48 protein-coding genes (2 of these 48 cut by a window edge) are annotated in these 57671 nt (G+C 49.7%); 23 read left to right on the top strand and 25 right to left on the bottom strand.

The window, feature by feature from the left end; all coding sequences use genetic code 11:
* A protein-coding gene (locus IPL32_08455; GenBank protein ID MBK8465848.1) for an enoyl-CoA hydratase/isomerase family protein crosses the window boundary here: on the bottom strand, positions 1 to 153 show its 5' portion. It extends 630 nt beyond the left edge of the window; only the first 153 of its 783 coding nucleotides appear in the window; it begins with the start codon at positions 151 to 153; the stop codon falls past the left edge of the window.
* A gap of 136 nt (positions 154 to 289) precedes the next feature.
* On the bottom strand, positions 290 to 664 hold the full coding sequence (locus tag IPL32_08450; protein MBK8465847.1) for a PilZ domain-containing protein: 375 nt from the start codon (positions 662 to 664) through the stop codon (positions 290 to 292).
* 228 nt (positions 665 to 892) lie between these two features.
* Between IPL32_08450 and trxB the strand changes: the two genes are divergently transcribed.
* A complete protein-coding gene (trxB, locus tag IPL32_08445) occupies positions 893 to 1891 on the top strand; it encodes a thioredoxin-disulfide reductase (GenBank protein MBK8465846.1) in 999 nt (332 codons plus the stop codon).
* A 3-nt stretch (positions 1892 to 1894) separates the two neighbouring features.
* Here trxB and IPL32_08440 read toward each other — a convergent pair whose 3' ends face one another.
* The gene (locus IPL32_08440) at positions 1895 to 2491 is read right to left on the bottom strand and encodes a lipocalin family protein (GenBank protein ID MBK8465845.1); all 597 of its coding nucleotides are present in this window, start codon (positions 2489 to 2491) and stop codon (positions 1895 to 1897) included.
* Positions 2492 to 2596: 105 nt separating this feature from the next.
* Between IPL32_08440 and IPL32_08435 the strand changes: the two genes are divergently transcribed.
* Both IPL32_08435 and IPL32_08430 read left to right on the top strand, forming a co-directional pair.
* Positions 2597 to 2902 (top strand): zinc ribbon domain-containing protein, encoded by a 306-nt coding sequence (locus IPL32_08435; GenBank protein MBK8465844.1) that lies wholly within the window; start codon positions 2597 to 2599, stop codon positions 2900 to 2902.
* Positions 2903 to 2963: 61 nt separating this feature from the next.
* Positions 2964 to 3803, top strand: a complete 840-nt coding sequence (locus tag IPL32_08430; protein MBK8465843.1) for a VWA domain-containing protein — start codon at positions 2964 to 2966, stop codon at positions 3801 to 3803.
* 31 nt (positions 3804 to 3834) lie between these two features.
* On the opposite strand, the gene IPL32_08425 is transcribed toward IPL32_08430, so the two are convergent.
* Genes IPL32_08425 through IPL32_08415 form a run of 3 tightly spaced genes read right to left on the bottom strand, consistent with a single transcriptional unit; the run spans position 3835 to position 5929 of the window.
* The gene (locus IPL32_08425; protein ID MBK8465842.1) at positions 3835 to 4827 is read right to left on the bottom strand and encodes a hypothetical protein; all 993 of its coding nucleotides are present in this window, start codon (positions 4825 to 4827) and stop codon (positions 3835 to 3837) included.
* On the bottom strand, positions 4787 to 5653 hold the full coding sequence (locus IPL32_08420) for a thymidylate synthase (GenBank protein ID MBK8465841.1): 867 nt from the start codon (positions 5651 to 5653) through the stop codon (positions 4787 to 4789). The genes IPL32_08425 and IPL32_08420 overlap by 41 nt, the downstream gene beginning before the upstream one ends.
* Positions 5654 to 5656: 3 nt before the next feature.
* Entirely contained in the window at positions 5657 to 5929 is a 273-nt protein-coding gene (locus tag IPL32_08415) for a hypothetical protein (protein MBK8465840.1), read from the bottom strand.
* Between the two features lie 43 nt (positions 5930 to 5972).
* On the opposite strand from IPL32_08415, the gene IPL32_08410 reads away from it, so the two are divergent.
* The 10 genes from IPL32_08410 to tatA all read left to right on the top strand — a co-directional run bounded on the left by IPL32_08410 (position 5973) and on the right by tatA (position 13831).
* Positions 5973 to 6452 carry a hypothetical protein gene (locus tag IPL32_08410; protein ID MBK8465839.1) on the top strand — a complete coding sequence of 160 codons (480 nt, stop codon included), beginning with the start codon at positions 5973 to 5975 and terminating at the stop codon, positions 6450 to 6452.
* A 59-nt stretch (positions 6453 to 6511) separates the two neighbouring features.
* Positions 6512 to 7507, top strand: a complete 996-nt coding sequence (locus IPL32_08405) for a methyltransferase domain-containing protein (GenBank protein MBK8465838.1) — start codon at positions 6512 to 6514, stop codon at positions 7505 to 7507.
* A complete protein-coding gene (locus tag IPL32_08400; GenBank protein ID MBK8465837.1) occupies positions 7504 to 8148 on the top strand; it encodes a hypothetical protein in 645 nt (214 codons plus the stop codon). The genes IPL32_08405 and IPL32_08400 overlap by 4 nt, the downstream gene beginning before the upstream one ends.
* Before the next feature lie 88 nt (positions 8149 to 8236).
* Complete coding sequence (locus IPL32_08395; GenBank protein MBK8465836.1) at positions 8237 to 8998, top strand: class I SAM-dependent methyltransferase; 762 nt, start codon at positions 8237 to 8239, stop codon at positions 8996 to 8998.
* Positions 8999 to 9054: 56 nt separating this feature from the next.
* Entirely contained in the window at positions 9055 to 10029 is a 975-nt protein-coding gene (locus IPL32_08390; GenBank protein MBK8465835.1) for a glycosyltransferase family 2 protein, read from the top strand.
* Positions 10030 to 10038: 9 nt separating this feature from the next.
* Positions 10039 to 10242 (top strand): DUF4926 domain-containing protein, encoded by a 204-nt coding sequence (locus IPL32_08385; protein MBK8465834.1) that lies wholly within the window; start codon positions 10039 to 10041, stop codon positions 10240 to 10242.
* Complete coding sequence (asnB, locus tag IPL32_08380) at positions 10243 to 12153, top strand: asparagine synthase (glutamine-hydrolyzing) (GenBank protein MBK8465833.1); 1911 nt, start codon at positions 10243 to 10245, stop codon at positions 12151 to 12153.
* Positions 12143 to 12517 carry a hypothetical protein gene (locus IPL32_08375; GenBank protein MBK8465832.1) on the top strand — a complete coding sequence of 125 codons (375 nt, stop codon included), beginning with the start codon at positions 12143 to 12145 and terminating at the stop codon, positions 12515 to 12517. The genes asnB and IPL32_08375 overlap by 11 nt, the downstream gene beginning before the upstream one ends.
* 25 nt (positions 12518 to 12542) lie before the next feature.
* Positions 12543 to 13505, top strand: coding sequence for a prolyl aminopeptidase (gene pip, locus IPL32_08370; protein ID MBK8465831.1), 963 nt, complete (start codon positions 12543 to 12545; stop codon positions 13503 to 13505).
* Between the two features lie 62 nt (positions 13506 to 13567).
* The gene (tatA, locus tag IPL32_08365; GenBank protein MBK8465830.1) at positions 13568 to 13831 is read left to right on the top strand and encodes a twin-arginine translocase TatA/TatE family subunit; all 264 of its coding nucleotides are present in this window, start codon (positions 13568 to 13570) and stop codon (positions 13829 to 13831) included.
* A 13-nt stretch (positions 13832 to 13844) separates the two neighbouring features.
* Here tatA and IPL32_08360 read toward each other — a convergent pair whose 3' ends face one another.
* From IPL32_08360 to IPL32_08325, 8 genes are all read right to left on the bottom strand, one after another.
* The gene (locus tag IPL32_08360; GenBank protein ID MBK8465829.1) at positions 13845 to 14639 is read right to left on the bottom strand and encodes a class I SAM-dependent methyltransferase; all 795 of its coding nucleotides are present in this window, start codon (positions 14637 to 14639) and stop codon (positions 13845 to 13847) included.
* Between the two features lie 456 nt (positions 14640 to 15095).
* Positions 15096 to 15743, bottom strand: coding sequence for a carbohydrate-binding family 9-like protein (locus tag IPL32_08355; GenBank protein MBK8465828.1), 648 nt, complete (start codon positions 15741 to 15743; stop codon positions 15096 to 15098).
* An 87-nt stretch (positions 15744 to 15830) separates the two neighbouring features.
* On the bottom strand, positions 15831 to 16043 hold the full coding sequence (locus IPL32_08350) for an AbrB/MazE/SpoVT family DNA-binding domain-containing protein (protein ID MBK8465827.1): 213 nt from the start codon (positions 16041 to 16043) through the stop codon (positions 15831 to 15833).
* 27 nt (positions 16044 to 16070) lie between these two features.
* Positions 16071 to 16709 (bottom strand): hypothetical protein, encoded by a 639-nt coding sequence (locus IPL32_08345; protein ID MBK8465826.1) that lies wholly within the window; start codon positions 16707 to 16709, stop codon positions 16071 to 16073.
* Between the two features lie 124 nt (positions 16710 to 16833).
* Entirely contained in the window at positions 16834 to 18558 is a 1725-nt protein-coding gene (locus tag IPL32_08340) for an AarF/ABC1/UbiB kinase family protein (protein ID MBK8465825.1), read from the bottom strand.
* 17 nt (positions 18559 to 18575) lie between these two features.
* Positions 18576 to 19529, bottom strand: a complete 954-nt coding sequence (locus tag IPL32_08335; GenBank protein MBK8465824.1) for a bifunctional riboflavin kinase/FAD synthetase — start codon at positions 19527 to 19529, stop codon at positions 18576 to 18578.
* Positions 19530 to 19687: 158 nt separating this feature from the next.
* The gene (locus IPL32_08330) at positions 19688 to 21412 is read right to left on the bottom strand and encodes a hypothetical protein (protein MBK8465823.1); all 1725 of its coding nucleotides are present in this window, start codon (positions 21410 to 21412) and stop codon (positions 19688 to 19690) included.
* A gap of 254 nt (positions 21413 to 21666) precedes the next feature.
* Complete coding sequence (locus IPL32_08325; GenBank protein ID MBK8465822.1) at positions 21667 to 22644, bottom strand: deoxyhypusine synthase family protein; 978 nt, start codon at positions 22642 to 22644, stop codon at positions 21667 to 21669.
* 349 nt (positions 22645 to 22993) lie between these two features.
* Here IPL32_08325 and IPL32_08320 point away from each other — a divergent pair, with 349 nt between their 5' ends.
* Entirely contained in the window at positions 22994 to 24664 is a 1671-nt protein-coding gene (locus tag IPL32_08320; protein ID MBK8465821.1) for a sulfatase-like hydrolase/transferase, read from the top strand.
* Between the two features lie 456 nt (positions 24665 to 25120).
* On the top strand, positions 25121 to 27139 hold the full coding sequence (locus IPL32_08315) for a hypothetical protein (GenBank protein ID MBK8465820.1): 2019 nt from the start codon (positions 25121 to 25123) through the stop codon (positions 27137 to 27139).
* A 35-nt stretch (positions 27140 to 27174) separates the two neighbouring features.
* Here the strand turns inward: IPL32_08315 and IPL32_08310 are convergent, their stop codons facing one another.
* The 5 genes from IPL32_08310 to IPL32_08290 form a co-directional block, all read right to left on the bottom strand.
* A complete protein-coding gene (locus tag IPL32_08310) occupies positions 27175 to 28173 on the bottom strand; it encodes a ribonucleotide-diphosphate reductase subunit beta (protein MBK8465819.1) in 999 nt (332 codons plus the stop codon).
* Between the two features lie 118 nt (positions 28174 to 28291).
* Positions 28292 to 28732, bottom strand: coding sequence for a hypothetical protein (locus IPL32_08305; GenBank protein ID MBK8465818.1), 441 nt, complete (start codon positions 28730 to 28732; stop codon positions 28292 to 28294).
* A gap of 103 nt (positions 28733 to 28835) precedes the next feature.
* Complete coding sequence (locus IPL32_08300) at positions 28836 to 31181, bottom strand: ribonucleoside-diphosphate reductase subunit alpha (protein ID MBK8465817.1); 2346 nt, start codon at positions 31179 to 31181, stop codon at positions 28836 to 28838.
* 429 nt (positions 31182 to 31610) lie between these two features.
* Positions 31611 to 32378: an MBL fold metallo-hydrolase gene (locus tag IPL32_08295; protein ID MBK8465816.1), complete on the bottom strand. Its 768-nt coding sequence runs from the start codon at positions 32376 to 32378 to the stop codon at positions 31611 to 31613.
* A gap of 100 nt (positions 32379 to 32478) precedes the next feature.
* On the bottom strand, positions 32479 to 33039 hold the full coding sequence (locus IPL32_08290; GenBank protein MBK8465815.1) for a DUF1844 domain-containing protein: 561 nt from the start codon (positions 33037 to 33039) through the stop codon (positions 32479 to 32481).
* Between the two features lie 137 nt (positions 33040 to 33176).
* Here IPL32_08290 and mazG point away from each other — a divergent pair, with 137 nt between their 5' ends.
* Both mazG and IPL32_08280 read left to right on the top strand, forming a co-directional pair.
* A complete protein-coding gene (mazG, locus tag IPL32_08285; GenBank protein MBK8465814.1) occupies positions 33177 to 33983 on the top strand; it encodes a nucleoside triphosphate pyrophosphohydrolase in 807 nt (268 codons plus the stop codon).
* The gene (locus IPL32_08280; GenBank protein ID MBK8465813.1) at positions 33980 to 34498 is read left to right on the top strand and encodes a GNAT family N-acetyltransferase; all 519 of its coding nucleotides are present in this window, start codon (positions 33980 to 33982) and stop codon (positions 34496 to 34498) included. Before mazG ends, IPL32_08280 begins: the two co-directional genes overlap by 4 nt.
* A 17-nt stretch (positions 34499 to 34515) precedes the next feature.
* Here IPL32_08280 and IPL32_08275 read toward each other — a convergent pair whose 3' ends face one another.
* The 4 genes from IPL32_08275 to serS all read right to left on the bottom strand — a co-directional run bounded on the left by IPL32_08275 (position 34516) and on the right by serS (position 37382).
* Positions 34516 to 35175 (bottom strand): hypothetical protein, encoded by a 660-nt coding sequence (locus IPL32_08275; GenBank protein MBK8465812.1) that lies wholly within the window; start codon positions 35173 to 35175, stop codon positions 34516 to 34518.
* Between the two features lie 2 nt (positions 35176 to 35177).
* Positions 35178 to 35495, bottom strand: coding sequence for a type II toxin-antitoxin system PemK/MazF family toxin (locus IPL32_08270; GenBank protein ID MBK8465811.1), 318 nt, complete (start codon positions 35493 to 35495; stop codon positions 35178 to 35180).
* Positions 35489 to 35737 (bottom strand): AbrB/MazE/SpoVT family DNA-binding domain-containing protein, encoded by a 249-nt coding sequence (locus IPL32_08265; protein MBK8465810.1) that lies wholly within the window; start codon positions 35735 to 35737, stop codon positions 35489 to 35491. The genes IPL32_08270 and IPL32_08265 overlap by 7 nt, the downstream gene beginning before the upstream one ends.
* A 361-nt stretch (positions 35738 to 36098) precedes the next feature.
* On the bottom strand, positions 36099 to 37382 hold the full coding sequence (serS, locus tag IPL32_08260) for a serine--tRNA ligase (protein ID MBK8465809.1): 1284 nt from the start codon (positions 37380 to 37382) through the stop codon (positions 36099 to 36101).
* Positions 37383 to 37536: 154 nt separating this feature from the next.
* Between serS and galU the strand changes: the two genes are divergently transcribed.
* Positions 37537 to 38412 carry a UTP--glucose-1-phosphate uridylyltransferase GalU gene (gene galU, locus IPL32_08255; protein MBK8465808.1) on the top strand — a complete coding sequence of 292 codons (876 nt, stop codon included), beginning with the start codon at positions 37537 to 37539 and terminating at the stop codon, positions 38410 to 38412.
* A 258-nt stretch (positions 38413 to 38670) separates the two neighbouring features.
* On the opposite strand, the gene IPL32_08250 is transcribed toward galU, so the two are convergent.
* The gene (locus IPL32_08250) at positions 38671 to 38826 is read right to left on the bottom strand and encodes a hypothetical protein (protein MBK8465807.1); all 156 of its coding nucleotides are present in this window, start codon (positions 38824 to 38826) and stop codon (positions 38671 to 38673) included.
* A gap of 283 nt (positions 38827 to 39109) precedes the next feature.
* Positions 39110 to 40291: an MFS transporter gene (locus tag IPL32_08245; GenBank protein ID MBK8465806.1), complete on the bottom strand. Its 1182-nt coding sequence runs from the start codon at positions 40289 to 40291 to the stop codon at positions 39110 to 39112.
* Positions 40292 to 40439: 148 nt separating this feature from the next.
* Here IPL32_08245 and ribB point away from each other — a divergent pair, with 148 nt between their 5' ends.
* The 5 genes from ribB to IPL32_08220 form a co-directional block, all read left to right on the top strand.
* The gene (gene ribB / locus IPL32_08240) at positions 40440 to 41567 is read left to right on the top strand and encodes a 3,4-dihydroxy-2-butanone-4-phosphate synthase (GenBank protein MBK8465805.1); all 1128 of its coding nucleotides are present in this window, start codon (positions 40440 to 40442) and stop codon (positions 41565 to 41567) included.
* A 114-nt stretch (positions 41568 to 41681) separates the two neighbouring features.
* Positions 41682 to 46790 (top strand): translocation/assembly module TamB domain-containing protein, encoded by a 5109-nt coding sequence (locus IPL32_08235; GenBank protein ID MBK8465804.1) that lies wholly within the window; start codon positions 41682 to 41684, stop codon positions 46788 to 46790.
* 13 nt (positions 46791 to 46803) lie between these two features.
* Entirely contained in the window at positions 46804 to 50115 is a 3312-nt protein-coding gene (locus IPL32_08230; protein MBK8465803.1) for a BamA/TamA family outer membrane protein, read from the top strand.
* Between the two features lie 579 nt (positions 50116 to 50694).
* Complete coding sequence (locus tag IPL32_08225) at positions 50695 to 53673, top strand: dockerin type I repeat-containing protein (protein ID MBK8465802.1); 2979 nt, start codon at positions 50695 to 50697, stop codon at positions 53671 to 53673.
* A gap of 356 nt (positions 53674 to 54029) precedes the next feature.
* Positions 54030 to 57671, top strand: the 5' portion of a protein-coding gene (locus IPL32_08220; protein MBK8465801.1) for a hypothetical protein. The gene runs 2013 nt beyond the window's last position; the window shows 3642 of its 5655 coding nt (coding positions 1-3642); it begins with the start codon at positions 54030 to 54032; the stop codon falls past the right edge of the window.

Raw genomic sequence — 57671 nt, 5'->3', positions numbered from 1 at the left:
ACGAACGCTATCGTCCTTCTTTAATTCACTAAGAGCCGCGACGCCATCGGCGTGAACCTGATTATTGAGAGCGTTTAGTTTGTCGGGGCGATTTATCGTCAGCACAGCGACCTTGCCGCGCTTTTCGACAGTGATAGTTTCGTAATTAGACATGATTTAAGAAGGGTTGTAACGCAAAGACGGCTAAGTTAACAGAGATAAAACGATGATATTTCAATTGTAGATTTTTACAGTTCCCGTTCTTCTTTGCGTCTTGGCAACTTTGCGACTTTGCGTTGAAAATCTTGTGCTATTCGTTTGCGCCTTCTACGACATTGTCGTCGGCGATCCAGGCGACGAAAAGCCGCAGCCAGCTTTCTTTTGATTCTTCGATAGAAACGCCGACGCGCGAAGTCCCGAAGTTTGCCGGAACGACGCGTACGACATTCGCTTTGACCTCGACCGGCGAGCCGTTTGGACGATGCGCGCGAATCTTAACGCTGTCGCCGGCGGCGATAGATTGGTTCAATTGAAAAAGCGCGCCCAGCGTCGAAATATCGTCCGTCTCGGTCGGCTCGCTCCATGCAGAGCCGTCTTCCGTTCGGCCGGAAACGACGACCGGCAGTCTGAGGGCCATCCTCAGGGCAAACCGCTTTTCATCGAATTGGGTCTGTATGGATGTCATCCGCAAATTCAGTCAGAATATTGGCACAAAAACAGCTTTAGTTTAACACGAAACACCTGTTTCGGTAACTATTTACAGGCAAATTGCCGGTGCTATGTTGTAAATTAGGGCAGTTCGTGCGGCACAGACCGAAAAGCTGATCTATTAGACGAACCCGTTACCGCATAGTTATACTATATGCATAGGCAAATACAAAGTGCGAATTTCGCGCATTGTTTGAAAGGCTATATGGCACAAAAGGAATTGCATCACAAAGTCGTTATCTTAGGCTCAGGGCCGGCAGGCTTGACGGCGGCGATCTACGCAGGCCGCGCGCAGCTTGCGCCGTTGGTGATCGATGGTCCGCAACCGGGCGGACAACTCACGATCACGACCGAGGTCGAAAATTATCCCGGCTTTAAGATGGGAATAATGGGCCCGATCCTTATGGACGAGTTTCGCGAACAGGCTATGCGGTTCGGTACCGAGATAATAAATGTGTGGATCGACCGCGTAGATCTGTCTCAGCGTCCATTTAAGCTTTTCGGCAAGGACAGCGAAGACAGCGACGAAATAACCACCGTCATAAAAGCTGACACGCTCATAATATCCACCGGAGCGTCTGCCAAGTGGCTCGGCATACCTGGGGAAGCTCCTGTGCCAGAAGGCCTCGGCGGAAATGGCGTTTCGGCATGTGCTACATGCGACGGCTTCTTTTTCCGCGATAAGCCGATAGTCGTGGTCGGCGGCGGCGATACTGCGATGGAAGAAGCTCTTTTCCTGACAAAATTTGCTTCTAAGGTGACATTGATCCATCGGCGTCATGAGTTTCGCGCCTCACAGATAATGCAGGACCGAGTTCTCGCACATCCAAAGATCGAGATTTTTTGGAACACCGAGGTTACAGACATCCTTGGCAGTAAGGAAACGGGCGTCGAGAGCATAAATATTTTCAACAACGAAACGAGCGAGAAAAGTAATTTCCCGACGCAGGGCGTTTTCATCGCTATCGGCCATGAGCCGAATACCGAACTTTTCAAAGGTGTCCTCGATATGGACGATGTCGGCTATCTCATCACCGAAGGCAAGACGATGAAAACAAACATCGAAGGTGTTTTTGCCTGCGGCGACGCACAGGATTCTTATTACCGGCAGGCGATCACCGCTGCCGGAACCGGCTGCATGGCCGCGATCGACGCCGAACGCTTTCTGGCCGAACACGAAAGCACAACAGCGACGGCTGCGTAAAACTCAGTTTTTTATCAGTACAGAACCCTTCAGGATCTCGGCATTCTGAGGGGTTTTTTCGACGCGGCTGGGGTCAAATCCCATTGTTTCGGCTCGTCTAAGTATCGTTTGATAGGTCGCGGTATCCATTTCCGGCGATCGGCTTAAGATCCAAAAATAATCTCTGTCGGGTTCGCCAATTACGCTGTAGCTATAATCCGGTGCAATATCTATCACCCAATAATTCGCCCAGACGAAAGGCAGAAACGATGTAAACCCCGGAGCAAATCGCACTTTGAGTTTGGCATTATTTGTTTTGTCGCCGATCTTTGCCTCGCCTACCGCTTTCACAGTGATGCCGTCCTTTTTTACACATTCATTGAGCACCTCGATGCGTCCATTCTTCTTGACTGTGTAGTTTGCGGTCGTATTCGCAACGCACTTTTTCTGAAAGCGGTTAGGATATTTTCCAATCTCATACCAACGGCCGGAGTAACGGTTGAGGTCGATCCCGTTGACCGGCGACAGTGCCGGTTTTGCTGTTGATTGCGCCAACACCGAGCTCGCAAAAATAAATAAGGCCAGAAACGTAAATATAGTTGTAAAATGATTTTCTTTCATAAGGTCTCCTGATCATCGTCGCTATAGTAATTCGCCATATTACCCGGACTGGATTTATGGATTATAATGTTAGATGAGATCTCTTTGGTCTGGGTTGAAGTTTTTATGCCTATATACGAATACAAATGTCAGCAATGCGGAATGCATTTTGAAAAGCGTCAGAGCGTTTCTGACGCGCCTTTGACTACCTGCGAAAAATGTCACGGCAAGCTCGAAAAACAATGGTCGCTGTCGGGTTTTCAGTTCAAGGGAGCAGGTTGGTATGTGACCGACTACGCCGGAAAGAAAGCTGACTCGAGCGAAAAAAAAGCTTCTACTGAATCAACCGCATCCACAGAAACCGCATCAAAGAGCAAAGACGAAGCCAAGCCGGCCGCTAAGGAAACCGTTTCGAAACCGGCCACAGAATAAGACAATGCGACGCAAATTATTTTTTTCAACACTATGCTTGCTGTTATTTGCGTCTCTAACTTTGTCACAATCGCGTCGCAACTCGAAGGGTAACGTCGTCGAAGGTACTGTTTTGAATGTTACGGCCTCCCGCACCGACAAAAAGACCGATCCGATCAAGCTCGAAGATCTTTTCCTCTACGAAAACGGCATCGAACAAAAGATCAAAAATTTTGTCATCGACCCGAGCCCGTCAAAGATCGTAATTCTTGTAGATAATTCGCAAACGCTGCCGACATCAGTCGAAGCATTGAAGGCTGCTGTAATGGAGTTTGCCTACGAGATCTTCGACGGCGACCAGCTTTTCGTTCTCGCCTACGACGAAAAAGCCGAGATCATCCAGGAATGGACCGACGACGCCAAGAAAATGGAAAAGTCACTTGCGACATTTCGAAAGAAAGGAAATCCATATCTTTTTGACGCATTGCACTCTTCGATGAAAGAAGTCTTGATCCCGTTAATTCCCGGAACGCGAAAAACCGCAGTTGTTGTGATCGGCGATGGCCTCGACCGCGGCAGCAAATTGCCATTTGAAAAGGTATTGGGTGAATTAGAAAGCGAGAATATAACGCTTTACTCGCTACAAATACCCGACCGCACGGGCGGAGCCTATCGCCGCGACCAGCCAAAAGCATCGAACGTCATAACACAGCTTGCCGAAGATACCGGCGGCAAAGTTTTCCCATTCGAAGAAGCCCAAAACGCCGCCAAATTCATCTGCGACGAACTCAGAAAGAACCGCTATCTCTTGTCATACGCCCCAACCAACACATCCACCTACGACGCTCGCAAACTCCTCCTCCTCGCCTCAGAAGGAATCACCCTCCGAACCAAGGCCGCTCATCCGCCGAATGTGAAATAAAGAGTTACCATTCTCCAAAAAACGGGAAGCCTTATTTCAACCTTTCATAATTTTCAGCGATTTTAGAAAAACTATTACGTTGCTCATCACTAAGTTCTTGGGTTACATCGCCCCAAGTGAAAGTAACATGAGCAGCTTTTACGATCTTTTTATACGGCACTTCCGTATTCCATTCTATCCGATTACTCCAATCGTTTCGCTCTTCGTCCGGTCGCCCATATTTGTCCACAACAAGGCCGATGCTCCCGTTTGGAAAAATTTGAAATTCTTCATCTACTCCGTCGATATTCCAAAGTATCTTTGGCGATAAATATGATGATAAATGAATGTCTGGACTTCGTCTTTGTACAATTAGCCTATTGCACTCACAGGTTCCGTTTTCAACACGACGGAAAAGCCAATAAAGATTGTAGTTTGTGTAGCTACAATAGGCTTGGGCCGACAAGGCGATTTTTGGCGTGTCAAGGAATTCGACGGAGACAGTACTCTCCCGGATGCTGCTATTAACTGAAAACACAGAATAAAGGCCGAGTGAAACAAAAAAGAGAAACGCTGCCGCTAATACCAACAGATCTGCACCCCGGCCGTTCGCTGCTAACTGAGCAGCCAGCAACGAAAGGACTGGAACTGAAAGATACAAAAGAAAAGAAATTGGCGAATAATCGGCATTCCAGAATACATTCTCATACTGAATATTCTCCGACACGATGCCCACAAATCCATATGAAGTAAAAAGAATATACGGCAATGAGGCACATAGGGCGATTGCTAACCAACTATCCCGATTTCCGCGGCTTATCAACCAGCAAAAGAACGGCAAAACCAAACAGAGAATAAATACATAAACCGCCTGAGGATATTTAGTAAAGAATAAGAAGAGAATGCTAAGTATCCAAACAAAAAGAACTATTAAGAATCCACCGACAATTGCCAAGACTAGCGTCGAATACTTTCCCATAACACCGTTGTCTACAATAATACGATCAAATCGCAACCGGAGCCGCGATCTTTCCCCAAGATTCATAGTTCTCTAATTTCAGATTCTCAAATTTGAAATTGAGCAGTCCGTCGAGGCCTTTCAGATTCTCAGAATTTACGAATTCCAACTTAGGCAACGGCATTGGTTCGCGTGAGAGTAATTCGGTGACCTGTTCGAGGTGGTTGCTGTAGATGTGCAGGTCGCCGAATGTGTGGATGAATTCGCCGACTTCTAAGCCGCAGACATGAGCGACCAGATGGGTCAGCAGTGCGTAGCTTGAGATATTGAACGGCACGCCGAGGAATGCGTCGGCGCTGCGTTGGTATAGCTGGCAGTGGAGAGTTGCACGCTCGTTTACACTCGCGTTTCCGCCTGTGATCTTGAACTGAAACAGTGTGTGGCACGGCGGCAGGGCAACATCGTCACAGGTTTCGGGATTCCAGCCGGTGACGATCAGGCGGCGCGAGTTTGGGTTAGTTTCAATTTCCTTTATCAATCTAGCGATCTGATCGATGCCGTTTATCTGCGGGTAATCGCCGCCGAACGAACGCCACAGATAGCCGTAAACCGGCCCAAGATCGCCTTCACTGCGCCCAAAACGAGCAGTCTGTTCTTCAGTCGCCCATTCCTGCCAAATATCGACGCCGCGTGAACGCAGATCACGCTCGTCCGTCGAGCCACTCAAAAACCAGAACAACTCTTCCGCAACCCAGCGAAACGGCACACGCTTTGTCGTCACGATCGGAAAGCCTTCACGCAAATTAAATCGCGTCTGATAGCCGAACGTCGAGATCGTTCCAACACCGGTGCGGTCTTCGTGCAGCACACCGTTCTCCAAAATGTGTTTTAGCAGATCGTGATATTGCTTCATCGGCTATTTGTCTTCATCGTAAATCGTCGATGATGTGTCGAAATAGATTTTGTGTTTTGCACCGTCGGCCAATTCTATTACCCAAACACTTTGTCGGTTCGTCGAGGTGTAGTGCAACTCCTTTCGCCAGTCCACGTTCTCCTTACCAAATTGGTCGTTGACAAATTGCCGCTCTCTCGCGACACGCGTCAACAACCGGCAAGGTTTGAAATTAATGGCCGTTTTCGGCGTTTTGCCGTCTCCGGAAATGATCAATTCTTCGTCAGTTGTACTCATCGTTGTTGTGCAAACTTTTCCTAAAAGTTACCATAATTCCCTGATGTCGGGAAAATTGGAAGTCAGTTTCAATAGTCCGCAATGCGGATGGATGTCCATCGGTTTTGACGATGGCGCCAATGAATTTCACACGACGACTGCCCATGCTCCGCATGGCAAAGCTCTGTCCGAATTGATGACGATATTGGCAAAGATCGCCGACCCTGAGTCAAAGGACAATGAATACTTGCTCAAATGGAACCGCGACCCTGAGGAATTCGATTTTAGGTTTGTTCGCGATGGCGACAGTTTGACCATCGAGATCTACCAGTATCCGACCGATGAACGCGATTCAAGTGAAAAGGAGCTTGTCTTTTCACACGCCGGCGAATTGCATAATATCTGCGCGGCGTTTGCGGAGACCTTTGAGCAGCTCTACGCAGACCGCGACACGGACGAATTTGAGTTCAACTGGCGCCAGCCTTTTCCGTTTGTTGAGTTTGGTGAATTTAAGACTAAGATTAGCCACGAATTACACAAATAACACTAATAGGAACGAACTGTGATTCGTGATATTCGTGTTATTCGTGGCTAAAAACTCCAATGAAAGAAAGACTTTTAGAATTACTTGCGTGCCCGACCTGCGGCGGTGATATTCTGCTCGCTTACGCCAGCAAGTACAAAGAAAAAGAAATTATTGAGGGCGTGCTTACCTGCAAAAAATGCACCCGCGAATACAAGGTCATTCGCGGTGTGCCGCGTTTTGCGGATCTAGGCAAGATCGAAGAGGACAAAGCTGAGACAGCAGAAAACTTCGGCTGGCAGTGGACGCATTTCACTCAGGAAGATCCCAAATACAACGACCAATTCCTCGGCTGGCTGCAGCCAGTAAAACCAGATTTTTTCAACGGAAAAGTCGTACTCGAAGGCGGCTGCGGCAAGGGTCGTCACACAAAGCTCGCCGCAGAATGGGGAGCGACGGATGTCGTCGGCATCGATCTCGGCGACGGCGTGGAATCGGCGTTTGCATTGACGCGAAATCTGGCAAACGCACATATTATTCAATGCGACATTTTTAAGCTTCCGCTAAAAAAAGTGTTTGATTACGCGTTCAGCGTTGGGGTTTTGCATCACACGCCCGACCCTAAAAAGGCCTTTATCTCTCTAGCGTCAAAAGTGAAAAGCGGCGGCAATATTTCCGCGTGGGTTTACGGTGCGGAAAATAACGAATGGATCACGAATTATGTCGATCCCGTTCGAACTGGATTTACATCGCAGATCTCGCAGCCGATGCTGTATCAATTATCCAAGCTGCCGACGCTCGGTGTATTCTTATCGACAAAGCTCGTCTATCGCCCGCTAAACTCGATCGCAAAACCCATCGCTAACAAACTTTTTTATAACGAATACCTAAATCACCTCGGCACCTTCGGCTGGCGCGAACAGCACAACATCGTCTTTGATCACCTTGTCGCGCCGACCGCGTTTTATATCTCAAAAGAAGATTTTGCAGGTTGGTGGAATGAGATCAGCGCAGAAGACGTAAAGATCACATGGCATAATGAAAATAGTTGGTGTGGGTTTGGAAAAGTGCGATGAAATTTGATCGAGGCATAGAAAAAAAACATCGCGTTTCGATCGAGAAAGCATTCGAGACGATCGTTGAAAAAGGTGACGATTTTCACCGACATATGATGAATGAGTTCGAGGAATCGAAATTGCTCATTAAGGTCGAGCCGGTTTCAAAAATCAACGGAGCATCGGGAGTTACAAGCGTCATCAATTCGATAATGATGAATGTTCGTATGGCGAGCGAACGTCTTAGCCTGCGCGAAGCCCTGAGCGAAATTTATATTTGTATCGCCGCTGAAACTATTGGCGATGGCTTTCAGCGCGGCGTCGAAGGAACATTCGTCCATGAAGGCCGTCACGCATATGATTTTGCACAAACCCTCGAAAGCCTTTCGAACGCGGATGTAAATCCATTAGGAGTTTTCAACCCCTCTCTCTATGAAATGGAATGGGAGGCACACATAAACGCCGGCCGCTGGATGCTCTGTGTAGATAAACCGGATTATCTGGACGAAGGAGTGCAGTTGATGATCCTCGGCCAAGCGGCAGATGGTTCATATTTTGTTCACGAAGACGGTATAAAACAGCGCCTCCGCGACAGCTACGGTCTCGCTGCCGACGGCAATGTAGGAAGTCTAGCAAGTGAAATGATGGGATTAAGAGTTTAAGAGTTTTTAGCCACGAATTACACGAATAGTACGAATTAAGAGAGCCATCTATTCGTGCCATTTGTGTAATTCGTGGCAAAATAGGTTTATGAACGCGACTTTGCCGCAGGAAATGCAGCAGCACACATACGCCATCATGGACGAGGTCGAAGGCTCGCACTGGTGGTTCGTCGGCCGCCGCGCGATCCTCGAGAGTTTTCTAAAAACGATCTGCTCAAGACTCCAGACTCGAGACTCAAGACTCAAGATCTTGGACGTAGGCTGCGGCACTGGAGCTAATATTCAAATGCTCTCTCAGTATGGCGACGCAGAAGGAGTTGACGTTTCTGACGACGCTCTTGAATTCTGCCGTCGAAAAGGCCTGAAAGCGCAGAAAGGTTTGGCGGAGACGTTGCCGTATGCGGACGAGACATTTGAACTGACGACCGCTCTCGACGTAGTCGAGCATCTTGACGACGATATTGCAGGGTTAAAGGAAATGTATCGTGTAACAAAAAGCGGCGGTTATTCGCTGATCTTTGTGCCGGCGTTTATGTGGCTTTGGGGCGTGCAAGATGATATTTCAAATCATCGCATCCGCTACACCAAAGATCAGATCGTCGAGCGGCTGAAAGTGGCCGGTTACACAATCGAACGCGCGACTTATGCCAACTGGACTTTTTTCGCTCCGATCCTCGCAGGACGGACAATAATGAAACTGACCGGTATTAAGCCAGAATCCGAGAATAACATCACCATCTCAGGCCTGAACGGCATTTTCGGCAAACTATTTAGCTCCGAACGCTTTTGGCTGCGGAATTTCAATTTCCCGTTTGGCGTGTCGATAGTCGTTGTCGCGAAAAAGATATAAACTGCAAAAACGGTTTAGCGGCCTTGGTATTTTTCGCGGTTAAATAATGGTTAAGAATGGATCAAGTAAATAAAGAAGAAAACCCAGAATTGTCGTTATTTCTTCCGGTTCTGGATGAAGAAGAAAATCTTCGGCCGATGCACGCGAAGATTGCGGCGGCTCTCGACGCGCTCGGCAAGACCGCGGAGGTTATTTACGTTGACGACGGCTCGACGGATAAAAGTCTTGCAGTATTAAAAGAGATCGCGGCCGGCGATGATCGCGTGCGTGTAATTTCACTGAGAAGAAATTACGGTCAGACAGCTGCAATGTCTGCCGGTATCGATGCCGCAAAAGGCGAGATTCTCATCCCGATGGACGCAGATCTCCAAAATGATCCGGCCGATATTTCGCGTCTGCTCGATAAACTAGACGAAGGCTACGATGTCGTTTCCGGTTGGCGAAAAGATCGCCAGGACAAAATGATCTCGCGTAAGATACCTTCCAAAATAGCTAATCGCATCATTTCATGGATCGGCGGCGTACCGCTGCACGATTATGGCTGCTCGCTAAAGGCATATCGCCGGGAAGTCATCCAGGACGTTAAGCTTTATGGCGAAATGCATCGTTTCATCCCGATCTACGCAAGCTGGGCAGGTGCCCGCGTCGCCGAGATACCGGTCGATCATCACGCCCGCACGATGGGCAAATCAAAATACGGCATCTCGCGCACGATAAAGGTCATTTTTGATCTTATCACGATCAAATTCATGGCTGAATATCATACAAAGCCGCTGTATGTATTTGGTGCCTTTGGCATGATCGCGTTTTTTATCTCAATGATCGCCGGAGTTTGGGCTTTGGTTCTCAAGATCGCCAAAGACGTTTCATTCATCCTGACGCCGCTGCCGATTATTGCTGTAGTAATGCTCGCGATATCAGTGCAGTTTTTCCTGATGGGCCTGCTCGCCGAACTGCTGGTCCGCACCTATCACGAATCACAGGACAAGGCGATCTATGCCGTGCGCGAAAAGATTGGATTCAACGAATGAGGAGCTTAGATGTTTGATGAATATGAAATTGTGCGTCTTACTGTTGATGTCCCGGAAGAGAATTTAAGAAAAGGAGTCACAGGCACGATTTTGATTATCCTCGATCCAGTGACTCCTATTCAGCACTACATCCTGGAATTTACAGATGAGAATGGCAATTGTTTAGGAACTCCTGTCGTACCTGAAACAAGTTTAGAACGAGTAGTCGATTAGATGTGCGGTATCGCCGGTTGGGTAAAAATAGACAAAAACGATTCTTCGCCTAACAGCGAATCCGTCCTGCACTCAATGTGCGAGACGATAGTTCATCGCGGGCCGGACAGCGAAGGTATTTGGATGGACGATACAGTCGCGCTTGGAATGCGACGGCTGTCGATCATCGATCTGCACACGGGTGACCAGCCGGTTTACAGCGAAGATAAATCGATCGTCGTCATGATGAACGGCGAACTCTACAATTACCGCGAGGTCAAAGCCGATCTCGAAAAACGCGGCCATAAGTTTGTCACACAGACCGATACCGAGATCGTGCCGCATCTCTATCAGGAATACGGCGACGATTTTGTTGACCACATCAATGGAATGTTCGCGATCACGCTGTGGGACACACGCAAGAAACGGCTTGTGATCGCACGCGACCGCTACGGCGAAAAACCGCTTTATTACGGCGTTTTTGATGACAAACTGATCTACGCTTCGGAATCAAAAGCGTTGCTCGCACATCCGTCCGTTTCACCAGAATTGGACACGGAAGCAATGCGGCAGTATCTCTCGTTCGACTACGTTCCAGCCCCGCGATCTATCTACAAAGGCATCAACAAACTCCCAGCCGCGCACATAATGACCGTCGAAAATGGCGAGGTTAAAACACGCCGTTATTGGAATCTCTCGTTTGCAAAGAATGGACACAAACCATCAATTGAACAGGCTGCGTCGGATCTACGAGAGCTGTTGTCAGACTCAGTGCGTATGCGTTTGGTTGCCGATGTGCCGCTGGGTATTTTGCTTTCGGGTGGTGTCGATTCATCGACTGTTGCGGCTTTTGCAACACAGCATGCGACCGAAACTGTTAAAACGTTTTCGATCGGATTTACAGAAGATTCCTTTGACGAGACGCGATACGCACGCGAGGTCGCGGCTCATTTAGGAACCGATCATTACGAAGAAATTTTGAGCGCGCAAAAGGCGGGCGATCTGATCAGCGAGATCGGCACTTGGCTCGACGAACCGCTCTCCGACGGCTCATTGATACCGACGTATTTGCTCGCGCGTTTTGTAAGAAAGCACGTCACGGTAGCTCTCGGCGGCGATGGCGGCGATGAGATTTTTGCCGGCTATCCGATGTATTACGGACACAAGGTGGCGAGTGCTTACGGAGCAATACCTCAATTCTTGCGTTCGGGTTTGATCGAGCCGGTTGTCAGGCGTCTGCCTGTTTCGACAAAAAACCTCTCGTTCGATTACAAAGCAAAACGCTTCGTCAAATCGGCAAATTACGAAACGATCCAAAGACATCATTCGTGGTTCGGTTCGTTTACTGCGGATGAGCAAAAGCAGCTTTTGACCGAAAATGTGCTCTCGCAAACATCCGGCGACATTTACGCCGGCCCGCGAAGCCTGCTCGATATTTGCGATGCCAAAGACGAGATCGAGCGTATGCAGTATCTCGACATGAATTTCTACATGGCCGAAGATATTTTGACAAAAGTTGACCGTGCATCAATGGCAGTTAGTTTAGAAACACGTGCGCCGTTCCTCGATCCGCGCATCGGACAATTTGCCGCGTCTCTGCCGCTCGATTACAAACTTCGTGGCAGCAAGGGCAAGTATATTCTGAAAAAGTCGGTCGAAGGTCTTTTGCCAAGTTCAATACTGCACAGATCGAAAAAAGGCTTCGGAATTCCGATCGCCGAATGGCTAAAGGGCCGTCTAAATCCGCTGATGCACGAACTGCTTGCTCCCGCAAGATTAAAAGATCAGGGATTATTCGAATCCGATCACGTTCAAACACTCATTTCCGACCACGAAAAAGGCATTGCCAGTAATCATAAACAGCTCTGGACATTGCTTGTTTTCCAACTTTGGTATGATCGTTTTTTGAATCAAAAACGAGATGTCGACTGAAGAACTAGAAAAACTCAGAAGAAAACTAGCCCAATTAGAAGAACTCCAAAGCATCTTCAGATATTGGTTTAGACTACGCGAAAAGACATGGCCTTCTGAGTGTAGCGGTAAGGCTGCGGGCGGTTATGATCTGGATTTACTCGATTCCGATATAACCGGTTCCGTCTCGGCATTTGTCTGCGACGGAATTTTAAGTCAGTTGCAGCTGGATTCTCTCCGCTATTGTGATGAAGCTCTTACATCTGTCGTCCGCGAATTAGAGGGCTTTCCCTATTGGTGGTTTAGCCAGCTGAAAAAGCTCACTTCTTCTATACTTGCTTACGACGAGCGCTGGGGGATTCCCGTTCGCACAATTTCAACTTAGATTTACTTTCGCGTATCATCAACTTATGGCAAACCTTTACCCCGAAATTGAGCCGTTCGACAGCGGAGTGTTGGCAGTGTCGGACATTCACACGATATATTACGAACGCGTTGGTAACCCCGAAGGCATTCCTGTTGTTTTCCTGCACGGCGGGCCGGGCGGCGGACTCATATCGACGTATCGGCAGTTTTTTGATCCGGCGGCGTATCATGTAATTCTCTTTGACCAACGCGGATCGGGCAGATCGACGCCACATGCGGAACTCACCGAAAACACTACATGGGACCTCATCAACGATATGGAGTCGCTGCGGGAAAAGTTCAACATCGAAAAATGGCATGTGTTTGGTGGTTCTTGGGGTAGTACGCTGAGCCTCGCCTATGGCGTGACGCATCCTGATCGCTGCCTTGGGTTGATACTTCGCGGGATTTTCCTGACCCGAAAGAAAGAGTTGGATTGGTTTTATCAATACGGTGCGTCCGAGATCTTTCCTGATTTCTGGGAACGCTATCGCGACGAAATTCCCGAGGCCGAACGCGGCGATTTTATCTCCGCATATCACAAACGACTCACCAGCGACGATGAGAGCGTTCGCCTTGCCGCGGCCCGCGCATGGAGCGTATGGGAAGGCTCGACCTCGAAACTTTATCCCGACAAAGACCTGATGGATCACTGGGAAGGCGAGCACGAAGCCCTCAGCCTCGCCCGCATCGAATGTCACTATTTTATGAACAATTCGTTCTTCCCGACAGAGAATTATCTGATCGAAAACGTCGATAAGATCCGTCACATCCCGACCGTTATCGTTCAGGGCCGATACGACGTAGTTTGCCCTATCACGTCCGCCTGGGAATTGCACAGAGCCTTTCCCGAGGCCGAATTTATCGTCGTGCCTGACGCGGGACATTCGGTTTCCGAAAAGGGAATAAGCTCAGCGCTTATCGAAGCTATGGACCGCTTTAAGGCAAAGCACTCAAAATCTGCGTGAAATTTGCCGCTATAAGCGGTATTATGAGTTGAGATAGTCCAAAGACTTCAAGGATCAATTATATGGGTAGTTTCGGAACAACAGAAATCTTATTGATAGTAGCGGTTTTGTTCTTGCTTTTCGGAGCAACGCGTTTGCCGCAATTGGCAAAATCGCTCGGACAATCGCGAAAAGCTTTCAAGGATGGCATGCGCGAGGCCGAAGAAGAAGAAAAAGCCGATCAGCAAAAAATGGCATCGGCACCCGCAGCTCCACAGATCAATCAAATGAGCGACGATGCACTAGCGGAAGAAATGCGACGTCGGACAGAGGCTAATCAATCGTAGAATAATTTAGCTCCTAATTCTTTTCGCCCGTTAAAAGCGTAGCTTTCACCGAAAATCTAAAAGACAGATCGACGTCTTCGGCGTCTATCAACTGAGCGAGTTGCTTTACAGCTCGCTCTCTTTCCCCTTCATCAAGCACTTCGAGCCAGATCGGCATCAGGAAATCATCGACGAGCGGCGACGCGATAAATTCCTCACCATTTTCGTATTCAAAAACCTCTACCGCCGTCTGTGTGTTGACATTCACAAGGCCTACACGCTTGGCGATCTCCTCGATATATGAAACTGTCGGAAGCTCGGCAACAAGTTTCTCAACCGCCGCGCCGTGCTCGGCCAGATCTTCATTAAAAAGGACTTCCCACATCAATGAAAAGATCTCTCCATAGCTGCCTGCCGTTGGCAAAAATATCGCTATGTCCCCGCCTGTTCGCGATACACGGATCGTGTTCTCGATAAAAGATTCAAGGTCTGCCGGACGGACAAAAGTTGCATCCGCCAAAACTGCATCAAACGCATCGTCCTCAAACCGTATCGTCGAAAAATCAACACCTGAACTCACTGCGGCCGCTTTATCGCGAGCGATCGTCAGCAGATCCTCGTTTTCAACGGACGCAAAAATGTCTGTCTTCTCACCAAACCGCTCATGGACAGCCATCGCGTGTCCGCCGGTTCCCGCGTTGATATAAAGCATATTTTCCGAATCGCGCAGATCCATGTGCTTATCGACGAGATCGGTAAACCGCTGCGTCCATTCACTTTGAATATAAAGGTCTCGTAAAAATGCGAGCTCCTTTTGTGTCTTTGCCATACACAAATAATTTAACCGCATTGCTGTGCATTTCGCCAATAATCTACTATCTTTTGGAGCTGTTCCAACCATTTTTGAAAAGAATATTGTGTTTCATGTAAAAAACGCTTGACAAACTGTGAAATTCATGATAGAATAATTTCTATTGTGCATTTTTGGATAAAAATTAGATCTTTGACAACTAAATTGAGAACCGCCCGTTAACAAATTGCGCGCCGGATACAATTTATTTTTGTATTATCGTTGTCTGCCTCGATCCCAGATGCAGATAATACACAAAAGAATTTTGAGCTAATTGTCTAAGAGTTGTGCCTTAGACTTGAAGGCCAGAACCGGGAGCGATAGCGACTGGGTTTCTGACGAGTTAAGTTCTAGGCCGCACGAATGAACACGCAGCTAATTTCGCTTTTCTTTGTGTTCTCTGTGCCTTTGTGGTGGAAAGTCCTCTGGGACGCGCTATTTAACAAACCGAAACTCGCCAAATTTCTCAGGGACGTGAAAATTAGGTTTCTCTGTTTCGGTTGGCTGCCAGGCGAGATAGCCGCGAGTCGGATCTTTCCCGACGCAGCGAAAAAGGTTGCCGAGCCAAACATCGCCAACTTTAGGTGTTTTTCCCAGGGACGCAAACGGAATTTTGATCGCCATCACGACTTTGTCGTGTCCGACCTTTGCTGCAGATGTCATTCCTGATTTGTAATCCCAATCGGTTTTCCGTTCCAGGGACGCAAGTATTTCGATACCGAGATCGATCCACTCACCATTCGGCGCGATCTCGAATTCGAAATACTTATTTCTCTGGGACGCATCCGGCGCAATGAATATCTCGCAAACATCACGATCCCAAAGCCCGCGTATCTTTTGAGTAATATCAGCCTTTTCGCTCACAACAAGCGGCTCGTTCTGGGACGCGCTGAATCGAACATAAAGCGCTGTATTAGACCACAATAGCTTCGCCTCGAACTGCCGTCCTTTAGGAGCCTTTTCGCCCGACCAATAAGTAGCAATTTTCGTCAGGGACGCGCTTTTCCAAGCCGAATCATCGAGCCGCTCGATCGCGAAATCTTTAACGATGTGCTTTATTGTCAGGCTGTCAGATTTCGCCATTTTGTTCTGGGACGCAACTGTACCGATCCCCAAAATGAAGAAAGCGACAGTCACTATAGTTACATGCTTCATCACACAGCCATTTCTTTACAACCTATCGTCCTCACGTTCGATATTTGTATTCGTTAGCTTGCCGCTAAGAATGCCGCGGAATTCCTCGATTGGACGTTCAGGAACGAGTTCTATGTGATTTCCGTAGCAGATGACCCGCAGCTTATCGCCCGGCGAGATTTTAAGTGATTCACGAACTGTCGACAGGATTGTTATTTGAAATTTCGAAGAGACAGTAACAGTTTCCATATCGATAAGTCCTACATAAAGAAACTGTTAGCCGAAATAAATGGCTGTTTTATGTTCGATGCTCAATCGAGCATTTTCATAAAGTTCAAACCAGACAAGCCGCTCAATCCAAAACGGCGTTGAATCTTCTTCCTCGTTAGATAGGAATTCAGCGGTTTCATCACTCAAATAACCGTCGGTCAATCGTATGTTAAGATGGGGCGCGATTTTCACCAACTCCTCCATCAATCTTACGCTCGAACCAAGCATTTCTCCCGAAACGCGGTCGTCCACAATTACTTCGTCAAAATCTATCGGCAGATAATAACCTTCCGCGTCCGAGTGGCAAAGTAAATGAGAGTCACAATCGGTTTCCAAAACTTGTTTGTAATAAGGGTCATCATCAATAGGGTCTTGACCTTCAATCAAAGGGGTCGGTAGCTGTGACGAATCAGCTGTGACGTGGGCGTAAAACCTACGCAAGTAATGAAGAAACGAATATGGAAAACCGCCCATTGTGCCTCTAGTGGTCAGCGAGGGGAAACTTTCCGGCTCAACGTGAGCAGGTAATTTGCGTTCGGATAAAACAAGATTGATTTGCTCTATCTCCTCACGAACCCAATCAGCACCTTCAGGGTCGTTCTCCATTTCATCAGCCAATATTCCAACGCTAATCGCTAAACCCATAGATTTATTTTGCTCTGACCTTTTGCCTCTCCGTTATTTCCGAGAAGAATCACCCGTCATCACAATAATACACCTAAATTTGTAAGCAATCACGAACAAATTCATTCTCGAAATAGGATCCGTTTTAGGTACCTGTATTCAAAACTGACCGAAATGCCATCTTTGCGAGTTTCCAGGTGCGGTCCCAGTCGATCTTGCCGCCTTCGTCGCGGCCCATGATCTTGTTGACAAACATCTTGCGAAAATCGTTACCCTCGCGGCGGAGCATAAATTCCTTGGCGTAGGGTTTGGCGGTTTCAAAGAAATTGAATTCCGGATCGGTAATGATGCCGATGCCTTCGAGCGTCATCAGGGCGCGCATTATGTAGGTAAAATTCGACGGCAGGCGAAACGGATAATCGTACATCACGTCGGCCAGATCGTAGGTCAGCTCTTTGAAATTTACATCCTTGAGCTTCAGGTTGAAATGAAACTCGAACATCTTTTCGACCACCGGTTTTACAACGCTCGGGGGCGTGCCGGGCTTTAGAAAGTCGAGTTCGATCAGGTCCTCGGCAATGCCGCCCGGATCTTTATCAACCACGTGAAAGAAAGCGTCGATCATCTTCGCCTGTAATTGCGGCGTGATGCGGCCGACCATTCCGAAATCAAAAAACGCCACGCGACCGTCCGGCATTACGAGCAGATTGCCCGGATGCGGATCCGCGTGGAAAAAGCCGTCCTCTAAAAGCTGTTTGAGGTAAGTCTTGATCAACAAACGATTTACCTTTGCCGGCGAAATGTTGCGGCGGGCTTGCTCGTCGAGATCGGTGACCTTTGTGCCGTGGATAAATTCCATCGTCAGCACTTTTGAAGTGGTCGCGTTCCAATAGATCGTCGGGACATGGACATTCGACCAGTTCTTGAAATTGTCACGAAACCGCTCGGCATTTTTGCCTTCGGCAGAGTAGTCCATTTCCTCATGGATCGTAGAGTCAAATTCGCGGAGCATACCCGACCAGTCGGCATTTTCATTGAGCTGCGGAAAGCGTTCGGCAAAGTTTGCGACCTTTTTGAGGATGACAATATCGCCCTTGATCGTCGCTTCGAGATTGGGCCGCTGAACTTTTACAGCAACTTCTTCGCCTGTATGCAGACGAGCACGATAGACCTGTCCGAGCGAAGCCGCGGCGACTGGCTCAAGCTCAAATTCAGCGTAAACTTCGTTGATCTTATGGCCGAGTTCGTGTTCGATGATCGAAAAGGCGACATCATTAGGGAACGGTGGAACCTGATCGACGAGCGTACCTAGTTCTTTGACAAACGGCAGCGGCAAAAGGTCGGCACGCGTGCCCATCGACTGGCCCATTTTGATAAACGTCGGGCCGAGTTGAATAAGTTTTTCCTTTAACCAGACGGCCTGCTTTTCCTGATTCGCTTCTTTGTTATCTGAGTTTCCGATGAAAAATCGCCGAAGCAAAAGCATGAAACTCTGAAAGAACCAAAGCCGAACAGCGTAGAGTTTTTCACCATAAACCGCCGCTCTCGTCAGCCGCTTAGCTTTTTCTAAACGTTCTTTTTTTTGTTTATTTTGCTGGCCTTGATGAAGGTCAAATTGATCGAGATAAAGATAAAGCGCCAACATTGAGATAACTCGCGAAACCTCAAAAAGCCGCCAATAACCCCGTATTGCGTGATAGTTGCCCTCAACTTCGGTCTCCACCTTTTGCAACTCGCGCTCTTCCTCGATCAACTGCTCATTCGTGACCTGTTTTGCGATAGCAAGCTCATTTGTAGGAACTAGCAAATGGCCATTGCTGTCAGCATTGACCGCTGTTATATCTCTTTCAATTGTCGTCGTTTCGGCCATTTTTTTACGCGGCGCTCTTAAAGAAGCGCCAGCATGTTCTTTACGCCCTGATGGTGGAAATAGTTCCTCGCTCGCTCCGAGTCCTTTTCGATCTGTGCCTTTAATTCGTTGATGCCGTTGAATTTACGCTCGTCGCGTATCCGGTGCAAAAATCGTACACGAAGCACATTGCCGTATAGGTCACCGTCAAAGTCGAATATATATGTTTCGATGGATGGGTCCGCATCGGATTCAAATGTCGGTCGAACGCCAATGTTCGTAATGCTCTTTCGCCAAATGCCGTCGATCAGCGTGGCCGTTGCATATACGCCGAAACGCGGAATAACGCGGTTATGAGGTTTCAGATTTGCCGTCGGAAACCCGATGGTATGGCCGCGTCTGTCGCCGCGAATGATAACGCCCTCGACTCCGTAAGGACGACCGAGCATTCGACGTGCAAGATTGATGCGGCCTTCTGATAACAGTTTGCGTATCGCAGACGAACTGATACGTATCCCTCGTATCTGCACTTCATCAACCTCGTCTGCAACAAAGCCAAGCTTACCGCTCATCTCTCTGAGCAGTTCGATATTGCCGCCGCGATTCTTTCCAAACGCAAAGCCTTTGCCGAGGTAAACTTCCTTTGCATGAAGACGGTCGCGGATTATATTTGTCAAAAAATCCTCTGCCGGCTGGCTTGCAAAGTCGCGGTCAAACTTTACGACGATCGCCTGCTCAATACCGAGTAGTTCAAAATTAGCAAGACGTTGGTCAAGCGTCTGCAGCAACGGCGGAGCAGTTTCGGGATGAAGCACCGAACGCGGATGCGGGTCAAACGTTATTGCTGTCGCATTAGCCTTGACAGACCTCGCACGCTCGACAACCGTCTGCATTATCCGCTGATGCCCAAGATGCAGGCCGTCAAAAACGCCTAAGGTCAGCACCGTCGGCTTTAGAATATTGGCGTTCTCAATACCGTGAAAGATCTTCATCGTTACCTGAAATGGTATTTTAGCTGCCGAGAATAGGCAACTCTCATAACGACCATCATCTTTGTGTTCTCAGTGTCTTCCCTCAGTGTCCTCTGTGTTAAAAAAAGGAAATTAAACACAAAGACCACAAAGGGAAGACACAAGGTCACAGATAAATTCTATTTAGGATTCGGAAGCAATTTTTGCATTTCACCTTTGGTCAGGATGCGATATGCAGGGTGATTGGCTTTTTCGTAAGTTTCGCTGTGGTGGATGGCGGGAAAATCTTGTGACCCCTTTTCGTTGGCGAGTTCGCTCCACGCCGCGTAGTCTAGGGTTCCAATAGATCTTTTCTTTAGTCGCTTACCCAATGCCGACCACGCATCGACGAAACTCGTCTGCTTGGTCTTAAGTGCGCGGCTGCTCGCCAGAAATGCTTCTAGCAAATCGTCTACCTTGCCCCCACCTGCTTTGAACGGCCGCAGATTCAATCGCCCGATCTCGCCACCCCGACACAGAGGTTCCCAGATCGGCTCGTTCGTAGCCGGTTTATCCAAAGTCTGCCATTCATCAGCGAGCCATTTCCGTGCCGATTCTTTGTCCGGCACTGCGTGTTCTCCACCGCGTGTTGCCTGATAGAGCCATTTGTACGCATCCTCGATACGAACATTCTTGTTCGCTGACCATTTGGGAATAGAAAAACTGAGTAAAGCGGAAGGCAAACGATCCAACGCAACGGTAGTGAAAGGTAAATTATTTTTCTCCCATTCTCGCCAAGCATCCTTATTTCCGCGTACCCAATTCCCATAATGGTCAAGGATAATTCCTGACATATATTCAGGATGTGAAACCCCTCGATCGGTAAAATACTTTTGCAGACGTGAGGTGCCCCATAATCCCCAATTATTCCTCATCCACATTCCTAAACCGTGATGATACCCGCTCATGTTCGGCGATTGAAGTATTTCATTCTTATCCACCTCATCCAACAGTTTGTCCAATTCAGGGAAACACTCGCCGAGATTCGCAGGAATGTATCGGCCGTCAATTGTTTTCGCTACGAGGTTTTTCTTGGTGATTTCTCGTTGCTCACGCAATTGTTGCTGTCGCTCTCTTCTGGCTAGAGAATTACTTGCCTTACGAAAAAAGAAATATTCTTCGTTGAAATGCCACTTACCAAATACTGCTGGAATATCGCTAGTAACAAAGCGGTTCGAGGAAAAGAAACTGATTATCTTTTCTTTCGGCAAATCGCTAAAAACATCTATTTTCTCTATTTCTATAGATCCGTTTTGAAGTATGTACCCGCTAAGAGTAAACCCGTAATTCTTGTACTGGTCATCCTGTCGCGAACCCACATCATAAACTTTCATACCCAACACACTAGCAAGAGATTGATAAGTGTCTTTGCCTGACCGAAGGCGAGGAAAGTCTAAAAAAACAGGCGCGTCAAATCGGTGCATTTGAACTTTATTAAACCTACCTCTATTTTTTATATTTTCGTAGATTTGAGCAAAAGGTTGAGAATCGATATATCGTGTTTGCGTCAGACTAAATCTATGTATATTTTTCTTTGAATCAGTTATGTAAACGAAATCGTCAAAACTAAAGATCGCAAATTGATTCAGGAATTTTTCCTGGTCATTTACGCCCTGTTTATAGACCTTCTTATAGGATGCTGTTCCCCAATTACTCGCTTCACGGTCAACCACTTCCTCGTCGTTTGAATGTTCGATTTCACAACGTTCTTTTTTCAAATCGCAGCTAGTTATTTCAGAAGCAGTATAGCTTTGTACTAGGAGACCGTTCTTGTAGATCGAAATGCTTTTCAAACCATCACGTTTTTCATCAGCCCCCCAAGTGATGACATAAAAAATCACTTCGCCGTCATTGCTAAGTACCAAGTTATTCGAGTCAATATCAACAGAATCGAACCCGCGATTTACCGTATATATTGGTGTTTCGGATCCTCGCCGATAGACATTTGTTATACCAGGAAGGCTCGGAAATCTGTTGTCATATGGTATTGACTTCAAATAGAAATCTTCGTTTTGAGAAAAAAGTGTGATTGTGTGGACTGCGGAAGACGATGCTTGCCCAAATATGCCAGTGAACAACAAAAATATTGGAAATATACCCCAAAGGAGTCGCATTTAATTTACCATCCCAAAATATAAGCAAACATCAGCGGAGCGACTATCGAAGCATCGCTTTCGACAATGAATTTCGGTGTTGTGGCTTCGAGTTTGCCCCAGGTGATTTTTTCGTTTGGCACGGCTCCGGAATATGAGCCGTAGCTTGTGGTGGAATCTGATATCTGACAGAAATAGCCCCAGACTGGCACATTTTCACGCTGCAAGTCTTGATGGAGCATCGGCACAACACAGATCGGGAAGTCGCCAGCGATGCCGCCGCCTATTTGGAAAAATCCGATGGTTGAATCGTCCTTTGCGTTTTCCGTGTACCATTCGGCGAGCATCATCATGTATTCGATGCCTGTGCGCACGGTGTGGACGTTTTTGACGTCGCCCGTGATGACGTGGCCCGCGAACATATTGCCCATCGTTGAATCTTCCCAACCGGGCACGACCATCGGCAGATTCTTCTCCATCGCGGCGTACATCCAACTGTCTTTGAGATCGATCTGGTAATACTCCTCAAGCGAGCCGTTCTTGAGCACTTGATACATGAATTCGTGCGGGAAATACTGCTTCCCTTCGGCATCGGCCTTGGTCCAGACATCGACCATCGCCTTCTCAAGCCGCCGCATCGCTTCCATTTCGGGGATGCAGGTGTCAGTAACGCGGTTCATATGCCGGTCGAGCAGATCCTGTTCATCAGCCGGCGTCAGATCGCGGTAATGCGGTACACGTTCGTAAAAATCGTGAGCGACGAGGTTAAAAAGGTCCTCTTCGAGATTAGCTCCGGTGCACGAAATGATCTGCACCTTGTCCTGCCGTATCATCTCCGCAAGGCTCAAACCAAGCTCAGCTGTACTCATTGCACCAGCGAGCGTGACCATCATCTTTCCGCCGTTGGTTAGATGTGTTTTGTAGCCCTCAGCCGCATCGATCAACGCTGCCGAGTTGAAATGCCTGTAATGGTGCTTGATAAATTCCGTTATCTGTCCGTTCATACCATCTATATTACCCGACCGGGATGTGCTGGGCTAGCGTTCACGATAGAAGGAGACGCGATGCTTAAGCTGAGGGTGATACTCAACGGTCAGCAGCGTTAGCACAACTCACCGTCTGGTCCTCGAGGGTGCGGACTCAGCCCGTCTTCACACCGCTGTTCCCGAAGAGATTACGCTCCGTTCGGTTGAGCGGGATCCGGAAGAACCTGTTAAAAATTACAGTTGCGGCGAGGCCGGCAAGGTAGTATTCTTCCCTCGAGTTAACGTTGCACTTCTGGGCTGGTTCGGCCATCGGCCGTTAGCCGGTAGGGTCAAAAAGCAACAGAAGCATCAGGGAGCAATAACAGTTATAGAAACAGTCGATCGATCCGCCGCTGGCGGGCCCTATAACATCGTATTCATTCTGACGGATCAGGAGCGCCATTTCCGCCCGAATGAGATCCCTAAGGACTACCGCCTGCCGGCCCATGAGCGACTCGTGGAGAAAGGCGTTGTGTTCGAAAACCACCGCATCAACTCCTGCGTGTGCACGTCCTCGCGCTCGGTGATCTATACAGGTCGTCACATCCAACAGACCAAGATGTTCGACAACACGAACTTCCCCTGGATGCAGAGCATGTCGACCGATATCAAGACGCTCGGCCACCAGCTCCGCGAGGCCGGCTACTACACCGCCTACAAGGGCAAATGGCACCTCACTCGCGAGTTCGAGACCGACAACACGCTTGACGCTCCGACGAAGATATTCACCAAGGAGATGGAGGCCTACGGTTTTTCCGATTACCTCGGGGTCGGCGATATCATCGCTCACACACAGGGCGGCTACCTCCACGACGGCATGATCGCCGCCGCCGCCGCTAGCTGGCTCCGCGGCAAGGCCTCGCAGTTGGCGGAAGAGAAAAAGCCGTGGTTCCTGGCAGTAAATCTGGTCAACCCGCACGACGTGATGTTCTACAACAGCGACGAGCCGGGAGAGGTTGTGCAGGGTAAAAACAATCTGACCCATATAGCCGGTGATCCGGAGCATGAGATGTACGCTAAGAAGTGGGATTTCGAACTGCCGGCCAGTTTCTCGCAGGCGATCGACGGGCCCAGACGCCCCGCCGCACACACCGACCACACCATGGGGAACGACGCGATGACCGGCCCGATACCGGTGAACGATACATGGCGCTGGCGCAAGAGGCACAACTTCTATCTCAACGCGTTGCGCGACGTCGACCGCCACATCATGACGGTGCTCGATGAACTGGAGGATCGCGGCCTCGCTTCCAACACCATCGTTATTCTGACCTCAGACCACGGTGAACTCGGCGGCGCGCATCAGATGACCGGCAAAGGCGCCACCTCCTACCGCGAGCAGAACAACGTGCCGCTGATCGTCGCGCATCCGGCCTACGAGGGAGGCAAGCGCTGCCAGGCCGTGACCACGCACCTCGACCTCGCGCCGACCCTGATCTCGCTCACCAACGCGAGCCCCGAGACAAAAGCGGCGATCACCAAGGATCTTCCGGGCAAGGATTTCTCGCCTGTACTCGCCGCCCCGGAGCAAGCCGACATCGACACTGTGCGCGACGGCCAGCTGTACTGTTTCAATATGTTCGCCTCGCTAGACGGCGACTTCCTAATGAAGGCGCGCGATCTGCTGAAGGAGGGCGGACCGGCGAAGCTCAAGGAAGCCGGCCTGCACCCGGACATGATGAAACGCGGTGCCATCCGGAGCGTGTTCGACGGCCGCTATCAGTTCACACGCTATTTTTCGCCCAAACAGCACAACCGGCCGACCACGCTCGATGAGCTGTTCGAACTGAACGATGTCGAGCTGTTCGACCACCAGAACGACCCGAACGAAATCGAAAACCTCGCGATGGATCGAGAGAAGAACGCCGACCTAATTATGGCCATGAATGCCAAGCTGAACAGGCTGATCGATGACGAGGTGGGCGAGGATGTCGGACAGATGCTGCCCGGCGGCGTGGATGGTGGCTGGGTGGCCACACCCGCCGTGCACGATCTATGATCTGTGAGGATCCGGCCCGAATCTGTGGCCGGGTCGAGCAGGTTCCGCAGAAATTGAGAAAACCCGGAAGGGAGCATTTCCTGTCCGGGTTTTCTTATTGGCTAGGACGCAAAGGCCTTAGAATGCCTCGCTGAAACTGACCTCCCCAGCCACCGCGACCTAATACGCTGAGACGCTACGTTCAAAGAAGTTGGCGAGTTCCTGAACGTCCTAAAGTTCATGAACGCGAACGGATTCTTTGCTCCGTTACTCTTTCGTTATAGGCCTCACCATCCTTTTGATCAAAAATTCTTTCTCATGTGATATGTGTCACATGTCGTTCAGGGTTTGCGTGAGAGCATTTAGGTAGGCGAGTAACTTTAAACGCCGAGTTCAGGTGGCCATTTTACAAAATTGCCGCCTCAATGAGAACCGATGACGACCGGTCGATTACCACTCGCTCTAGGAGGTATCGATATGAGCAATAGTTTCAATGGTCGTGATTCGGTTCATTCATTTTCATCAAGCACTCTTTTTTCCTGCCTTTTCCTTTTATTAGCTACAGCGGTTTTAGTTATACCGGCTCAGACCGTTCCACCGGTTCTAGACCTGCGATTCATAGGCAATGGAACGGTGACAGCCGTGAACAATGCCGGCGCTATTGTTGGCTACAGAACGGTCGGCAGCACCTTTCAGCCGCTAGTGAGCGTTGACGGTCAGCCGTTTGCACCATTGCCGGCACCGGCGGGTTCGATGACGACTTTCCCGACCGACATCAATAACAATGGTGTCATTGTCGGTGTCTCATACAGTCCGCAATGGGTGGCAGTCGCCGTGAGATGGACGCCGGAAACAAGTGGTTATGTTTTGCAGGTCTTGCCTCGCATCAGCAACGACCCAACATCATTCGCGACGGCAATCAACGATGTCGGAAAGATCGTTGGCTCACGGAGCAATTTAGGTTATCAGCCGACCGGCCAGGGTTGGGTTTACAGCGATTCTGCGGGCTTCACGGCGCTGGCATCTTATGGATTTTGGATCGTGCCTCGCGATATCAATAATTCCGGGATCATCGTCGGCGGACAAGAGCGGCTCAACCTCGTGACCGGACAGGTAGACGTGACCGGGCAGGGGCCGGCAAATTACAATGACATAACCAGCACGGCAATTAATGCAAGCGGCATGATCGCAGGGTCGTCAACGCTTCGCTCGACGTCGTTGAATATCGTTTCGGTATTCCGACGCGGTCTCGACGGAATCTGGACATTCATCGCGGGCTCGAGCCGATATACGTCGGTACAGGGCATCAATTCACTGGGCGACATCGGTTACGGCGAACTCGGAGCGGGCGTTTATCTGGATGGCTTAGGCACATTTCCGGTTTGGAGTTTGTTGGATCCGGCGGTTACGAGTGCAGGATGGACAATTACCGGCAACGGTGCATTTATTAACGACAGTCGACAGATCGTTACGATCGGACGCAATACGGTTAGCGGTGAGAATGGCGTAGTTTTGCTTTCGCCGACAGGGACTTTGCCGCCTCCGACCGCTCCAACCGGATTAGATGGTGTTGCCCATCCTGGGACTCGGATGGAGCCTTATAATTCGATCGATCTCAACTGGGCGAACACAAGTCCGCTGACCAACGGTTACGAGTTGCAACGAAGTGTTGCCGGTAGAAATGAATGGGTAACTCTATCTCTCACACCGCCTGGAACGCCTACTCATCATTCCGACACGACTGTCGGCGTCAACATAACCTACGATTACCGCATCAGAGCCGTCGGTATCGGCGGTCCGAGCCCGTGGTCCAATATTGCGACTGTAACGTCTCCGGCAACTCCGCTTGATATTACGCCGCCGGAGGTCGTGCTCCTTGAACCCTCTGAGGGAGCCAATGTTTCCGGGATCGTTCCGGTAAGGGCCCTGGCGACTGACAATGTTGCGGTTGAATATCAGGAGATCAGTTTTTGGAACCAATACTCGGGTCAGCAAGTGGTAATCGGATCGACTGACGGCGGCGGCGAACTTTCCCTAAACTGGGATACGAGCCAACTCGTGCCTGCAACATATAAGATCAGAGCTTACGCATATGACACGCTAGGCAATTGGAATCAGTCTGAGGTGAACGTCGTAGTAGGAACTTCTGTGTCTACAGTTATGCGTGTTAGCGAGATCCTTCTCACTGCGGTAAACGTTAACGGGATCACTGTTTTTGGAAAGGTCAAGGTCAGGGATGCGGCAAGCAATCCTGTGCCAGACGCAGCCGTAGAGATAATATGGAGCACTCCGAATGGAGGCTTAGCGTATCACTCAAGTCAAACGAACCGACTTGGCGTTGCATCGTTTTCCGTGAACTCCATTCCCGGGAAGTATCGGTTGACCGTTACGAATGTGGTGAAGTCGGGGGTAGAATTTGACCGTCCAGGTAGCCAGTTAACCGCAGTACTAGGAGGTTTTGTTACGGCGGTCGATATGGACGCCGCGTCTTTTTGACCTGGCATTTTTCTATCTACTTTTTACATGGGGGTCTAGAATGCTTCGCTAAAGCTAACTTCGCCGGCGACGGCGACTTGATAGGCCGAAACTCGGCGTTCGAAGAAGTTGGCGAGTTCTTGCACGTCCTGTAGGTCCATGAACGAGAATGGATTTTTTGCTCCGTAAACTTTTTGCAGGCCTAGCATTACCAATCGCTGATCAGCAATGAATTCGAGATACTGACGCATATCGGCGACTGACAGGCCCGAGATGCCGCCGCTGAGGATGTCTTCGGCAAACTGCATTTCGCACTCGACTGCTTCGTCGATCATCGCGACGATCTGGCCGTGGAGCTGGTCGTCAAAGAGTTCCGGCTCTTCGTTGCGGACCTCTTTGATTACATCGAGGGCAAACGCCATGTGAGCCGATTCGTCGCGGAAAACCCAGTTAGTTCCGGCCGCAAGGCCGTGAAGCAAGCCCTTTGACCGCAGAAAATAGACGTATGCGAACGCCGCGAAGAAAAACAGCCCTTCGATACAGGTCGCAAAGCACATCAGATTCAGCAAAAACTGCCGCCGGTCATCCTTTGTCTGAAGAGCGTCGAGACTCTGGATCGAGTCGATCCATTTAAAGCAAAATTCAGCTTTTTTATGGATCGATGGAATATTCTGAACAGCCGCAAACGCCTGTTCGCGTTCTTTGTGGTCGGGAATGTAAGTATCGAGCAGCGTCAGGTAAAACTGAACATGAACGGCCTCTTCGTAAAGCTGCCGTGAGAGATACATCCGCGCTTCGGGTGAATTGATGTGCTTGTAGAGATTGAGGACAAGGTTGTTCGAAACGATCGAATCGCCGGTCGCAAAAAACGCCACCAGACGATTGATCATATGACGCTCCGACGGCGTCATCTTATTTCGAAGGTCGTTCACGTCAGTCGAAAAATCAACTTCCTCGACGGTCCACGTGTTCTTGATCGCATTTTTATACATTTCATAAAACTGCGGATACTTCATCGGTCGAAGCGTTAAATTGAAACCTTGATCTAACAGCATAATTTCCTTTCCCGAACATTCGGAATAACTGACAACTCCTGAATTAACCCGTGCCGAAAGGCGGCATCCGCTTGAATAACGCCACGCAATCTATTTTCGCCTCTTTCGCTTATACGCATCACTTCAGGATGACTTCTCGGATCAGCTCACTGCCAAGATTTTTCCTATAGGCACTGCGCTCTACCCTCGCCTTGTTCTGATCTTTTGGACTGCCGACCATCTTTACGGCGATTGCATCTTCTTCGGCTCTTCGATCAAAAGCGGCCATATTTGCATATGTGATCATGAAGATAACATTGGGCTCCTCGGGTGTCTTAGGGCGCGCGGCAAACACCTTGTAGTCGATAATCAACTTAGCCTTCTTTTTGGCTTCATTCAACGGCTTCCAAGTTGAGTTGAGCCAGTCAACGTATTCGTCAAAGTGGCCATACTCGATCTTTAAGTAGGTCACAGAGGTTACCGGCCCTTCGTTGTACGTAACGCCGACTTGGGCATGGGCAGCTATTGCTGATAGCGCGAACGCTGACAGAAGCGCCAGGGATCGGATTATTTGGATCATTATTTTCACCTTGCGGAAAGTTAGTGCGGCCTAAATGATAACTGATGACTTCTTCAGAACTTATCAATTTTCAGTTATCACCTATAACTTACTCCGAATCGAATTACTGGCAAGCTTCACAAGCTTCCGGATTTTCTAATGAACAAACCAACGCTTCTTCATCTGTATATATTTTCTTCGTAGGCTCTTCGATTAAGGATGCGATGTTGTCAGCAGCCGCAACCTGAGCGATGCGGGTCGCAGGCCGCGAACGCAGGTAATATGTCGTCTTCAAACCTTTTTGCCAGGCGTACATATACATCGACGAGAGCTTGCCGATGTTCGGGCTTTCCATAAAAAGGTTGAGCGACTGGCTCTGGTCGATGAAGGCCCCGCGGTCAGCTGCCATGTCGATCAGCGAACGCATCGGTATTTCCCAAGCCGTGCGGTAGATCGCTTTTAGCTCATCATTAAATTCGGCGATCTCCTGGACAGAGCCTTCGCTAAGTTTGATCTTGTTGCGGATCTCATCGGTCCACAGGTTGATCTTCTTTAGTTCTTTGACTAGATATTTATTGATCTGGACAAAGTCACCCGACAGCGTTTCGCGTTTGAACAGGTTCGAAACCTGCGGCTCGATGCACTCATAGCAGCCCGCAATCGAAGCGATAGTAGCGGTCGGTGCAATTGCGATCATCAGCGAATTGCGCAGGCCCGTAGCCATTATCTTTTCACGCAAAGCGTTCCAACGGCCCATGTCTTCGGGGGTGATGCCCCAAAAATCGAACTGCAGATCACCGTGTGCAGCGCGTGTTTCGAGAAACGCCGGATGCACGCCGCGTTCGATAGCAAGATCGCTGGAAGCATCGAGTGCCGCAAAATAGATCTCTTCCTGAATGCGTGCCGATATCTTTCGAGCCTCATCAGAGTCAAACGGCAGACGCATCTGAAAGAAAACATCCTGCAAACCCATAAGCCCAAGGCCGATGTTGCGCCAACGGTTGTTAGAATCTGCCGTCGAGGCGATCGCGTAGTAATTGAGGTCAATCACCTTATCCAACTGACGGACAGCGAGCCGCACGTTGCGATGCAGTTTTTCATAATCAAACTGGCCGTCCTTTACATATCTCGCCGCATTGATCGAGCCGAGATTGCACACAGCCGTTTCATTGTCGGACGTGACCTCGACGATCTCCGTGCAGAGATTTGAAAGGTGAACAACATTTTCGGGCCTTGCGGTCTGATTTGATTTACGGTTGCTGGAGTCCTTAAAGGTCATCCAGCCGTTGCCGGTCTGCGCCATCGTCCGCATCATCTTTGCGTAGAGGTCGCGGGCGTTGACCTGACGCATAAACAGGCCTTCTTCCTCGGCTTTCAAATATGCAGCTTCAAATTCTTCGCCATAAAGATCAGGAAAATGCGGCACAACTTTTGGGTCGAACAGCGACCAGACACCGTCGGCCTGCACGCGTTTCATGAACAGGTCCGATATCCAATTCGCCAGATTCAGGTTGTGCGTGCGTTGAGCTTCATCGCCGGTGTTGTCACGCAGTTCGAGAAAGTCCTCAATGTCGGCGTGCCAAGTTTCGAGATACACACAGCACGCACCTTTTCGTTTTCCGCCTTGATTTACGGCGGCTACAGATGAATCAAGCGTCTTCAACCACGGCACAATGCCATTCGAATGGCCGTTCGTACCGCGGATCAACGACCCACGCGAACGCACCCGATGATAGGCAATTCCGATGCCGCCAGAAAACTTAGAGAGCATGGCGACATCGGAATACTTGCGGTATATACTATCGAGGCTGTCCTGCGGGCTGTCGAGCAAAAAGCACGAAGAAAGTTGTTCGTGCTGTGTGCCCGAGTTGAAGAGCGTTGGCGTCGACGGAACATATTCCAGCGACGAGAAAAGACGATAAAGATCAATTGCTTCGTAAGGGTTTTCTGCCAGTCCGCAGGCGACGCGCATCCAGAAAAACTGGGGCGATTCGATAACGTCGCGTGTTTGCGGATTTTTCAAAAGATAGCGGTCATATAATGTGCGCAGGCCGAAAAACTCAAAAAGGTCGTTTCGCGTCTGGTCGATAGCGTCGTTCAGCTTGCGGCTGTTTTCGATCACAAAATTGGCAACGCGTTCGCCGATCAAACCTTCTTTAACCCCAAAAGCTATCGATTGTGAGAACGAATGTATCTCCTGATTGCGAACCTCTTTCTCGATGTACTGATTCAACAAACGTGCCGCGAGCAGTGAATATTCCGGCTCCTCAAAGATCAGGCTGGCCGCAGTTTGGATCGAAAGCTTATCGAGTTCCTGTGTCGTAGCACCATCATATAGGCCGCTGATCGTCTTTGTTGCAATGCGAAGGCTATCGACCGACGGCAGATTAACGCAGCATCGCGTGATCGCGCGGACGATCTTATTTATATCGACCGGTTCGAGTGATCCGTTCCGTTTGCGGACCTGCATTGAGGTTTGTGCGTTGTTGTCTGTTTGGCGGGTTGCTGCTGTGCCGGTTTGTGCTGAGAACGTATCCATTTTGGTAGCCTGTTTGCGTGAAAAAGAGAGAGAAAGTCCCACCTCCACGCTTGGTGTTTTTCAAGCGTGGCCGTTGTTCACACTAATATATTTGTGTATTTGCAGGCGGGTCTTTGGATAAAAAATCAAAGGCTATTTCCTGCAGTGGTATAGACTATATTGTAGTCAAAACGCTTTGTCAACACTAAATGTGGTGGTTTTAAAAGTTTCTGCTAAGTATAGATTTTGCAACATTTAACGCGCGCAGGATAAAGTTATGGGTTAAATTGACACGGGTTTTACAGCGCGAACTGTGTAAGTTTAATTTAATCAAGAATTAAACAAGTCGTAACAGCAACTTTGAGGAAAAAATTGTCAGGATCAGAGCTGATCAACAACCAATTCGTCGTGGGCAAACGACACGTTGTCGGGCAAAAGGCTGGAATCGCGTTCGTGGAGAATGTCGTGGTTGAGGTGCGTGAGAAAAGCACGTTTTGGACGGAGATCGGCGATTATTTCAAGAGCTTCTTCGAGGCAGAGATGCGTCGAGTGAGGTTTGATACGGACACAATCCAATACCAGAACATCGAGATCACGAAGGCCGTCCATCGACGCAGGCGGGATAATTTTCAAGTCGGTCGCGTATGCAAAATCGTTAAAGCGGTAGGCGATGACCGGCAGTTTACCGTGGATAACCTCAAGCGGCGTTATTTCAAGATCCTCGCCGATACAAAATGGCGAATTAGGCTGAACCGTATGCGGTATCAATTGCGGCAGGCCGCCGCCAAAATGTGTTGGATTGAAAATATATTGAAAAATCCGTCGAAGGTCGGTCCACGCGATCTCATTCGCATAAACGCCCATCGCTCCGTGGCGAAAGTTCAACGGCCGAATGTCATCAAGCCCAAAAACATGATCGACATGGCAATGCGTGATCAATACAACATCGAGATGGCTGATCTTTGCTCTCAAAGCCTGCTGCCGAAAATCAATTGAAGTATCGACCAGTATCTTTTTATCCCGGTGCTCAATAAGAATAGAAACACGCAACCGTTTGTCACGCAAATCGTCCGAAAGACAAGTCTCACAGTCACACCCGATAGACGGAACGCCAGTCGAAGTACCTGTACCGAGAAATGTGAGCTTCATCTAAGAAGATTTAACCACAGAGAACACAGAGAACACAGAGAGATATGGAAGAAAATAGTTGTGGATTTTCTCAGTGCTCTCTGTGTTCTCTGTGGTGAATCTATTTCTTGCCTAAAATATCAGAGCCGGAGAATTGCTGGGCCGCCTGGGCTTTTAGTCTTTCTTCGGTTGCTTTTACGAGTTGCACATACTGCAGTCGCAGATCGCCGAGAAGGCCTTCAAGCAAGCGGCTTTCCTGTGGATGAAGATTACCTTTGGTCTTTTCTTTCACCATTCCCAAAACGTCGAGCCAGTATTTGCCTGTTTCCAGATCAAGCGTTCGCTTTCCGGTCGCCGGATGCGGAACTGCGCCGAGAGCAGCGGCGGCGTTGGTGGCCAGTGTTGAGAGAAAATTTACAAAGCTCGCCGGATCTTGTGCTCCCGGCATCTCCTCACCGTCTTCTTCGCCCGGAAATTTCTCTTCCTCATCCATCGGGCCGATGTGAGTTTCCTGAACTTGCTGCTTTGGCGGCGACGCAGGAGTTTCTTCAGCCGGAGCTACCGGTTTTACCGGCGCTGCATCGAGCGTAACTCCGTCGCGCAGCGAGCCGTCAGCGTTGAATTTTCGCTTGTCAGCGACCTTGTAATGTACTTCTTCGTTCTCGTCGTCGTGACCGATCATATATTTTCACCTTGGTTTGATAGTAGCATTTTGGCCGTTAGTCTCGGAAGTCGTGGAAAGTCTGGGAAGTCGAGGAAGAATCTTCTACCTTCCCAGACTTCCTAGACTTTCCAGACTTCCTAGACTTAAATAGTCCTATGTCAAAATCTTTCGACGAACTCATCGCCGTAATGGACCGCCTGCGTGCTCCGGGCGGTTGCCCTTGGGATGCGGAGCAGACGTACCAATCGCTATCGCAATACCTTATCGAGGAAGCCTACGAAACCTTTGACGCGATACAGGAAGCGGACCAGACAGGCGACACGGCGAACTTGCGTGAAGAGCTTGGCGATCTGCTGCTGCAAGTCGTGTTTCACTCGACGATCGGTGCCGAACGCGGCGATTTTACGATGGATGAGGTCGCCGAAGGAGTGGCCAAAAAGCTGATCTTGCGGCATCCGCATGTCTTTGGCGACACAAAATTAGCAAAGGCTCAGGACGTTCTCGATAACTGGGACCAGCTTAAAGCAGACGAGCGAAAAGCATCAGGAAAAGTCGAGAAGACGCTTGAATCGATCCTCGACGAAGTGCCGATACATTTCCCTGCCTTGCTCGAAGGCTTAAAACTCACAAAAAAAGCGGCAAAGGTCGGGTTTGATTGGGAAAATGCGGATCAGATCTTTGAAAAGCTCGATGAAGAGGTCGCGGAATTAAAAGAAGCGATCAGCAAAGGCGACACCGGAAACGCAGCCGAAGAGATAGGCGATCTGCTATTTGTTGTGATGAATCTCGCTCGGCATTTGGACGTCGAACCGGAAACGGCACTCAAGAAAACAAACCGCAAATTCCGCCAGCGTTTCAAGTTTATCGAGGATGAGTTAAAACGCGACAGTAAGAGTCTGGAAGACGCAAGTCTAAAAGAGATGGACGATCTCTGGAACAAAGCAAAAGCTCAAAAAGCATGATAGAAACCGAAAGACTCAAACTTATTCCATGCACCCGCGAGCATCTGGAAATTCTATTATCGAGCGAGGCCGAATTTGCCGAACATCTCGGTGTAAGCCTTGTGGAAAACTGGCTCCTTTTTCCTGAATCCATTCCCTATTCGATAAAGATGATAGACGACGACCCGCAAGCTTTGGTTTGGGGCATGCATCTTATCGTCCACACGGCCGACAATAGATTGATCGGCTGCGGCGGTTACAAAGGCGCTCCTGATGCCGCCGGCATGGTTGAATTTGGTTACAGCGTGGCACCAAGTTACGAAAATCAAGGTTTAGCAACTGAAGCCGCACGCGGCTTGATCGACCATGCTTTTGCGGACGATGACGTTAATATGGTTGACGCTCACACATTGGCTGAATGGAACGCCTCAACAAAAGTACTGCAAAAATGCGGACTTACAAAGATCGCCGAAAAACACGATCCAGAGGACGGCGACATCTGGCACTGGCGGTTAATGCGCGACGGGTTTCAATAAAAGTTGTCGATTTCGTGCTACTTAGATGGAGCAGTAGTAGCCCATTTTTCAAATACGGGTCGTTTCTTTTTCATCCACGTAATAAACGGAGGTTCTGGGGAATCTTGGGGACTCGCGCCGGACAAGTTAATGTTAGCCAAACCATAGAACGACATTTCATAGCCGTCAGGGTGGAGGAAAATAGACATTTCTTTCGACGGGCGAGGGAGAGTCTCTTTTTCCATATTTACCGATTTCCGAATTATATTCAGAATTTCTTTACGGAGATCCCGGATTTCAGTGGCAGATAACGGTATGAGTTCTTTTTTTACCCGAATATTAGACGTAATCTCTTCAAACGTGGCCTTTGGGTGTCGTTCAAGATAGTTGTAAAATTGCTCACGAATACTCTCTTTCACGGGTACGAAAGTACGAACTTCAGAGCGCCCATCATCTGTTTCCATGATTGTCACCTGTAGCTCATTTCCCCGTTCGGGAGTATATCGAATGTGAATACCATAACCGCTTCCCCTACCGACAAAATATTCAGCGTAAAGAAAATCGAGAATCTGTTCATATGAAACGGGTTCTTCAGTCTTTAAAGAATTTGTCTGAGCTTTTATGATTAGTCCATGAAAGGTTATTGCAAAGACTAAAAGCGAGGCTAATACATATCGGAATGGTATCGTAATATTCATGTCTATGAGAAGATCTCTTGCAGACGTTCAAGCGTTTCTTTTTGAACGCCCTTTTCAATCTCGCCAATCTTTTTCACAAGCCTTACCTTATCAACTGTGCGGATCTGATCGAGGACGATCATGCGTTCGTTATTTAGAAAATTGACTGAGATCCTGGTTGGATATTTGGCCGTTGCTGCGGAAAGTGGAGCGATAATTACGTTTGAGATGTTTCGGTTCATCTCGTCCGGCGAGATGACGACGCATGGACGCGTGTTTTTTGCATCCTTCGACGGCTCGGCGTCGAGATTGACAAGACAAACGTCAAATCTATTTACCATTGCCACTCCTTTTTCTCGAATTCGGTCGGTGAATTGCCGCCTTCTAGTTCGTCGTCCTCGTTTTCCGCCATTGACTTAAACGCCTCGTCCCAGCCCGCACGTGCCTGCTGTGTGTTACGGATGAGTATGCCGTCAGGATGGAGTTCGAGATCGACCTCGCCGGTAATCCGGCTGTCCTCGAGCAAAACCTTTGGTATTCGGATTCCCTGCGAGTTACCGATCTGAATTATTTGAGCCTTCATAATTACATAGTAATTACGTTTCAAAGAAAGTCAAGTTTGTCGAACGGGAGTCCTTCAACCAGGATATTGAGTCTGCCTTTTCGAAACAATGACGAGATCAGCGTTGATTGATGAAATGATGGATCCAATGTTCGTGAGGTTATATGACGAAAGTCTTTTGGAGATTTGGCCCTCAAATGCACTTTTTTCCGATGGCTTTTTGGGGTCTAGCGATGGCTTTTTGAGGTCTAGCGATGGCTTTTTGGGGGGTCTCCGATGGCTTTTTAAACGTCAATATATTTCTAGGACATTTTGGCTTGTCCGCGGGATCTTTTCCCCGCAACGACGTAAAAATTAAACAAAAACATCAAAAAAGATAGTATCAGGAAATTCTTTTTAACCCGTTCATATAGGGTTGCAAAGCTTCGGGGATAAGAATTGAACCGTCAGCTTGCTGATAGTTTTCGAGTATAGCTATCCATGTTCGGCCTACAGCCAGGCCGCTGCCGTTCAGAGTATGAACAAATTCAGGCTTTGCACCGCCGGCACGGCGAAAACGCGTGTTCATACGCCTCGCCTGGAAGTCACCGCAATTACTACATGACGATATTTCGCGATACGTTTTCTGGCTTGGCAGCCAAACCTCAATGTCGTAGGTCTTTCTGGCGCCAAAGCCCATATCGCCTGTGGAAAGGACCATCGTGCGATATGGCAAACCAAGAAGCTGCAAGATGCGTTCGGCGTTTGCGGTCAGCTTTTCGTGTTCGTCTTCGGAATTTTCGGGCACACACAGCTTTACAAGCTCCACTTTTTCAAACTGATGCTGGCGTATTAGTCCGCGTGTATCACGGCCGTAACTGCCAGCTTCGCTGCGAAAACATGGTGTATAAGCCGTAAAGTACTTGGGAAGCTCAGATGCGTCAAGGATCTCTTCGGAATGATAATTTGTGACCGGAACTTCGGCCGTTGGTATCAAAGCAAAGCCTCGATCGTCCTTGATATGAAACAGATCGTCTTCAAATTTCGGCAGTTGGTTTGTGCCGAAAAGTGCCGTTCTATTTACCAAAAAAGGCGGCAGCGTCTCAGTATATCCATGCTCGGTCGTGTGGACCTCAAGCATGAAATTGATCAATGCTCGGCTAAGTCGAGCACCTGCTCCGTTAAGGATCGCAAACCGTGAACCTGCGATCTTTGTCGCCCTTTCAAAGTCGATAATGCCTAACTTTTCGCCGAGATCGACGTGGTCCTTTGGCTCAAAATCAAATTCTTTCGGCTCACCCCAACGCCTAACCTCTTTGTTTGCAGACTCATCCGCACCTATCGGGACGTCATCAGCGGGAATATTCGGCAAGCCGGCCAGCAGTTCGTGCATTGATGCAACAGACTCATCGCGAAGCCGCTCAAACTCAGTCTGTTTGTTTTTTAGCCCTGCAATTTCAGCCTTTTTGGCATCGGCTTCGTCCTTATTTCCGGCCTGCATTAGAGCACCGATCTCTTTACTTGATGAGTTTCTAAGCTGGTTGATCTTGTCGGCTTCGCCTATGACGCGGCGGCGCTCGGCGTCGAGCTCGACAAACTTATCGAGCGAATCGGTAGGAAAATTGCGGTTTTTCAGCGCTGAGCGAACCGCATCCAAATTATCTCTTACAAAATTGAGGTCGAGCATCGGTAATACTTACGAATAGTTGTTTCTGTGCGATTTTTAGCCTAAAATCTCACAAAAGGCAGAAACGCGACTGTGAAGGAGCGTGCCGACCGCACGAAAGCACGCTCGTTAACACTCGCGTTTCTGCCCGTTGGTTGAATTTAGCAAAATTGGTATGACAAACAAAATTCGCAAGGCTGTTTTCCCCGCTGCGGGGCTAGGTACAAGGTTTCTACCGGCGACGAAATCATCGCCTAAAGAAATGCTGCCGCTGGTCGATAAACCCCTTATCCAGTATGTGATAGAGGAAGCCGTCGCAAGCGGCATCGAGTCCATTTTGATCATCACAGGCCGTGACAAAAGCACGATCGAGAATCATTTCGATATATCGTTCGAGCTCGAACAACTGCTAAAAGAACGCGGTAAACAAGGGCTTTTTGAGGCGGTGCGGGCGATCTCGGACATGGTTCATATCAGCTACACGCGGCAAAAACAGGCTTTGGGCCTTGGCCATGCGATCTATCAGGCAAAGGATTTTGTCGGCAATGAGCCGTTTGCGGCATTGCTGGCGGACGACATTGTGGACGCCGAAAAACCTGCCTTAAAACAGATGGTCGAGGTTTTTGAGAAGTATAATGCTCCTGTTATAGCCACGATGCAGGTCGCCGGAGAAGACATCTCGCGGTTCGGAGTGATCGATGCCGACGAGGTCGAACCTAATGTTTACAAGATCAAGGACATGGTCGAAAAGCCGAAATTTGCTGACGCTCCGTCCGATCTGGCCATTATTGGAAGGTATATTTTTACGCCTGATATTTTCAAGGCGATCGAGCAAACCAAGCCTGGTGCCGGCGGCGAGATACAGATCACCGACGCGATGCGTATTTTGTTGAAAGAAAGGCCTTTCTACGCGGTCAAACTCGAAGGAAAACGCCACGATGCGGGCGATAAACTGGGCTTTTTGATGGCAACTGTCGAACTTGCTCTAAAACGCGAAGACCTAGGTGAAGAATTTCGAAATTATTTAAAAACTCTCGATCTCAGTGCATAAAAAATGCGTCGCGGCGGGTTTGCGCCATCGGAAAGGGTCAAAAAGCCATCGCTCGACCCCCAAAAAGCCATCGGAGACCCTCAAAAAGCCATCGGAAAATTTCATATTTAAGACAATTTCAGCTCTAAAAACGTCGTTTTTTGCGATTTCCACTAGTCGACCACCGGTTGGCTCTGCCGATTTCGCCGCCTCGCCCGCAAAACAGCCGTCTCGACGGCCACCGCCGACCACGCCAGCCACCGAACGTCGTCAGCTAATCTAAGTAAATTTCTTGCTTTCAGAAAGCTGTTTTAGAAGCTGCGTTTTATACGAAAGCACGACATCAGCCTCGACTACACCGTACGATTCCCATCCGCAATCATCGAAGACGGCGTCCTGATCCTCGAACTCAACTACCGCGTCCGCGCCGGCCACGGAATCCCGCGAGCCAAAAGAGCGAGATAATGGCTTATGCCTCGCCCACATCAACCTAGCGCCGCCGCGATCTAGATCACATGGCTACCACATTTTGTTCCTCATTGCCTTGCCGACTCAACTGCGTCAAAATGTGACCACAATGTAATTATTTTGCGGCCATCACTGTTAACTATTAACTATTCACTGAATTGATACTCATTGTATGTTGATCGCTGCATACAATACGTATAGTTTTGATCTCACATGACGGATCAACTCCTCATCCAGGCTATACAGGCTGTCAATACTTTTTCTCGATTCTCAATGTTTTAACGCTCAATCCTATTTGGACGACGATAAGGACAACGACGCTCACGACCAGCACATACATTCCGGAGCGGAGGTTGCCGGTTTGGTTGGAGATGAAGCCGATGAGCCATGTTACTGACGCGGCGCCGAGGGTGCCGAACATGAATAGCGGGGTTGCGCGTCGGTTGGCGGCAGGGCCAAAGGTTTTTGAGAATCGCGAGACGTTGGTCGGGAATATCCACGAGGTGCCAAATCCGGCGATGGATGAGCCGAGGCTTAACGCAAGAATTGTGTGAGCAGACAGCGTAAGTGCCATTCCCACGAGGACTATTGCGAGGCCGAGGAAGAGCATTTTATTCTCGTTCAGAAAGCGAAACAGGAGCGGAGCGGCTCCGCGGCCGATGACGAAGAACAGGAAATAGAGCAGCGTTGGCGACAGCCAGGTGGTGATCGGCTGGCCTTCGAGCCGGTCGGTGTAGGTGGTCAGCCAACCGCCCATGCCGCTTTCGAAACCGACGTGGACGAAGTTGAAAAAGGCGATGGCCCACGCGATCGGCATTCGCCAGATCGGTTCGTAGTCGGCGTCGGTGTCTTTGACTGTTTGTGCAGCGGCTTGCTTTGACGGGCCGGCCGCGAGACGCAGCAACAGCGAAAATACCAGAAGCGGTACGGCGAGAATTATAGTCGTCAGCCCGATGCTGTCCGGCGTGCTGAAAAGATCGACGAACGGTTTGCAGAGGATCGCTCCGACGCCCCAGCAGAAGTTTAGAAAGCTGAGAGCGGCTGCGGGGCGTTCGGGTTCGACCTCGACTATCATCATATTGATCGACGGCAGCGTCAGCCCGATGCCGAGTCCGTTGACAAAAAATCCAACCAGACAACCCGCGAACGAATCAGCGTTCATCAGCAACATACCGATCGCCATCATGACGCCGCCGATGATCGCCGCGGTCATATATTTATTGTGTTTCGCTAAACGGCTCGTGATAAATGAGCCCGTCAGCGAACCCGCAAATTGAGCCGGGAAAAAGAAGCTGACCTCCAGGTCATTTAGCGCAAAATGCTTTGCGAGCACCGGCAGGATCGGACCGACGAGGACAGCGGTAACACCTGAGAGCAGAAAGATTATATGTAGGAGGACCTTTAGCAATCGGACCCTTTGCGGCTGCAGCATAAGTGGATATTGTGACAAGTTGCGCCAAAAAGACAAAAGCGACGGCGATCACCCCGTTTTTATTCGCCTAAATGCCCGCCATTCGTTAGAATTTAGTTAACACACGCATAGCGGCGCCTTTTTTTTCGCGCCCACGTTGAGATCAAAAATGCCTTTAGCCTCGATAGAAGATGCCGCGCGCGACATCCGCGACGGAAAAATGATAATCGTCGTGGATGACGAGGACCGTGAAAATGAGGGCGATCTCGTCTGCGCGGCGGAGATGGTGACGCCGGAGATCATTAATTTTATGGCGGTGCATGGCCGCGGTTTGATCTGTATGCCGTTGACCGAGGAGCGCTGTAATGAGCTACAACTGTTCCCGCAGACAACGGAAAACACCTCGAGCATGGGCACGGCGTTTACGACTTCGATCGAGGCTCGCGAAGGTGTGACGACGGGCATTTCGGCGGCTGATCGGGCGAAGACGATATTAACTGCGGTCGATCCGAAGTCGAAAGCTTCGGATCTGGCGCGGCCGGGGCATGTTTTTCCTTTGCGGGCAAAGAATGGCGGCGTGCTTGTGCGCGTTGGGCAAACTGAGGCGAGCGTTGATATTGCGCGGATCGCGGGATTGCAGCCGGCGGCTGTTATCTGCGAGATCATGAACGACGACGGCACGATGGCGCGGATGCCGGAGCTTGAAGTTTTTGCGGAGAAACATGGGCTGAAGATCATCTCAGTCGCCGACCTTGTTCGTTATCGAATCCATAAAGAAACATTGGTGAAGCGCGTTGTTGAAACGGACCTGCCGACGCAGTTTGGGACGTTTCGGGCGGTGCTTTATGAGAACGAGGTGAACGGCGAAACGCATCTTGCGCTGGCGATGGGCGACGTTTCGAGTGCAACCGAGCCTGTGATAGTTCGCGTCCAAACCGAGAACGTCACGTTTGCGATGTTTGGCGTCGGCTTAGGCGAAGCGTCAAACGCTGTGCAAACCTCTCTCCAAAAGATCTCAGAAGCAGGTTATGGCGTCATACTGTATTTGCGCCAGCGAGAGAATAACCTTGATCTTGTGAATCAGCTCAGGACCTATGCGCTGATGCAGGAGCAGGGAATGGACTTTCAGACGGCAAAACGTGAGACGGGTTATGGAAAAGTTCACGATTACGGCATCGGCGCGCAGATATTAAAAGATCTCGGCGTCAAGAAAATTCGGCTGCTGTCTAATCATCCGCCGAAGGTAAATGCTCTGGATGCGTTTGACCTTGAGATAGTCGAGACGGTGAGCTTGTAGATTTCTCTGTGCTCTTTGTGGAGATTCTTTGTGTCCTTTGTGTTTAATCAAATTTTTAACACGGAGGGCGCGGAGAGAAGACACAAAGGACACAAAGTTTAATTGCTGATCGATATGCCCGAAGACGAGAACGAAAACAGTGAACCGCAGGAACCGTCACCGCAGATCATGCGCAGACGGTTTTTTACGCGGCGCAATGGCGTGATCGCGGCTGTGGTGCTTGCGGCGGCGGCGTTTTTGCTTGTGCTTTTTTCGTTCATCATTTACCGTAGCGGCGTTTTTAACAACTATGTAAAGACGCAGTTTGTTACAAAGATGGCTGACATCGGCGTTGATTTTAGTGCCGATGTTTTTCGCGTCACGGTCAATCCGCTCGAACTCGAACTCAAAAACGCGACATTTAACGATCGCGTAAGTGGCGAGAAACTTTTCTTTATCCGCGATGCTCATCTTTTGTTGACGGTCCAGAACCTTTACGCATGGCAATTGAGCCGCGACATCAGTATAGATAAGACCGAGATCAAGGGAGCCGAGGCTTGGGTAAAGTTTGACGAGAACGGGCGTTCGAATTTTGCAAACCTTAAACTCGTCGAGGATGAGCGCGGATCGTCCGTAAATTTCAAATACAACTCGGTCGATTTTTCGCTTGCTGACAGCGTCGTGCATTTTGGCGATCTGTCACGAAAGGTCTCAGGTAATGCGAAGAACGTTCTGTTTCTTCTTTCGCCGGAGAATCGCGAGGTTCCAGATGAACAGAAACGCTACAAATTTGATCTGACCTCGACGGACTCGAACTTTATATATAACGAAAGCTCGGTGGAGGACATAGACATTCGAGCTTCGGGCATAGCAGATAACCGAGGAGCCGAGATCAAGAGTTTTGAATTAAAAACGCCCATCGGTGAATCAACGCTGACGGGAACGCTTACCGATTGGGCCGCACCGCGTTATGAATTCGATATTCAATCGAGCGTCGATCTGACGCAGGCGTCGAGCATTTTACCGATCGGCACTTCGCTCGTCGGTGTCGGCAATTTTAAAGGCAAGGTGACCGGCGAAGGCGAGACTTATAGGATCGAAGGCGAGGCAGATGCTCAGAGCCTGCGTGCGAACGGCGTTTACCTCAAGGCCGTGAACGTCGAGGCGACTGTTGCCGGAACGAATGCCAATTACGAAGCAAACGGAACTGCCGTGGCAGAGATGTTGACGTTCGAAGATTTTCGCGTTGATTTTCTCAAGCTGTCGGGAAACGTACGTGGGACGGGAACTGATTTTCGGTGGCTGGGCGAGCTTCAGGCTGCGGCCGCAAAAACGAATGATCTTGGCATAGGCGGTTTATTTTTACGCGACGCGACGGCCGAGGTTCGTGATCGCGAACTCACTGCACAGGCCGGCAGCGGACGAGCGCAAAAGTTCTCGATCAAGGATCTGGAGTTTGCCGAGCTGCAAGCGCGAAACCTGAAATTTTCGCTGGCTAACGGCACCGTAAATGTTTCCGCTCCGAATGGAAATACCAAGTCCCTTTCGTCTAAGGATTTTAGTTTGCAAGGCGTGACCGGCCAAAATGTCCGCGTAAAACATCGCAAAGGCACGACCGAGGTTGGTCTGAACAACGTCAGGGCCGATGCCGGATCGATAAAGGGTATAAAAGCGAAAAAGCTTTCGGTTGACGATTTCCAACTTACAGATCTGCCGAAAACGACCGATTTTACTGCTAAGAATCTTCGCGTCGACCAACTTAATATTGACGGTACGACTGTCAGCGGCGTTACTGCTCCGACGGTGGATCTTGAAAATATTTCCGGCGGTGCACTGACGGTTTATGCAGACAAAACTCGCGTTGCAAAGATCGATACAGGCTCGGCCGTGCTTGGCAGCATTAATATTGGAGGCGTCCGGCTAACGGTCAGGCAAGGCCGTGTCGAAGCGACGTCGAACGACATCGATGCGGGCGATGTGACATTGGCGAAAACCAAAAACCTGCCGCAAGGCGGTAAACTCGAAGCCGTAAAAATTCAAAAGCCGGTTTACATTCTTGAACCATCTGGCCGTTATCGCGTGACCGCGGACATGAGCCTCGGCGGCGGTGCGATCGGAAGTGTTGCTCTTGGAGCAGCGAGATCGAAAGTGAATGTTACGAATGAGCGCGTAGCTTTGAACGATCTAACCGCGACTGTAATGAACGGCCAGTTGAACGGCAGGGCCGAGATCGCTCTGAACAACAGAACGGCATCGACGGTGACAGGCGATTTTGCCAACCTAGATATTTCAAAACTTCTCGCACTGCAAAGCGGACGCATTATTCCTATTGAGGGCGAGACGACCGGGAACATTGATCTCACATTCAGCGGAACGAACTTTCGCACGGCGAGCGGAACCGTAAATGCAGGCATCACCGCAAACGCAGGAACAGCAGACAGCGGCCTGATACCGATCAGCGGGCAGGTAAGACTTAACGCGGCAAATGGTCTTTTTAATATCGATACAGCCGACCTAAGATCGGCGAACAGCAGCCTGAACGCAAGCGGACGTTTTGATCTAAAGGACCAGAATTCCGATCTAACGCTTGCACTGAGATCGGCTGATGCTTCGGAGATCGAACGGCTTGTTCGCGTTCTAGGTGTGTCGCCCGAGTTTGAGCGTCAGATGGATTCGATGCAGGTCGCGGTCGGCGGAAAGTTGACGTTTGACGGATCGCTGACGGGCAATTTATCCGATCCAACGATCGATGGAAAGGCTTCGCTCGATTCGATCGCTTTGCGCGGACGCGAGATAGGGTCTGTCTCAACCGACATATTTGTATCGCCATCCGGCACTGAACTGCGAAACGGTAAACTGCGGGAAAGCAGCGGCGGAAACGCGTCATTTACTGTTAGTATCCCAACCGGAAAGACGAACAGCGTAGCGGTAAAAGCAGAACTCACAAATATAAATGCGGGCAATCTTCTTGCCGCATTGCCGATAGATCTGCCGGAAGGGATTCGCGACTTGAACGGCAACACATCGGGAACCGTCGATATCACGGGCTTGCCTGAACAGGCGACAGGATTGATCGATCTTGCTGCGGCGAATGGTGTAATTGCGGGGCAGGCGTTTGATAATTTGAAGGTCAAAGCAGGCTTTAGCGGAACGCGGATCGAACTGCAGACAGGCGAGATGCAGATCGGCGCCGGACGGCTTAACGCAAGCGGAAATTTTGACCGTGCATCGTCAGCATTTGCTGCCGATCTCAACGGTAAGGGCGTTCCGCTTCCGCTCGTACTTGCACTTTTGCCAAAGAGCGTAAGTTTGCCTGTCATCAGCGGCGACCTGGATTTCACGGCAAAGGCGACAGGAGAATACAACCGCCCTTCGACATACGACGTCAATTTTAACGGCATTGCACCGAATGTTGCCGTCAATGAAACCTCGCTCGGCAACATTGCTTTCAACGGAAAAACGGTGAATCGAGTGTTGACAGCCGAACTGACCGCAAATCTCGACGGACGGCCGCAAGTGATAAATGCTTCGGTAAATCTGGCCGATGACAATTTGCCGTTTATGGCTTCGACAGATTTTAATCAAAGCCCTGTTGCTCCTTTTCTCGCTTTCGTAAAGCAGCTGAAAGATTTTCCTATCACCGGAACGGGAACCGGACGTGTCGAGTTTGGCGGAAATCTGTCGGCACTCGACGACAAAGGAAAACGCATTTATACAGCCGCAAATTTGTCAGGCACCGCACAGTTTTCGCAGCTTGCTTTGCAAATACAGGAAACGCCGCTTGCCGCAGCGGAGCCTATTGTTATCCGGTTTAATCCGCGTGAGATCATTTTTGAAAGCGCTCGGTTTGCGGGCGGCGGATCGAATATGACGATCGCCGGAACCAAAGCACTGACCGACAACGGCAACAACAATCTATCGATCGATGGCCGTGTAAATCTTACTCTGCTCAATTTGCTGACGAAGGATACCTTCTTTAGCGGTTTTGCGGATACGTCGGTTAGGCTGTCGGGGCCAAATGCGACGGCGAGGCTTTCCGGTACGGCAAATATCGTTAACGGCTCGGTCGCGACATTTATGGGCTCAGATCGTTTTACGATTGAACGTCTCAAGGCACGAGTGATCTTTACCTCCAATCAGGTCGAGGTCGAAGAGGCAACCGGATACCTCGGTGGTGGAAAGTTTACCGGAAGCGGAGGAGGAATTCTTGACGGTTTGTCGGTTCAAACATTTAGGTTTTCGCTTGACGGCAATAATGTTACCGTTCCGCTGCCAAAGGATTTTATGACGACCGGCGATGCTCAACTCGAGATCATCGGCGTTCGCGATAATCCTGTGCAGAACTTGCAATTGACTATCAGCGGCCGCGTTTATGCTCGCCGCAGCATTTATTCAAAGGATATTGATCTTGCAAATCTGGTAAGCGGACGGCGTGATCCGATTTTGTCTTCAGGCGGCAGCTCGTTGACGGTTCCGCGATTTGATCTGGTGATCGAGGGCCGCGACGCGTTGGTGGTAAAGAACAACATCGCCGACCTGACGGCATCGGTATCGCTCGTTCTTACGGGTGACGCGAATGAACCGCGTATTTCGGGCCGCATAACCGCGAATAGCGGCACGATCTTTTTTAGAAAGGAAAGATACGAAGTGCAGCGCGGTGTTCTTGAGTTCCCGCCCGATACCGCCGTTGAACCGGTCATCAATCTTCAAGCTGAGTCTGAGATCGCAGGTTATCAGGTCTATATCAATCTGTCAGGGCCGCTCAAGGATTCCGAGCAGCTCTCAGCAACAGTACGATCCAGCCCGGCACTGCCTCAGGCCGATGTTGTATCGCTGATCACGACCGGAAGCCTGACAAATACCGCGGGCGGGCTGCCAACGTTTGCTCAGACCGGAATCAATACCGCTGCGGAAATTTTGACGGATTCGATCATCAACAATCCCGCGAGGAAAGCGACCGACAGGCTGTTTGGCTTGAATGTGTTTGAGATCGATCCGATCATTTCGGGGCAGAATATTGCAAATCCGTCGGCAAGGCTAACTGTCGGGCGGCAGATAAATAAGAATTTAAGGGTCACATACGCAACCAACCTGTCGCAGGACCAAAATCAGATACTCGCACTCGAATATCGCGTGTCGAACAAGCTGTCATTAGTAGCCCAATACGAACAGCGAGCATTGAGCAACGTTACGCGTACGCGCGACAACTTTAGTTTTGAAATTCGTTTTCGCCGGAGATTTTAGGACATATTTTTGAATGCAAACGAGAAGCGATAAACCGGCGAGAACACTGCGATCCCATGCATCCGCGCTTTTGTGCGTGGCTACGTTCTTTATTATTGTATTGTCATCGGCAACCACTTCGTTTGGACAAAATAAATATGAAAAACGTCCGATAGGCAACATCAATATAAGCTTCGGCGAAACTGACAGCAACACTCAGCTTTTAGAAGAGTACAAGCTGACGGCTCGCGAGCAGGTTGGTTCGACTTATTCGGCGCCTCGGATCAGAGACGCGATCGACGCCTTATACAAAACCAAAAAGATTGAAACGGTTAGTGTCTCAGCCTCGCTCGACGCTGCCGGAAATGTCGATCTAGTTTTTAATATAAAGCGAAAAGCACAGGCTCAAAAGGTATCAATAGTTGTTGATAAAACAGTTGGCGATCCTATCACGGAGCAAGATCTGCTCTTTAAGCTTAACTTGATAACTCCCGGCTCGGCCGTTACCGAGCAAACCCTTCGCAACAGCGCCGATGAGATTCTTGCTTACCTGCGCGAAAAAGGATTTTACAGATCGGAAGTTACATATGAGCGTCGGCCGCTGCAAAATCAGGCTGATGTTGGCGTTACATTCAAGGTAACACCAAACGCTCAGGCGACTGTGAGCGATTTTGTTGTCAATATCGAGGGGTACAACAAGACTCTGCCGCCGGAGCTTTTGAAACTGCGTAAGGGCGAAGAATATTCGCGCGAACGTATGCTAGGTGATGTAGTAAAGGTCCGCAACTTTCTGAAAAAAGACAAATTTCTTGCTCCGCAGCTCGACGATCCAAAGGTTACGTATGACGGCGATACAAACACGATACTTATCGTCCTAGCGGGCAAGGTCGGACCGATAGTTGATGTCGTTATCGAAACACCCGAAAAGAAAAAGATCACCGGCGGCACTCAAATTTCACTGCTTCCTATTAAACGGGAAGGAACACTCGATTATGCCTCTATAATTGAAGGTAAACTCCGTCTCGAAAATTACTATCAAGAAAAAGGCTACTTCTTTGCCGAGGTAACTCCCGCGTGCTCTTCGACACCGACGCTGGCGGACGATGAGAATACACCGCTTCCAAACGATTCGGACACTTTGTGCAGATTCCTGGGTGGTGCCGAACTGACGGGTCGCGAAATACAGGTAAAATACGGCGTCGATCCAAACCGCAAACTTACGCTGACAAAGATCCTGATCAAGGGCACGGACAAATTGACCATCGAAGATGTGCAGACCGTTCTGACATCACAAGTAGCAAATATTCTCGGCGTGATTCCGGTCCTTGGCTACGGCAACGGATATACGAGTGCCACGATCCTCGAACAAGACGCTGCGACTATAAGATCTCTGATGTCGGAACTTGGTTACCGTGATGCCGAGGTACGCGTCAATCAGGGTGTATCGCTGAACGGCGACGACCTGATAATCACATTCGTGATCGATGAAGGCCTGCCGACCGTGGTCAGCGATGTCAGCATCAGCGGAAATGCTGCGATTCCAACTGACGACCTGCTCGCTCAACTGCCATCCATCACCGCCAGAAATTACTCTCGAGCTAGGGAACGGAATGCCGTTCAAAAACTTCGCGAATACTACTCTAACCTCGGTTATTACGATGCCCGCATTACCTCAAAAATGATCGAGCTACCCGCCGATGCGGATAAAGAGAACGTAAAGATCGAGTTCAGCGTCGATGCCGAAGGCAAGAAGGTCGTTATCCGGCGTATTCTCATAAACGGCAATGAAAACACAAAAACCGAAGCCGTGCTGAAGGCATTGACGTTGCGTTCGGACGATCTGTTACGTGCCGCTGAGATATATACCAGTGAACAGAATCTGTATGGAACAGACGCTTTTTCTCGAGTTGAGATCAAACCGCAACCGGCAGGCGACGGACCAAACGGAACCCGTTTGACCGATATCATTGTCAACCTTGAGGAACAACCGCCGCGACTGATGACATACGGCGGTGGATTCTCGACCGATCTTGGACTCGACGGCTTTTTTGACATCCGGCACATCAATCTACTTGGAAATCTCTGGCAGGGCGGAGCACGTGTGCGTGTCAGCCAACGCCAGCAATTGGTGCAGTTCGACTTCGTCCATCCGAGGTTCATGCGTGACAAAGGCAAGCGCTTTGCACCGCTTACGATCAGCGCCTTGTACCAGCGTGATTCGACCGTTACACGCTTCTTTCGCTCGGCTTTTGATCGCGGGACCTTCGGCATCGTTCAACGGGTAGATGAGAAAGGCAATCCGATAGATGATTTTGGAATGCCGGCGGGAGACCCGACGATTAACCGGTTTGCGGTCTCGGCAGAAACCAGCCGCACCATCAGTCGAAAGAATCGCAGCCTCTTCTTCCTCAGGTACCGGTTCGAGGATGTGCGGCTTTTCAAATTTGAAAGCCTGCTTATCAAAGAACTTCTGCGGCCGGATCAACGGGTCCGCATTTCCGGGCTCGGCGCTACGTTTGTTCGCGATACGCGGCAAAATTGTTCGGTGAAATACTCGCTTCTCGACCTCATAGCGAAGGGCGAACCTTCTGAACCTTGCCGCTATAATGCTGGTGACCCCACAAAGGGGGAATACATAACCGCAGACTATAATGTCTCGTTTCCCGCGATCGGTGCGAATATCGGTTTTCAAAAATTTCAAGCCACGGCAAACTACTACTACACCTTTCCGTCATTGAGAAACACAACGCTGGCCGCACGCGGCATCATCGGACTCGGCCATGTTTTCTCCGGCGGCGACCGGTTTAACAGTGCTCAATTTCCATCGCTCAACGGTCTGCTGCCGATCAGTGAGCGATTTTACGGCGGTGGATCGAACACGCTGCGCGGTTTCGATTTTGAAGAGGCCGGTCCGCGTGTCGTCATCATTCCACAAGGCACGTTTATCGACAGCAATGGGACACAGGTATTTCTCGACCCGTTCACTGTTCCATTTGGCGGCAACGGCCTCGCCGTAATGAATCTGGAAGCTCGTATTCCGCTTTCAAAATCGGTCCGTGCCGTGCCGTTCTATGACGCAGGCAACGTATTTCGCAAGGCTGGCGACATTTTCAAGCGCCCATCCGCTGCACCGAACGATGTAGCGGCGCAAAACCAACTTGCAGTCTGGACGCATTCGGTTGGACTTGGATTGCGGCTAAAAACGCCCGTCGGCGGCGAGTTTGGCGTCGATTACGGATACCTTCTTAATCCGCCGGAATTCCTGATCCCACAAGCGGCCGGCGGCAACGCCATCTACCGACTCCGCCAAGGCCATATTCACTTCCGATTCTCGCAAGCGTTCTGATAGTCTGTCCCCAACTGTCCCGTGTCCCACTGTCCCACCGTTTTTTTTTCACGCAAAACGCCGTTCCAATCGTTCCAGAGCGTTCCAGTTCTCCGTGGAACGCTGTAAATGTTGTAAACAATATGGTTATTGCTTGTTTTTGACCGCGTTCCACGATTTTTTGAAAAAAGTTTTTTCGTCCAAATTGTGACGAATAGCAAAGTTCTTTCACATCTTAAACTCAGTAAACATTGGGCTTACAAGATCGCTCTGGCCGTGTATCTAAAATTTTCCCGAAGCGCCGTTTGTATGACAGGTTATGACAAACTGCGCATTTTGTAGCACAGATTGTTACAGCTTCCGCTGCCGCCTAACTGATTCGAGGCAAAATTACTGTCTATCAAATATCCCGATCCGCTCATAAATACAGATCACAGCCCATTATACGAAAAATTGCACAAGACGTTCAATTTATTGTCTGTGCAACAAATCCTACTTTGCAAATAGTTTCGTGGAGGCGGTCTGAACTGCCATTTTAGATTGAAATAGTTACTTTTCAGGCGTATGCTAGCGGAAATCTTTTATTTACAGGCGAATCTTATGAATAAAGTTTATCCCTCACTTCACGGAGTTCTCATCCGACGGCTTCATGTCCGGTCATTCTTTGTTGGCACCTTAGTATTGCTTTTAGGAATCCTTGCGCTTTCTCAAATTGGAGAACGAGTTGTAAATGCCGACAAGAACAGTGGACAGGCAAATCTCAAAACAGTCCGCGAATCCGGCAAATCCGGTGACGAATCTAGTGGGAATACCGCTGCACCGCTTTCGGGTATTTTGAATATTGACGGCACGATCAAAAAAGGCTCTGTCGGCAGCTTTGACCCGAAAGGCTTTCAGATGTCATACGGCCCAAATGGCGAGCCGCGGTTTGTCTCCGAAAGTTCGACTTTATCTCCATCGGCCAGTTGCATTGATGGATGGGACGATCGTTTTGCATTTCCTGGCACCGATCTGTCTATCAATGCGTTAGCTGTCTCAGGAAGCAGTCTCTACATCGGTGGACTATTCAGTAAAGCGGGTGGATTAGATGTGAACCGCGTCGCAAAATGGGATGGAACTACTTGGTCAGCTCTCGGATCGGGAATCTCGGGTACTAATGGCACTGTCTATGCGCTTGCTGTATTTGGTACCGATCTATACGTTGGGGGGGAATTCACAACCGCAGGCGGTGTAACGGTGAACCGAATTGCAAAATGGGACGGTGCAAATTGGTCGGCACTCGGTTCGGGGCTAACAGGCGTAAGTGTTCTTGCGATGGCAATATCAGGCAGTGACGTGTACGTAGGCGGGCGGTTTACTAGCGCAGACGGAACCACACTAAACAACGTTGCAAAATGGGACGGGACTAGCTGGTCGGCTCTTGGAACGGGTACAAGTGGCGGGAGTTTTGGCCGTGTGTTTGCGCTTGCTGTATCCGGTAGCGATCTGTTCGTTGGGGGCGAATTCACAACGGCCGGTGGAGTGCCAGCCAGCCGAATAGCAAAATGGGATGGAAGCAACTGGTCCGCCGTCGGTTCGGGAACAGATGGCTCAGTCAACGCTTTTGCCGTGTCCGGCAAAGACCTGTACGTAGGTGGTGAGTTCATTACTGCGGGAGGCATAACCGTAAACCATATTGCAAAATGGGATGGAATAAGTTGGTCAGCGCTCGGATCAGGAACGAGTGGAGGCATTGGCAATGGTCCTGTCAATTCGTTGGCGATGTCAGGAGGCGCTTTGTACGTGGGCGGTCGTTTTGTGATGGCGGGAGGAGTGACAGTAAATCGTATCGCTAAATGGGATGGGACAAACTGGTCGGCGTTTGGATCCGGAACGCCAGCTGGAGTTGTAAGTGCCCTTGCAACATCGGGTAATGATTTGTATGCAGGAGGTTTGATTCGCAACATGAACGATTTCACGATGACCGTGAATAATATCGCAAAGTGGAACGGGACAACATGGACTTCTCTAGGGTTGGGGCCAGACAACTCAGTCGGAGCGGTAGCAGTTTCCGGCAACGATGTTTACATTGGAGGAGCTTTCCAAAGCGTGGGCGGCGTGACCGCGAACTACATCGCAAAGTGGAATGGAACGAGTTGGACATCTCTTGGAACGGGCACAAACGATTTTGTTGTTGCTCTTGCTATATCCGGTAGCAACATTTACGCCGGGGGCTATTTCACCACCGCAGGCGGAGTCACGGTGAATCATATTGCGAAATGGGATGGTATGAGTTGGTCCGCTTTGGGAACCGGAACAAATGAGAATGTACTTGCCCTTACCATGTCCGGTAATGACTTGTACGCCGGGGGCGCCTTTAGCGCTGCTGGGGGAACGACAATGAATGGTATTGCGAAATGGGATGGAACGAGTTGGTCTGCAATGGGTTCTGGAGTAATCGGCGTCGTTCAAGCCATTGCAGTATCCGGCAACGACATTTATGTAGGCGGAAACTTTTCTACGGCAGGTGGAGTGACTGTAAATCGAATTGCAAGGTGGAATGGTTCCAATTGGTCCGCCCTCGGGGCGGGTGTTGGATCATCAGGTGACGAAGTTTTTGCAATCGCGGTATCTGGTAGTAATGTGTACGCTGGAGGCCTGTTTAGCAGTGCGAGCGGCACGCCCGCAAACCGCATTGCGAAATGGGACGGAGTTAGTTGGTCATCTCTTGGATCAGGAACAAATGGCGGCGTCTTTGCTATCGAAGCGACAGGTAGTGATTTATACGTTGGCGGCACGTTTACTGTTGCTGGTGGCGTAACGGTAAACCGAGTTGCAAAATGGGACGGAATAAACTGGTCGGCTCTTGGGATGGGCACGAATGGGGGCGTGGATGACATCGCCGTTTCCGGCACCGATATATACGTCGGCGGAACGTTTACTACTGCTGGTTGTCACGCGTCGGTAGGCTTCGCTCGTTACGATTCGGCGACGGGACCGACGCCGACAAATACAAATACTCCGACACAGACTGCTACTACTACACCGACCGCAACAGCGACTCACACACCTTTGATCTCTGGAACTATTACGTACGGCAATGCGATCGGTGCGCCGATGCCGCGTCCTGTCTCGAATGTGACTGTCAGTGCTACCGGGCCGTCTAATATTTTTACTACTACCATTTTTCCAAGCGGTGATTATTTGCTTTCGGGATTTCTTTTGGGAACTTATATAGTCACTCCGACAAAGACGGGCGGCGTGAACGGCATCACTTCGTTTGACGCCGCGAGGATCGCACAGCACGTTGCGGGCAGCAACATCCTGACCGGCAATGCGCTGATCGTGGCGGACGTGAGCGACAACGGCAGCGTGTCTTCGTTCGATGCGGCGCAGATCGCCCGTCTCGTCGCGGGTACACCGCCGTTTGGTGTTGCGGGAACGTGGAGGTTTGTGCCCGTGAATAGAGTTTATGCATCGGTCGTAGGCAGTATTGTAGGAGAAGATTATTCGGCATTGCTGATGGGCGAGGTTTCGGGAAACTGGACTAATACGGGTGCGAGTCCGGTCACTGACGGAAAGGTCGAGCTGTTGGATTAGTTGATAACTAATAGCTGATAACTGTAATCATTAAGAGGGCGATACATTCGTTGTTGAGTGTATCGCCCTTACTTATGTGCGGGCTTTTGCAGCGTGATGCCGTTACTCGTGCGGAACTCTTGCTAGTGATGCCCTTACTAACGTACGGGCTACGGACACGTGCGGGCTTGGGCAAAAGAACCAGCCGCTACCGGTTCTGACACTTCGCTTAAACCTAAAAATCTTGACATTACGGTTAATCAACCTATAATTTTTTTATAAGCTAATTGATGTAATCCCTTGCATTTTTGCGAATTGGGCATGCGATTAGGAGTTTATTGACTCTCGGCCGTTTTTCGGCGGAAAAGTATTTGTTTATGTTCGCCCAAAGACCGTCATCCGGCATTCTCACTATTACCGCAATCCTCGTTCTTATGACCGGTTTCGCGGCCAATGCCTATTGGGGCAGCGGATCGGGTTTTGGTGTCGAAGCAAGTGAGCTCGAACGCATCAATGATGCTGAAATATTAGCCGCTCCGGCGGCGAGTACTCTTGGCAGCGGTTCGCTTATTTTGATAGGGCTGGAAGTCACTCAGGGCGTACAAAATCTAAATAACAGTTTGCCGCTTGTAGCGAATAAGAGAACCTACGTTCGCGCTCACGTTAAGAACCTATCTGTTTCTTCATTTTCGTCGTCGGCTACGCTTACCGCCAGAGATGCAGGCACGGGAACGATCTTGAGTCCGGGGCCAATAACCAATATTAATGAAGGCAGATCCATTCCGGTTCCGCGTTTTCCGCTGCGTGCAGCTTTGAATGACAGTTATCTATTCGAGATACCAAGTGCGTGGCGGACAGGAAATGTTGAGTTCAGCTTTGCCGGCAATGAGCTTCCATTTGAGTGTGAAGGCGGCGGCGATGCGTGCACCAAAGTCACGGTTACGTTTCAGCCTACGGACCCTTTCAGCGTTAAGCTATTAAAATATACATACAGGAACTCCGGCACAGACCGCACACCGACCGATGCGGAAACCGCTAAGGTGAAGAAAGAATTTCTGGGCCGCTATCCCGTCGGCCAACTCAACGCCGATGCAGTATCAGAATCCAGACGAACACAGTTCAATGCATGCGTTAATACCGACCTGTTGTCGATCCTTAGACAAATGAACGGTATGCAGCTTAGCGATTACCGCAATGGAACTGCAAAAGATTATTACCACGGCGTCTTTGCCGATTGTAACCCTGGTACGCTGAACATTGACGGCCTGGCATATGTTCCCGGCCGCCCGACGATCGGTTACGTTAATACAGGAAGCATAAATGCCCGCGTTCACGAACAGGGCCATTCGCTGGGACTGTATCACTCACGTTACAAGGAAAACGAGAAATGTTATTACCTTTTCCAGTTTGTGCCTTGTACGCTGCTGGAAGGCGACAGCACACTGAGCCTGAGCAAAACCGATTACGGTCCGACGACCGTTTTCGGATTTGATGTGAACGGCTCGACTGGTATCACTAACAAGATATATTATCCGCATACGCCCGATTTTATGAGCTACGGGCGCCCGAGTTGGCCATCGGGAATGAATTACAACCAGCTTTTTCAAACGCAGTTCTCGTCAGCAGCACCAACGCCATCCCAGCAATTTGTCAACGCCTCGCAGACTGTCATTGTCGATGGAACGATCAACCTTAGTGCTCAAACAGGAACTGTTGGCAACGTCGTTATAAGTGCCTCAGCGGCCAATATCCCGATTCCAGCGCCGGGAGAATACTCGATCCGTCTCGAGACCGCCGCAAGTGCAGTTTTATCACGGCACAGTTTTAGCCCGGATCAAGACTCGGACACGACGGCTTCCTTTTCGCTGCTCATACCGTGGAACACCAATGCGAGAAAGATCGTGCTTCTGCGTAACGAAACTGTCCTGTTTACGCGAACGGCTTCATCTGCAACTCCGTCCGCCAGTGTCACAGCTCCGGCAGCCGGTGCGGTGTTGAGCGGAGCGACCGCAAATTTCACCTGGAACGCCTCCGATTCGAACGGCGGTACGACATTGACACACACCGTCGAATTCAGCGCAAACAATGGAACATCATGGAAAACGCTCGCGTTCAATTGGAACACGAATAGCCTGACTGTAGATGTGACCAAGCTGCCAGGCACAACTCAGGGTCGTATCCGTGTAACCGTAAGTGACGGGTTCAATTGTAGAACTGTACAATCGGGGCTTTTTACAGTTTCAAATCACGCACCCATAGCCCAGATCGATGCTCCGGAAACTAACCGGCTCTACGTTGGCGATCAGATGGTAATGCTGGAAGGTACGGGTTCAGACGTTGATGAGGGTGCGCTGACAGGATCTCGCTTGGCATGGACGTCTAACCTTAACGGAGCTCTTGGGACAGGTACGTCATTAAACATTAGTGCATTGGCACTGAACGAGGGAACGCATACGATCACCCTCACTGCAACAGATACGCCAAATCTTACGGGAACTTCTTCAATTACGATCCGCGTATTTCGCAACAAACCTGCAATACCCGCAACACTGATAGCGGTACCCGGCGAAATGATGTTTAAGATACCCAGAAACCAGCCGTTGACGCAAACGATCGCGATTCGCAATGGCGGCGATGGGAATCTTAACTGGACGGCAACAGACAATCAGTCATGGATAACGCTTGGGGCTGCTAATGGCTCTGCACCTTCAAATCTTAACGTCACGGTAAATCCGGCCGGACTGACCATCGGCGCTGAATATCAAGGGCAAATAACCATCGACTCGCCCGGAGCTCTAAATGCCCCGACCATTATTCCTGTAACTTTGTTTGTCAGCGCTGATGCCACCACGCCGACGGCGACACCGACAAATACGCCGACGGCAGTTCCAACGCCATTTTGCCAAACTTCACTCACAAGCACATTCGCCGGCGGAGCTTCTCAGAACGGCAATATGTTCGACATAACGTCTATCAACTCCGTAGTAATAAAGTCGTTTGACGAACATCTAAACAACAATGGAAACGTCGCGATCTGGTATAAGTCAGGTACCCATGTAGGATTTGAGACAAATTCGGGCGCGTGGACGTTGGCAGGAATTTACGACGACGTTGTTGCTAACGGCCCCGGTCTTTCCACATCAATACCGATACCATTGAACGTCACCATTCCGGCGGGCCAAACGTATGCGTTTTATATCACTTACACAGAAGCTGCCGGGTCTATGAGTTACACGCCGGGAACCTCGGTCGGTACTGTTTTTGCCAGCGATGCAAACATAAGGATCAAGGAAGGAACCGGCAAGGCATATCCTTTTGGAACCAGTTTTACGCCCAGAGCGTTTAACGGAAAAGTCCATTACACAGTATCGAGCTGCACGCCTCCTACACCGACGAATACGGCAACTGCTACGGCGACGGCCACATTCACACCGACGCCAACTAATACAGCTACAAATACTCCGACGAGAACATCGACAAATACGCCAACAAACACTGCGACGGCCACTGCAACCTTCACGCCGACGCCAACTAATACAGCAACGGCAACGGCAACGAATACGTTCACACCAACTCCGACAGCAACAAGCACCTTCACGCCATCAGCGACAGCAACGAATACATTTACACCAACGGCGACAGCAACGAGCACCTTCACGCCAACGGCAACGGCAACGAGTACATTTACACCAACTCCAACGGCGACCAACACTTTTACGCCGACAGCGACGAGCACATTCACTCCAACGCCCACCGCGACAAATACATTTACACCGACTGCGACGGCAACTCAGACGTTCACGCCGACGGCTACAGCTACGGAAACATTTACTCCGACGGCAACAGCAACCGTGACTTTCACGCCGACGGCAACTGAAACGGAGACCTTTACACCGACCGCAACGGCAACGGAAACTTTTACTGCAACGGCAACAGCTACAGAGACGTTTACTCCAACCGCTACTGCGACAGAGACATTTACGCCGACAGCTACTGCAACGGAGACATTTACTCCAACG

This window comes from Chloracidobacterium sp. (assembly GCA_016711345.1).
In the GTDB taxonomy this organism is placed as follows: Bacteria; Acidobacteriota; Blastocatellia; order Pyrinomonadales; family Pyrinomonadaceae; genus OLB17.
Note: the sequence above shows the minus strand (reverse complement) of the source record. Positions and strands in the feature narration are given on the sequence as shown.

Excerpts from the sequence above, each read along its gene's own strand:
- IPL32_08450 (MBK8465847.1), bottom strand. The coding sequence starts at position 664 with ATGACATCCATACAGACCCAATTCGATGAAAAGCGGTTTGCCCTGAGG.
- trxB (MBK8465846.1), top strand. The coding sequence starts at position 893 with ATGGCACAAAAGGAATTGCATCACAAAGTCGTTATCTTAGGCTCAGGG.
- IPL32_08440 (MBK8465845.1), bottom strand. The coding sequence starts at position 2,491 with ATGAAAGAAAATCATTTTACAACTATATTTACGTTTCTGGCCTTATTT.
- IPL32_08435 (MBK8465844.1), top strand. The coding sequence starts at position 2,597 with ATGCCTATATACGAATACAAATGTCAGCAATGCGGAATGCATTTTGAA.
- IPL32_08425 (MBK8465842.1), bottom strand. The coding sequence starts at position 4,827 with ATGAATCTTGGGGAAAGATCGCGGCTCCGGTTGCGATTTGATCGTATT.
- IPL32_08420 (MBK8465841.1), bottom strand. The coding sequence starts at position 5,653 with ATGAAGCAATATCACGATCTGCTAAAACACATTTTGGAGAACGGTGTG.
- IPL32_08415 (MBK8465840.1), bottom strand. The coding sequence starts at position 5,929 with ATGAGTACAACTGACGAAGAATTGATCATTTCCGGAGACGGCAAAACG.
- IPL32_08410 (MBK8465839.1), top strand. The coding sequence starts at position 5,973 with ATGTCGGGAAAATTGGAAGTCAGTTTCAATAGTCCGCAATGCGGATGG.
- IPL32_08405 (MBK8465838.1), top strand. The coding sequence starts at position 6,512 with ATGAAAGAAAGACTTTTAGAATTACTTGCGTGCCCGACCTGCGGCGGT.
- IPL32_08400 (MBK8465837.1), top strand. The coding sequence starts at position 7,504 with ATGAAATTTGATCGAGGCATAGAAAAAAAACATCGCGTTTCGATCGAG.
- IPL32_08395 (MBK8465836.1), top strand. The coding sequence starts at position 8,237 with ATGAACGCGACTTTGCCGCAGGAAATGCAGCAGCACACATACGCCATC.
- IPL32_08390 (MBK8465835.1), top strand. The coding sequence starts at position 9,055 with ATGGATCAAGTAAATAAAGAAGAAAACCCAGAATTGTCGTTATTTCTT.
- IPL32_08385 (MBK8465834.1), top strand. The coding sequence starts at position 10,039 with ATGTTTGATGAATATGAAATTGTGCGTCTTACTGTTGATGTCCCGGAA.
- asnB (MBK8465833.1), top strand. The coding sequence starts at position 10,243 with ATGTGCGGTATCGCCGGTTGGGTAAAAATAGACAAAAACGATTCTTCG.
- IPL32_08375 (MBK8465832.1), top strand. The coding sequence starts at position 12,143 with ATGTCGACTGAAGAACTAGAAAAACTCAGAAGAAAACTAGCCCAATTA.
- pip (MBK8465831.1), top strand. The coding sequence starts at position 12,543 with ATGGCAAACCTTTACCCCGAAATTGAGCCGTTCGACAGCGGAGTGTTG.
- tatA (MBK8465830.1), top strand. The coding sequence starts at position 13,568 with ATGGGTAGTTTCGGAACAACAGAAATCTTATTGATAGTAGCGGTTTTG.
- IPL32_08360 (MBK8465829.1), bottom strand. The coding sequence starts at position 14,639 with ATGGCAAAGACACAAAAGGAGCTCGCATTTTTACGAGACCTTTATATT.
- IPL32_08355 (MBK8465828.1), bottom strand. The coding sequence starts at position 15,743 with ATGGCGAAATCTGACAGCCTGACAATAAAGCACATCGTTAAAGATTTC.
- IPL32_08350 (MBK8465827.1), bottom strand. The coding sequence starts at position 16,043 with ATGGAAACTGTTACTGTCTCTTCGAAATTTCAAATAACAATCCTGTCG.
- IPL32_08345 (MBK8465826.1), bottom strand. The coding sequence starts at position 16,709 with ATGGGTTTAGCGATTAGCGTTGGAATATTGGCTGATGAAATGGAGAAC.
- IPL32_08340 (MBK8465825.1), bottom strand. The coding sequence starts at position 18,558 with ATGGCCGAAACGACGACAATTGAAAGAGATATAACAGCGGTCAATGCT.
- IPL32_08335 (MBK8465824.1), bottom strand. The coding sequence starts at position 19,529 with ATGAAGATCTTTCACGGTATTGAGAACGCCAATATTCTAAAGCCGACG.
- IPL32_08325 (MBK8465822.1), bottom strand. The coding sequence starts at position 22,644 with ATGAACGGACAGATAACGGAATTTATCAAGCACCATTACAGGCATTTC.
- IPL32_08315 (MBK8465820.1), top strand. The coding sequence starts at position 25,121 with ATGAGCAATAGTTTCAATGGTCGTGATTCGGTTCATTCATTTTCATCA.
- IPL32_08310 (MBK8465819.1), bottom strand. The coding sequence starts at position 28,173 with ATGCTGTTAGATCAAGGTTTCAATTTAACGCTTCGACCGATGAAGTAT.
- IPL32_08305 (MBK8465818.1), bottom strand. The coding sequence starts at position 28,732 with ATGATCCAAATAATCCGATCCCTGGCGCTTCTGTCAGCGTTCGCGCTA.
- IPL32_08300 (MBK8465817.1), bottom strand. The coding sequence starts at position 31,181 with ATGCAGGTCCGCAAACGGAACGGATCACTCGAACCGGTCGATATAAAT.
- IPL32_08295 (MBK8465816.1), bottom strand. The coding sequence starts at position 32,378 with ATGAAGCTCACATTTCTCGGTACAGGTACTTCGACTGGCGTTCCGTCT.
- IPL32_08290 (MBK8465815.1), bottom strand. The coding sequence starts at position 33,039 with ATGATCGGTCACGACGACGAGAACGAAGAAGTACATTACAAGGTCGCT.
- mazG (MBK8465814.1), top strand. The coding sequence starts at position 33,177 with ATGTCAAAATCTTTCGACGAACTCATCGCCGTAATGGACCGCCTGCGT.
- IPL32_08280 (MBK8465813.1), top strand. The coding sequence starts at position 33,980 with ATGATAGAAACCGAAAGACTCAAACTTATTCCATGCACCCGCGAGCAT.
- IPL32_08275 (MBK8465812.1), bottom strand. The coding sequence starts at position 35,175 with ATGAATATTACGATACCATTCCGATATGTATTAGCCTCGCTTTTAGTC.
- IPL32_08270 (MBK8465811.1), bottom strand. The coding sequence starts at position 35,495 with ATGGTAAATAGATTTGACGTTTGTCTTGTCAATCTCGACGCCGAGCCG.
- IPL32_08265 (MBK8465810.1), bottom strand. The coding sequence starts at position 35,737 with ATGAAGGCTCAAATAATTCAGATCGGTAACTCGCAGGGAATCCGAATA.
- serS (MBK8465809.1), bottom strand. The coding sequence starts at position 37,382 with ATGCTCGACCTCAATTTTGTAAGAGATAATTTGGATGCGGTTCGCTCA.
- galU (MBK8465808.1), top strand. The coding sequence starts at position 37,537 with ATGACAAACAAAATTCGCAAGGCTGTTTTCCCCGCTGCGGGGCTAGGT.
- IPL32_08245 (MBK8465806.1), bottom strand. The coding sequence starts at position 40,291 with ATGCTGCAGCCGCAAAGGGTCCGATTGCTAAAGGTCCTCCTACATATA.
- ribB (MBK8465805.1), top strand. The coding sequence starts at position 40,440 with ATGCCTTTAGCCTCGATAGAAGATGCCGCGCGCGACATCCGCGACGGA.
- IPL32_08235 (MBK8465804.1), top strand. The coding sequence starts at position 41,682 with ATGCCCGAAGACGAGAACGAAAACAGTGAACCGCAGGAACCGTCACCG.
- IPL32_08230 (MBK8465803.1), top strand. The coding sequence starts at position 46,804 with ATGCAAACGAGAAGCGATAAACCGGCGAGAACACTGCGATCCCATGCA.
- IPL32_08225 (MBK8465802.1), top strand. The coding sequence starts at position 50,695 with ATGAATAAAGTTTATCCCTCACTTCACGGAGTTCTCATCCGACGGCTT.